General features: G+C 72.0%; 43 protein-coding genes, 1 tRNA gene and 2 pseudogenes (1 of these 46 running past the window's edge). 23 read left to right on the top strand and 23 right to left on the bottom strand.

From position 1 onward, the window contains the following. The 9 genes from dnaA to HGB44_RS05325 form a co-directional block, all read left to right on the top strand. Positions 1-1,978: the 3' portion of a chromosomal replication initiator protein DnaA gene (gene dnaA / locus HGB44_RS05365; RefSeq protein ID WP_394354062.1), read on the top strand. It extends 227 nt beyond the left edge of the window; the window shows 1,978 of its 2,205 coding nt (coding positions 228-2,205); its start codon lies beyond the left edge, outside the window; its stop codon occupies positions 1,976-1,978. Between the two features lie 1,130 nt (positions 1,979-3,108). Then, the gene (dnaN, locus tag HGB44_RS05360) at positions 3,109-4,248 is read left to right on the top strand and encodes a DNA polymerase III subunit beta (protein WP_061082566.1); all 1,140 of its coding nucleotides are present in this window, start codon (positions 3,109-3,111) and stop codon (positions 4,246-4,248) included. 16 nt (positions 4,249-4,264) lie between these two features. Continuing rightward, positions 4,265-5,245, top strand: coding sequence for a phosphogluconate dehydrogenase (NAD(+)-dependent, decarboxylating) (gene gnd, locus HGB44_RS05355; RefSeq protein ID WP_267909056.1), 981 nt, complete (start codon positions 4,265-4,267; stop codon positions 5,243-5,245). A gap of 100 nt (positions 5,246-5,345) precedes the next feature. Beyond that, complete coding sequence (recF, locus tag HGB44_RS05350; protein WP_061082564.1) at positions 5,346-6,479, top strand: DNA replication/repair protein RecF; 1,134 nt, start codon at positions 5,346-5,348, stop codon at positions 6,477-6,479. A 79-nt stretch (positions 6,480-6,558) separates the two neighbouring features. Next, on the top strand, positions 6,559-7,032 hold the full coding sequence (locus HGB44_RS05345; protein ID WP_231972582.1) for a DUF721 domain-containing protein: 474 nt from the start codon (positions 6,559-6,561) through the stop codon (positions 7,030-7,032). A gap of 466 nt (positions 7,033-7,498) precedes the next feature. Continuing rightward, entirely contained in the window at positions 7,499-9,436 is a 1,938-nt protein-coding gene (gene gyrB, locus HGB44_RS05340) for a DNA topoisomerase (ATP-hydrolyzing) subunit B (protein ID WP_082768543.1), read from the top strand. Positions 9,437-9,702: 266 nt separating this feature from the next. Next, positions 9,703-12,312, top strand: a complete 2,610-nt coding sequence (gene gyrA / locus HGB44_RS05335) for a DNA gyrase subunit A (protein WP_061082562.1) — start codon at positions 9,703-9,705, stop codon at positions 12,310-12,312. A gap of 111 nt (positions 12,313-12,423) precedes the next feature. Further along, positions 12,424-13,182, top strand: coding sequence for a DUF3566 domain-containing protein (locus HGB44_RS05330; RefSeq protein ID WP_061082561.1), 759 nt, complete (start codon positions 12,424-12,426; stop codon positions 13,180-13,182). A 182-nt stretch (positions 13,183-13,364) separates the two neighbouring features. Next, positions 13,365-13,438, top strand: a tRNA-Ile gene (locus HGB44_RS05325). A gap of 168 nt (positions 13,439-13,606) precedes the next feature. Here HGB44_RS05325 and HGB44_RS05320 read toward each other — a convergent pair. Genes HGB44_RS05320 through HGB44_RS05310 form a run of 3 tightly spaced genes read right to left on the bottom strand, consistent with a single transcriptional unit; the run spans position 13,607 to position 17,906 of the window. Beyond that, complete coding sequence (locus HGB44_RS05320; protein ID WP_231972579.1) at positions 13,607-14,983, bottom strand: extracellular solute-binding protein; 1,377 nt, start codon at positions 14,981-14,983, stop codon at positions 13,607-13,609. Positions 14,984-15,024: 41 nt separating this feature from the next. After that, positions 15,025-17,586, bottom strand: a complete 2,562-nt coding sequence (locus HGB44_RS05315) for a trypsin-like peptidase domain-containing protein (RefSeq protein WP_061082559.1) — start codon at positions 17,584-17,586, stop codon at positions 15,025-15,027. Further along, complete coding sequence (locus HGB44_RS05310) at positions 17,586-17,906, bottom strand: trypco2 family protein (RefSeq protein ID WP_061082558.1); 321 nt, start codon at positions 17,904-17,906, stop codon at positions 17,586-17,588. The genes HGB44_RS05315 and HGB44_RS05310 overlap by 1 nt, the downstream gene beginning before the upstream one ends. 524 nt (positions 17,907-18,430) lie before the next feature. Here HGB44_RS05310 and HGB44_RS05305 point away from each other — a divergent pair. Continuing rightward, positions 18,431-19,801, top strand: coding sequence for an MFS transporter (locus HGB44_RS05305; protein WP_061082557.1), 1,371 nt, complete (start codon positions 18,431-18,433; stop codon positions 19,799-19,801). Positions 19,802-19,966: 165 nt separating this feature from the next. On the opposite strand, the pseudogene HGB44_RS05300 reads toward HGB44_RS05305, so the two are convergent. Together HGB44_RS05300 and HGB44_RS05295 are read right to left on the bottom strand one after the other, a co-directional pair. Next, positions 19,967-20,424 (bottom strand): annotated as a pseudogene (locus HGB44_RS05300) (glycoside hydrolase family 15 protein); the annotation flags it as partial. Between the two features lie 81 nt (positions 20,425-20,505). Beyond that, positions 20,506-22,305: a thiamine pyrophosphate-requiring protein gene (locus HGB44_RS05295; RefSeq protein WP_061082556.1), complete on the bottom strand. Its 1,800-nt coding sequence runs from the start codon at positions 22,303-22,305 to the stop codon at positions 20,506-20,508. Positions 22,306-22,765: 460 nt separating this feature from the next. Between HGB44_RS05295 and HGB44_RS05290 the strand changes: the two genes are divergently transcribed. Beyond that, positions 22,766-23,230, top strand: a complete 465-nt coding sequence (locus HGB44_RS05290; RefSeq protein WP_168443960.1) for a DUF4383 domain-containing protein — start codon at positions 22,766-22,768, stop codon at positions 23,228-23,230. A 276-nt stretch (positions 23,231-23,506) separates the two neighbouring features. On the opposite strand, the gene HGB44_RS05285 is transcribed toward HGB44_RS05290, so the two are convergent. Both HGB44_RS05285 and HGB44_RS05280 read right to left on the bottom strand, forming a co-directional pair. After that, positions 23,507-23,974 carry a hypothetical protein gene (locus HGB44_RS05285; RefSeq protein ID WP_061082569.1) on the bottom strand — a complete coding sequence of 156 codons (468 nt, stop codon included), beginning with the start codon at positions 23,972-23,974 and terminating at the stop codon, positions 23,507-23,509. A gap of 10 nt (positions 23,975-23,984) precedes the next feature. Then, entirely contained in the window at positions 23,985-25,643 is a 1,659-nt protein-coding gene (locus HGB44_RS05280) for a catalase (protein WP_061082554.1), read from the bottom strand. Positions 25,644-26,004: 361 nt separating this feature from the next. Between HGB44_RS05280 and fdh the strand changes: the two genes are divergently transcribed. The 3 genes from fdh to nrfD are packed head-to-tail and all read left to right on the top strand — an operon-like array spanning position 26,005 to position 31,246. Further along, positions 26,005-29,259 carry a formate dehydrogenase gene (gene fdh, locus HGB44_RS05275; RefSeq protein ID WP_061082553.1) on the top strand — a complete coding sequence of 1,085 codons (3,255 nt, stop codon included), beginning with the start codon at positions 26,005-26,007 and terminating at the stop codon, positions 29,257-29,259. Next, positions 29,256-30,146 carry a 4Fe-4S dicluster domain-containing protein gene (locus tag HGB44_RS05270; protein ID WP_168443959.1) on the top strand — a complete coding sequence of 297 codons (891 nt, stop codon included), beginning with the start codon at positions 29,256-29,258 and terminating at the stop codon, positions 30,144-30,146. The genes fdh and HGB44_RS05270 overlap by 4 nt, the downstream gene beginning before the upstream one ends. Then, on the top strand, positions 30,146-31,246 hold the full coding sequence (gene nrfD, locus HGB44_RS05265) for an NrfD/PsrC family molybdoenzyme membrane anchor subunit (protein WP_061082552.1): 1,101 nt from the start codon (positions 30,146-30,148) through the stop codon (positions 31,244-31,246). Before HGB44_RS05270 ends, nrfD begins: the two co-directional genes overlap by 1 nt. 84 nt (positions 31,247-31,330) lie before the next feature. On the opposite strand, the gene HGB44_RS05260 is transcribed toward nrfD, so the two are convergent. Next, positions 31,331-31,828 (bottom strand): phosphoribosyltransferase, encoded by a 498-nt coding sequence (locus HGB44_RS05260; protein ID WP_061082551.1) that lies wholly within the window; start codon positions 31,826-31,828, stop codon positions 31,331-31,333. Between the two features lie 281 nt (positions 31,829-32,109). Between HGB44_RS05260 and pdhA the strand changes: the two genes are divergently transcribed. Genes pdhA through HGB44_RS05245 form a run of 3 tightly spaced genes read left to right on the top strand, consistent with a single transcriptional unit; the run spans position 32,110 to position 35,580 of the window. Further along, complete coding sequence (gene pdhA, locus HGB44_RS05255; protein ID WP_061082550.1) at positions 32,110-33,195, top strand: pyruvate dehydrogenase (acetyl-transferring) E1 component subunit alpha; 1,086 nt, start codon at positions 32,110-32,112, stop codon at positions 33,193-33,195. 1 nt (position 33,196) lies between these two features. Further along, on the top strand, positions 33,197-34,189 hold the full coding sequence (locus HGB44_RS05250; RefSeq protein WP_061082549.1) for an alpha-ketoacid dehydrogenase subunit beta: 993 nt from the start codon (positions 33,197-33,199) through the stop codon (positions 34,187-34,189). Continuing rightward, a complete protein-coding gene (locus HGB44_RS05245; RefSeq protein ID WP_061082548.1) occupies positions 34,186-35,580 on the top strand; it encodes a dihydrolipoamide acetyltransferase family protein in 1,395 nt (464 codons plus the stop codon). The genes HGB44_RS05250 and HGB44_RS05245 overlap by 4 nt, the downstream gene beginning before the upstream one ends. 187 nt (positions 35,581-35,767) lie before the next feature. Here HGB44_RS05245 and HGB44_RS05240 read toward each other — a convergent pair whose 3' ends face one another. Together HGB44_RS05240 and HGB44_RS05235 are read right to left on the bottom strand one after the other, a co-directional pair. Beyond that, entirely contained in the window at positions 35,768-36,925 is a 1,158-nt protein-coding gene (locus tag HGB44_RS05240) for a M20 family metallopeptidase (protein ID WP_061082547.1), read from the bottom strand. A gap of 58 nt (positions 36,926-36,983) precedes the next feature. Continuing rightward, on the bottom strand, positions 36,984-38,504 hold the full coding sequence (locus HGB44_RS05235) for an AbgT family transporter (protein ID WP_061082567.1): 1,521 nt from the start codon (positions 38,502-38,504) through the stop codon (positions 36,984-36,986). A gap of 176 nt (positions 38,505-38,680) precedes the next feature. Here HGB44_RS05235 and HGB44_RS05230 point away from each other — a divergent pair, with 176 nt between their 5' ends. Further along, complete coding sequence (locus HGB44_RS05230) at positions 38,681-39,736, top strand: Lrp/AsnC family transcriptional regulator (RefSeq protein ID WP_168443973.1); 1,056 nt, start codon at positions 38,681-38,683, stop codon at positions 39,734-39,736. Positions 39,737-40,122: 386 nt separating this feature from the next. Here the strand turns inward: HGB44_RS05230 and paaZ are convergent, their stop codons facing one another. After that, the gene (paaZ, locus tag HGB44_RS05225) at positions 40,123-42,159 is read right to left on the bottom strand and encodes a phenylacetic acid degradation bifunctional protein PaaZ (RefSeq protein ID WP_061083417.1); all 2,037 of its coding nucleotides are present in this window, start codon (positions 42,157-42,159) and stop codon (positions 40,123-40,125) included. A gap of 269 nt (positions 42,160-42,428) precedes the next feature. On the opposite strand from paaZ, the gene HGB44_RS05220 reads away from it, so the two are divergent. After that, positions 42,429-43,022 (top strand): RNA polymerase sigma factor, encoded by a 594-nt coding sequence (locus HGB44_RS05220; RefSeq protein ID WP_061083418.1) that lies wholly within the window; start codon positions 42,429-42,431, stop codon positions 43,020-43,022. Beyond that, complete coding sequence (locus tag HGB44_RS05215) at positions 43,019-44,116, top strand: CU044_5270 family protein (RefSeq protein WP_061083419.1); 1,098 nt, start codon at positions 43,019-43,021, stop codon at positions 44,114-44,116. The genes HGB44_RS05220 and HGB44_RS05215 overlap by 4 nt, the downstream gene beginning before the upstream one ends. A 198-nt stretch (positions 44,117-44,314) precedes the next feature. Here HGB44_RS05215 and HGB44_RS05210 read toward each other — a convergent pair whose 3' ends face one another. Next, a complete protein-coding gene (locus tag HGB44_RS05210) occupies positions 44,315-44,833 on the bottom strand; it encodes a YbaK/EbsC family protein (RefSeq protein ID WP_061083420.1) in 519 nt (172 codons plus the stop codon). Positions 44,834-44,991: 158 nt separating this feature from the next. Continuing rightward, on the bottom strand, positions 44,992-45,954 hold the full coding sequence (locus tag HGB44_RS05205) for an ADP-ribosylglycohydrolase family protein (RefSeq protein ID WP_061083421.1): 963 nt from the start codon (positions 45,952-45,954) through the stop codon (positions 44,992-44,994). A 112-nt stretch (positions 45,955-46,066) separates the two neighbouring features. Between HGB44_RS05205 and HGB44_RS05200 the strand changes: the two genes are divergently transcribed. Then, on the top strand, positions 46,067-47,923 hold the full coding sequence (locus HGB44_RS05200; protein ID WP_061083422.1) for a PASTA domain-containing protein: 1,857 nt from the start codon (positions 46,067-46,069) through the stop codon (positions 47,921-47,923). A gap of 167 nt (positions 47,924-48,090) precedes the next feature. Here HGB44_RS05200 and HGB44_RS05195 read toward each other — a convergent pair whose 3' ends face one another. From HGB44_RS05195 to sigK, 7 genes and pseudogenes are all read right to left on the bottom strand, one after another. Next, positions 48,091-48,933, bottom strand: a complete 843-nt coding sequence (locus tag HGB44_RS05195) for an SDR family oxidoreductase (RefSeq protein WP_061083423.1) — start codon at positions 48,931-48,933, stop codon at positions 48,091-48,093. Between the two features lie 251 nt (positions 48,934-49,184). After that, entirely contained in the window at positions 49,185-49,418 is a 234-nt protein-coding gene (locus tag HGB44_RS05190) for a hypothetical protein (protein WP_061083424.1), read from the bottom strand. 200 nt (positions 49,419-49,618) lie between these two features. Further along, positions 49,619-50,113: a MarR family winged helix-turn-helix transcriptional regulator gene (locus HGB44_RS05185; protein WP_082768636.1), complete on the bottom strand. Its 495-nt coding sequence runs from the start codon at positions 50,111-50,113 to the stop codon at positions 49,619-49,621. Positions 50,114-50,265: 152 nt separating this feature from the next. Further along, positions 50,266-50,496 (bottom strand): annotated as a pseudogene (locus HGB44_RS05180) (AMP-binding enzyme); the annotation flags it as partial. Next, positions 50,484-51,512, bottom strand: a complete 1,029-nt coding sequence (locus HGB44_RS05175; protein WP_231972657.1) for a hypothetical protein — start codon at positions 51,510-51,512, stop codon at positions 50,484-50,486. The gene HGB44_RS05175 and the pseudogene HGB44_RS05180, both read right to left, overlap by 13 nt. Before the next feature lie 44 nt (positions 51,513-51,556). Continuing rightward, positions 51,557-52,282, bottom strand: a complete 726-nt coding sequence (locus tag HGB44_RS05170) for an anti-sigma factor (protein WP_061083426.1) — start codon at positions 52,280-52,282, stop codon at positions 51,557-51,559. Next, entirely contained in the window at positions 52,279-52,884 is a 606-nt protein-coding gene (gene sigK / locus HGB44_RS05165; RefSeq protein WP_082768637.1) for an ECF RNA polymerase sigma factor SigK, read from the bottom strand. Before sigK ends, HGB44_RS05170 begins: the two co-directional genes overlap by 4 nt. A gap of 134 nt (positions 52,885-53,018) precedes the next feature. Here sigK and HGB44_RS05160 point away from each other — a divergent pair, with 134 nt between their 5' ends. Together HGB44_RS05160 and HGB44_RS05155 are read left to right on the top strand one after the other, a co-directional pair. After that, complete coding sequence (locus HGB44_RS05160) at positions 53,019-54,602, top strand: molybdopterin-dependent oxidoreductase (protein ID WP_061083427.1); 1,584 nt, start codon at positions 53,019-53,021, stop codon at positions 54,600-54,602. A gap of 70 nt (positions 54,603-54,672) precedes the next feature. Continuing rightward, positions 54,673-54,912, top strand: a complete 240-nt coding sequence (locus HGB44_RS05155) for a hypothetical protein (RefSeq protein ID WP_061083428.1) — start codon at positions 54,673-54,675, stop codon at positions 54,910-54,912. Between the two features lie 67 nt (positions 54,913-54,979). Here HGB44_RS05155 and HGB44_RS05150 read toward each other — a convergent pair whose 3' ends face one another. The 3 genes from HGB44_RS05150 to HGB44_RS05140 form a co-directional block, all read right to left on the bottom strand. Then, entirely contained in the window at positions 54,980-55,651 is a 672-nt protein-coding gene (locus HGB44_RS05150) for a hypothetical protein (RefSeq protein WP_061083429.1), read from the bottom strand. Positions 55,652-55,814: 163 nt separating this feature from the next. Beyond that, positions 55,815-56,246, bottom strand: coding sequence for a DUF6114 domain-containing protein (locus tag HGB44_RS05145; protein WP_267909058.1), 432 nt, complete (start codon positions 56,244-56,246; stop codon positions 55,815-55,817). A gap of 14 nt (positions 56,247-56,260) precedes the next feature. Beyond that, the gene (locus tag HGB44_RS05140) at positions 56,261-56,881 is read right to left on the bottom strand and encodes a DUF6230 family protein (protein WP_061083431.1); all 621 of its coding nucleotides are present in this window, start codon (positions 56,879-56,881) and stop codon (positions 56,261-56,263) included. Positions 56,882-57,671: the final 790 nt, after the last annotated feature.

The raw sequence follows: 57,671 nt of genomic DNA, 5'->3' as shown, positions 1-57,671 counted from the left end.
GCAGGTCGTCTTGGCTGACGCGCAGGTCAACCTCGCAGTGGTCTGGTCCAGCGTCCTGGACGGGATCGACAACGACTCCCTTCCCGCGCACCAGCGCGCATGGCTGCCGCAGACCCGTCCGCTGGGCCTGATCGAGGACACCGCGCTCATCGCGGCGCCCAACGAGTTCACCAAGAAGGTGCTGGAGACACGCCTGTACCCGGCGATCAGCAAGGCGCTCTCAGCCCACCTGGGCCGGGAGATCCGGGTCGCGGTGACGGTCGACCCCACCGCGGTGCCGACCCCGCCGCCCACCCCCGCGCCTCCGGCCTCCCCGGGGCCGCAGGGCCCGCGCAGCGTGGAGGGGCACACCGCCCCCGCCTTCTCCCCCGTCGTACCGGGCACCGCCCCGGGGCTGACGGGACCGGGGCCGACCGAACCGCGTGCTCTCCCCGCGGCGCCCGCGGAGGCCCAGCGGGCCGCGCCCGGCTCCCGGGGACAGCACGCGCGCCCGGACGCCGAGCCGTCCGCGCCGTGGCCCTCGGCCCCGCCGTCGGCGCCGGACCAGGCCGACCTGCTGGGCCCCACGCCCCCGGCGGCCCCCTCGCCCACCGACGAGGAGCCGCACACGGTCCGCGACGCGCCCGCGCCCTGGGTCCAGCAGACCTTCGCCTCCCCCCAGGAGACGCCCACCTCGCCCCCGCTGTGGGAACAGCCCTCGGCCCTGGAGCGGCCGCAGGAGCCCGCGCGGTGGCAGCAGCAGGCCTGGACGGACCCGGAGTGGGACCGGCCCAACCGCTGGGAGACCCCGCGGGAGGAGGCCCCGTCGGCCGCCCCGGCGCCTGAGGCGGCCGAGGAGACCCCGCCCGCCCCGGAGGCCGCGGAGGCCCCCGTGGAGGACGAGGCCCCGCAGAGGCCCCTCCCCTCCCCCCCGGGGCGCTCGCAGGAGGTCCCGCCGGGCGAGCACGCGCGCCTGAACCCGAAGTACACCTTCGACACCTTCGTCATCGGCTCCAGCAACCGCTTCGCGCACGCGGCGTCGGTCGCGGCCGCCGAGGCTCCGGCCAAGGCCTACAACCCGCTGTTCATCCACGGCGGCTCGGGGCTGGGCAAGACCCACCTGCTGCACGCCATCGGGCACTACACGCACCGCCTCTACGAGGGTTCGCGGGTGCGGTACGTCAGCTCGGAGGAGTTCACCAACGAGTTCATCAACTCGATCCGGGACGGCAAGGCGGACGGGTTCCGCCGCCGGTACCGCGACATCGACGTGCTCCTGGTGGACGACATCCAGTTCCTGGAGAACAAGGAGCAGACGCAGGAGGAGTTCTTCCACACCTTCAACACGCTGCACAACTCCGACAAGCAGATCGTCATCTCCAGCGACCGGCCGCCCAAGCAGCTGACCACGCTGGAGGACCGGATGCGCAGCCGGTTCGAGTGGGGCCTGCTCACCGACGTCCAGCCCCCCGAGCTGGAGACCCGGATCGCCATCCTGCGCAAGAAGGCCGCGCAGGAGGGGCTGGCGGCCCCGCCCGAGGTGCTGGAGTTCATCGCGAGCAAGATCTCCACCAACATCCGGGAGCTGGAGGGCGCGCTGATCCGCGTGACCGCCTTCGCCAGCCTGAACCGGCAGTCGGTGGACCTGGACCTGACCAGCCAGGTGCTGCGGGACCTGGTGCCCAGCACCGAGGTCCCCGAGGTCACGGCGGGGGCGATCATGTCCCAGACGGCCGCCTACTTCGGCCTGACGGTCGAGGACCTGTGCGGGACCTCGCGCTCCCGGGTGCTGGTGACCGCCCGGCAGATCGCCATGTACCTGTGCCGGGAGCTGACCGAGCTGTCCCTGCCCAAGATCGGGCAGCAGTTCGGCCGCGACCACACCACGGTCATGCACGCCGAGCGCAAGGTCCGCGGGCTGATGGCCGAGCGCCGGTCCATCTACAACCAGGTGCACGAGCTCACCAGCCGGATCAAGGACCAGCCCTCGCTGACCTGATCCACGGACTGTGCACGAGCCGCGGGGCGGCCTCCGGGACGGAGGCCGCCCCGCGGCGTGCGGCCCGTGCTCCGCGGCGGTGTGTCGGCCTGTGGACACGGCCACCTGTCGACACATCCACAAGACGACACATCCACAAGACGGCGCGGTCACAAGGCGACACACGTTATCCACAGGGCTCCGCCGCACCTCCGGCCGAGTTATCCACAGGCTTGTGCGTACGAACGCCCGCCTCTGGAGGGGTTCGCCGCCTCTGCCGACGTCCGGGCCGGTTCGTGCCAGGCACGCCCTGTCCTCCCTGTTTCCCGGGCGTTCGGCAACCGCTGTTGCCCTTCCCACACCTGGTCGGACGTGCTCGTGCCGGTGTTCGGCGCGCAGAACGGGGAGCACCCCTGTGGACAAACCTGTGCACAGACCCTTTGTCGGGGTTCGGGTGATCTGTGGAGGGGCTCAGAAAAAAATTTTGGCGTTCTCTCGCCCAAGTTATCCACAGGAGGGGGGTCAAATCTGTGGACAACCCTGTGGACAACCTGTGGAAAAGTGCGCCGAGCCTGTGGGTAACCACCCCTGCCCCTGTGGACACTGCGGTGGGTCATCCGATGACTGAACCACCGATCCTTGTGGAGAACCTGGGGAAAACCTGTGGACGAAGCTGTGGACAGAGTGTGGAAAACCTGGGGACGGCTTCGTTCGTCCACAGGGGGGCCAAGTTACCCACAGGGTTACCCACAGGGCCTGTGGACAAAAATTCGCGGGTTGACCTGCGAAAACAAGGGTTATCCACACTATCCACAGGCCCTACTACTACTGCGCACCTTCATTAACCAAGATGTGGCTTCACAACCGCTCCGCGGAAAATCTGTGGACAACTCTCCGAGACCGGCGCGACGACAGCCCAGCGCTGAGCTGTCAGCGGCAGCGGGTGAATCCGGGTAACGTGTGGTCTCGCCCCTGTCCTCCGCCGCCCGGATCCGAGCGGTGACCCATACGGGATCCGAGGCAGCTCCCGGCGCCACCGGCGCGGCCTCCACAGCCCTGTGGACGGAGCCCTCGGCAGACCCACAGATCCACGAGCTGCAACGTTGAGGCTTCGACCGGCACCCCCGGTCGTGCGGAAAGTGAGTCGGAAAGTGAAGTTCCGGGTCGAACGCGACGTACTGGCCGAGGCAGTCGCCTGGACCGCGCGCACACTCCCGACGCGCCCCTCGGTCCCGGTGCTCGTCGGCATCCTGCTCGAGGCCGGCGAGTTCGACGGCCGTCAGCAGCTGCGCCTGTCCGGCTTCGACTACGAGGTCTCCACCCAGGCCGCGGTCGACGTCGACGTCGAGGAGCCGGGCACGGTGCTGGTCACCGGCAAGCTCCTGGCCGAGATCACCCGCAACCTCCCCGCACAGCCTGTGGAGATCTCCACCGACGGCCCCAAGGTCGTCGTCACCGGCGGCAGCGCGAAGTTCACCCTGACCACCATGCCGGTGGAGGACTACCCCACGCTCCCGGAGATGCCCGGTGTGAGCGGGACCGTCGGCAGCGACGCCTTCGCCGCCGCGGTCAGCCAGGTGGCCGTGGCCGCCGGGCGCGACGACACCCTGCCGATGCTCACCGGCGTGCGCGTCGAGATCGAGGGCGAGAAGATCACGCTCGCCTCCACCGACCGCTACCGCCTGGCCGTGCGCGAGCTCACCTGGAAGCCGGAGAACCCCGACCTGTCCGCGGTCGCGCTGGTCCCGGCCAAGACCCTCCACGACACCGCCAAGTCGCTCACCTCGGGCGCCGAGGTCTCGATCGCCCTCTCGGACGGCGGCTCCGGTGAGGGCATGATCGGCTTCGAGGGGGGCGGCCGCCTCACCACGACCCGCCTGCTCGACGGCGAGTTCCCCAAGTACCGGGCGCTGCTGCCGGACACCTTCAACTCGGTGGCCGAGGTCAGCCGTTCCGAGTTCGTCGAGGCGGTCAAGCGCGTCTCGCTGGTCGCCGAGCGCAACACCCCGCTGCGGCTGTCCTTCAGCCAGGGCCAGCTGGTCCTGGAGGCGGGGACCGGCGAGGAGGCGCAGGCGGTCGAGGCCCTGGAGGCCGACCTGGACGGCGACGACATCCAGATCGCCTTCAACTCCGGGTTCCTCCTCGACGGGCTCGGCGCCATCGGCACCGACGTCGCCCGCCTGAACTTCACCACCTCGACCAAGCCGTCGATCCTGACCGGCAAGCCCGCGGAGGAGGGATCCTCCCCCGAGTACCGCTACCTGATCATGCCGGTGCGTCAGCCGGGCTGATCCGCGGCCGGTTCGATTGACTGGCACCTGCCGGAACCGGTCCGCGACCCGGGCCGGCCGGCGTCCATCCACAGGCGGCGAAGGGGAGCAGAGCACCATGCAGCTCGGAATGATCGGTCTCGGCAAGATGGGCGGCAACATGGCCGCCCGGCTGCGGGAGAAGGGCCACGAGGTCGTCGGGTACGACGTCACCTCGCCTGAGCGCGACGTCGACACCCTGGCCGGACTGGTCGAACGCCTGGCCGCCCCCCGGGTGGTCTGGGTGATGGTCCCCGCGGGCGAGCCCACGGCCGCGACCATCGCCGAACTGGGCGAGCTCATGGACGAGGGCGACCTCGTCATCGAGGGGGGCAACTCCCACTACGCGGACGACCGCGTCCGCGCCAAGGCACTGGCGGAGAAGGGTGTCGGCTACCTCGACGCCGGTGTGAGCGGCGGTGTCTGGGGCCGCCAGAACGGCTACGGCATCATGGTCGGCGGCCCGGCCGAGGACGTCGAGAAGGCCCGACCGATCTTCGACTCCCTCGTGCCCGACGAGGGCGTGGGCTTCGTCCACGCCGGAGCGGTCGGCGCCGGACACTTCGTCAAGATGGTCCACAACGGCATCGAGTACGGCATGATGCAGGCCTTCGGCGAGGGCTACGAGCTCATGGTCGCCTCCGGCCTCGTGGACGACGTCCCCGGCACGTTCGAGAGCTGGCGCGAGGGCACCGTGGTGCGCTCCTGGCTGCTGGACCTGCTCTCGCGGGCCCTGGAGGAGGACCCCGAGCTGTCGCGTCTGCGCGGCTACGCCGAGGACTCCGGCGAGGGCCGCTGGACCGTCCAGGCCGCCGTGGACCTCGCGGTCCCGGCCCCGGCGATCACCTCCTCCCTCTACGCGCGGTTCGCCTCCCGCCAGGACGACAGCCCGGCCATGAAGGTCGTGGCGGCCCTGCGCAACCAGTTCGGCGGGCACGCCGTGCACCGGGCCGAGACCTCGGACGACATCGACGTCTGAGCCGTTCTCCAGCCCCACCCCCCGACCCGGGGACGCAGCCCGCGGGCCGTCCCCGGGAGCACCCTTCCCCCGACCGCCGCCGCCCCAGGAGGAAGGCCGGATGTACGTATCCCACCTGCAACTGGCCGACTTCCGGTCCTACCGTGAGGCCCTCGTCGAGATGGGCCCCGGTGTGAGCGTGTTCGTCGGCGCCAACGGCCAGGGCAAGACCAACCTGGTCGAGGCGATCGGCTACGTGGCCACCCTCGGAAGCCACCGGGTCTCCTCCGACACCCCGCTGGTCCGCCAGGGCGCACCCCGCGCGATCGTCCGGGCCAAGGTGGTGCGCGACGAGCGGTCCATGGTGGTGGACCTGGAGCTCAACCCCGGCAGGGCCAACCGAGCCCGGATCAACCAGGCGCCCGCGGGCCGTCCGCGCGAGGTCCTGGGGATCCTGCGCACCGTGCTCTTCGCCCCGGAGGACCTGGCCCTGGTCAAGGGCGACCCCGGCGAGCGGCGTCGGTTCCTGGACGACCTGCTGGTGGCGCGCGCGCCCCGGATGGCGGGTGTGCGCTCGGACTACGACCGGGTGCTCAAGCAGCGCAACGCCCTGCTCAAGTCGGCCTCCGGCCGGATGTTCCGCCAGCGCTCGGCGCCCGACCTGAGCACGCTGGAGGTGTGGGACTCCCATCTGGCGGAGACGGGCGCGGAGCTGCTGGCGGCGAGGCTGGAGCTGGTGGAGGAGCTGCGCCCGAGGATCGCCGAGGCCTACGCGGGCCTGACCGACTCCGGGGGGCCGGCCGTCCCCGACTACCGCAGCGGCGCGGTCCCCGAGGGGGCCGAGCCGCCGACCGGCCGTCCACAGCTTGTGGAAACCCTGCGCGCGGCCATGGAGGAGGCCCGCGACCGCGAGCTCCAGCGCGGGGTCAGCCTGGTGGGCCCGCACCGCGACGACCTGGTCCTGCGGCTGGGCGGGATGCCCGCCAAGGGCTACGCCAGCCAGGGCGAGTCCTGGTCGTACGCGCTCTCGCTCAAGCTGGCCGCCTTCGACCTGCTGCGCTCCGACGGCGACGACCCGGTGCTGATCCTGGACGACGTGTTCGCCGAGCTGGACAGCGAGCGCCGCCGCAGGCTGGCCGAGCGCGTCGGCGACGCCGAACAGGTCCTGGTGACCGCGGCCGTGCCCGAGGACATCCCCAAGGAGCTGGACGGGGTCCGGTTCGGCGTGCGCGAGGGGGGCGTCGCGGGTGAGTGAGCGTTATCCACACCCTGTGGACCGGGGTCCGGTCCCCGGGGCGGCCGACCACGGCGGCGGAGGGCTCCGTCCACAGTCTGTGGACGACGCGCGGCGCCCGCCCGAGCCGGGACCCTCGGCTCCCCCGGCGCCTTCGGGGGCCGACCTGGCACGCCAGGCGCTCGCGCGCGCCCGGGCCGAGGCCAAGGACCGCGGCGCGGTGCCCCGAGGACTCCAGCGCTCACGCCGGCGTGGCCGGTTGCGGTCACGCAACGAGCCCCAGATGTTCGGCGAGGCCGTGCGCACGTGGCTGATCGAGCACGGCTGGCAGGAGCAGGTGGCCATCGGCGGCGTGTTCGGCCGCTGGGCGGACATCGTGGGCGATTTCAACGCCGAACACCTCCGTCCGGAGAGTTATTCGGACGGCGAGCTCGTCGTGGTGGCCGATTCACCCACCATGGCGGCCCATGCGCGAGCGATGGTGCGCGATCTCATGCGCCGTCTCAACGAGGAGCTGGGCGACGGCACGGTCGTCGCCATCAAGGTCCGCGGGCCCGGTTTCCGGCGCCGCTGAGGCGGGTCCTTCCGGGCCGCGGTACCGGGGCGCCAGGCCTCTCCCTTCCACAGCCTGTGGATAACCCCAGGTGAACGCGGTTCCCACAGGTGTTCGGCACCTCCGGGGCGGGGGGCGGGACGGTACCGGGGCCGCCGGGTGCCGCAAGCGCCACTCAACCGCACCGGGACTTGCGCGCAGCCCCTCCCGCGTGTAGGGAGTCGTCTCCCTCCCTGAACGTTCGTTGTGAGGCGGCACAGGGCCGCCAATGCCACTTTGTCGCACCGTGCGGGGTATCATGGAGACGGTTCTTCAGACGCCTGTAGCCGGTCCCACGCCCCCAGAAGAGGGTGGGCGGACGGCCCCTGTGGCGAACGGTGATCCCCCAGGTGTCGCGGCACGTCGGCCCTCCCGGTCACCGCGTCCCGGGTGGCCGTCGCCGCTCGGCCACGGTCGGCAGGCGTCCCCAGCAGGAGGGTGTTCCCACTTGGCCTACGACGCAGGTTCAATCACGGTTCTGGAGGGGCTTGAGGCGGTACGCAAGCGCCCCGGAATGTACATCGGTTCCACCGGGGAGCGGGGCCTGCACCACCTGGTCTACGAGGTGGTCGACAACTCCGTCGACGAGGCCCTGGCGGGTCACGCCGACGCCATCGAGGTGACCCTGCTGGCCGACGGCGGCGTGTGCGTGGCCGACAACGGCCGCGGCATCCCCACCGGCATCCACCCAGTGGAGAAGCGCCCCGCCGTCGAGGTCGTCCTCACCACGCTGCACGCGGGCGGCAAGTTCGACGGCAAGTCCTACGCGGTCTCCGGCGGTCTGCACGGCGTCGGCGTCTCCGTCGTCAACGCGCTGTCCACCGCGCTGGACGTGGAGATCCGCAACGAAGGGCACGTGTGGCGCCAGCGCTACGAGATGACCGCGCCCACGGGTGAGCTCGTCAAGGGCGAGAGCACCGACGAGACCGGCACCCAGATCACCTTCTGGCCGGACGGCGGCATCTTCGAGACGACCACGTTCTCGTTCGAGACGCTCGCCCGCCGCATGCAGGAGATGGCCTTCCTCAACAAGGGGCTGTCCATCACCATCCGCGACGAGCGGCCCGAGCACACCGACGGCGGTCCGACGGTCAACACCTTCCACTACGAGGAGGGGCTGTCGGACTACGTCCGCCACATCAACGCCAAGAAGGAGCCGGCGCACGCGTCGATCATCTCCTTCGAGGAGGACGGCGAGGGCATCTCGGTCGAGGTCGCCATGCAGTGGAACCAGTCCTACACCTCGTCCGTGCACACCTTCGCCAACACCATCAACACGGCTGAGGGCGGCACGCACGAGGAGGGGTTCCGCTCCGCGCTGACCACCCTGGTCAACCGGTACGCCCGCGACCAGAAGCTGCTGCGCGAGAAGGACGACAACCTCACCGGCGACGACATCCGCGAGGGCCTGACCGCCATCATCTCGGTCAAGCTGGCCGACCCGCAGTTCGAGGGCCAGACCAAGACCAAGCTGGGCAACACCGAGGCCAAGTCCTTCGTCCAGAAGGTCACCAACGAGCACCTGCGCGACTGGTTCGAGCGCAACCCCGGCGAGGCCAAGGACATCGTGTCCAAGGCCAGCCAGGCCGCCCGCGCGCGCGTGGCCGCCCGCCAGGCCCGCGACCTGACCCGCCGCAAGACGCTGCTGGAGACCACCTCCCTCCCGGGCAAGCTGTCGGACTGCCAGTCCACCAACCCGGAGGAGTGCGAGGTCTACATCGTCGAGGGCGACTCGGCCGGCGGCTCCGCCAAGGGTGGTCGCAACCCGCACAACCAGGCCATCCTGCCCATCCGGGGCAAGATCCTGAACGTGGAGAAGTCCCGGATCGACCGCATCCTCAAGAACACGGAGGTCCAGGCGATCATCACCGCCCTGGGCACCGGCATCCACGAGGACTTCGACGCCGAGAAGCTGCGGTACCACAAGGTCATCCTGATGGCCGACGCCGACGTCGACGGCCAGCACATCCGCACGCTGCTGCTCACCCTGCTGTTCCGCTTCATGAAGCCGCTGGTCGAGGCCGGGAACGTGTACCTGGCCGCGCCGCCGCTGTACAAGATCAAGTGGGACCAGAAGGGCAGCGACGCGAGCTACGCCTTCTCCGACGCCGAGCGGGACCGGGTCATCGAGGCCGGGATCGCCCAGGGCAAGAGGGACCCGCGCCCGCGCGACATGGTGCAGCGCTTCAAGGGCCTGGGCGAGATGAACGCCAACGAGCTGTGGGACACCACGATGGACCCGGACCGCCGCGTCCTGCACCAGGTCAACCTGGAGGACGCGGCCCAGGCCGACGAACTGTTCAGCGTGCTCATGGGTGAGGACGTCGAGTCGCGGCGCGCCTTCATCCAGCGCAACGCCAAGGACGTCCGCTTCCTGGACATCTAGGCGGTGTTCTCTGGACCTCCGCTTCGCTTCGGTCCGTGTTCGGACGCCCGGGGAACGGGAGCCGGGTTGTGGCAGGCGCGGTGGCGCCTGCGTCGGGACGGCTCGTTCCTCGCGGTCCCGCCTCCGGCACCTCCAGGACCCCGTGGGCGCCCGGACCGGCCACCGCAGGCTGAGGCCGGTCCGAGAAACCGTGCCCGGGTCCTCGAGGACCCGGGTCCCCGTTCCCACCCGTGCTCAAGCAAGCTTCGTAGAAGGGACCGACATCCGTGACGGATGCGAACAACCCCGACGCCCCTGAGGGCGGGGACTCCAGTGTGGAGGCCCTGTCGCGGGTGACCGACCGGATCGAGCCCGTCGACATCCAGGTCGAGATGCAGCGCAGCTACCTCGACTACGCGATGTCGGTCATCGTCGGCCGCGCCCTGCCCGACGTGCGCGACGGCCTCAAACCGGTCCACCAGCGCGTGCTCTACGCGATGTACGACGGCGGCTACCGGCCCGACCGCGGCTACTTCAAGTGCGCCCGCGTCGTCGGCGACGTCATGGGCAACTACCACCCGCACGGTGACAGCGCCATCTACGACACCCTGGTGCGCCTGGCCCAGTGGTGGTCCATGCGGATGCCGCTGGTCGACCCCAACGGCAACTTCGGCTCGGCGGGCAACGACCCGGCCGCCGCCATGCGCTACACCGAGTGCAAGCTCGCGCCGCTGGCCATGGAGATGCTCCGGGACATCGACAAGGAAACCGTCGACTTCCGGCCCAACTACGACGGCCGCTCCTCCGAGCCCGTCGTGCTGCCCGCCCGCTTCCCGAACCTGCTGGTCAACGGCTCCTCGGGCATCGCGGTCGGTATGGCCACCAACATCCCGCCGCACAACCTGCGCGAGGTCGCCGACGGCGTCAACTGGTACCTCGACAACCCCGAGGCGCAGGACGATGAGCTGCTCGACCAGCTCATCGCGCGTGTCAAGGGCCCCGACTTCCCGACCCGCGGTCTCATCGTCGGCAAGCGCGGCATCGAGGAGGCCTACCGGACCGGGCGCGGCTCCATCACCATGCGCGCCGTGGTCGAGGTGGAGGAGGACAAGCGGGGCCGCCAGACCCTGGTCGTCACCGAGCTGCCCTACCAGGTCAACCCGGACAACCTCGCGCTCAAGATCGCCGACCTGGTCAAGGACGGCAAGATCACCGGCATCGCCGACGTGCGCGACGAGAGCAGCGGCCGCACCGGACAGCGCCTGGTCATCGTGCTCAAGCGCGACGCCGTCGCCAAGGTCGTGCTGAACAACCTCTACAAGCACACCCAGCTCCAGGAGACCTTCGGCGCGAACATGCTCGCGCTGGTCGACGGGGTGCCGCGCACGCTGCGCCTGGACCAGATGATCCGGCACTGGGTCAAGCACCAGGTCGAGGTCATCGTCCGCCGGACCCGGTACCTGCTGCGCAAGGCCGAGGAGCGGGCGCACATCCTGCGCGCCCTGCTGCGGGCCATGGACCGCATCGACGAGGTCATCAACCTCATCCGGGCCAGCGCCTCCGCGGACCAGGCCCGCACCGGCCTGATGGACCTGCTGGAGATCGACGACATCCAGGCCCGCGCCATCCTCGACATGCAGCTGCGCAAGCTGGCCGCCCTGGAGCGCAACGCGCTGACGGCCGAGTACGACGAGCTCATGGCGCAGATCGCCGACTACAACGACATCCTCGAATCGGACACGCGCCAGCGGAGCATCATCCGCGAGGAGCTCGGCGAGATCGTGGAGAAGTACGGCGACGAGCGGCGCACGCACATCATCCCCTTCGAGGGCGACATGCGCATGGAGGACTTCATCGCCGAGGAGGACGTGGTCGTCACGATCTCCCGCGGTGGATACGCCAAGCGCACGCGTATCGACAACTACCGCGCCCAGAAGCGCGGCGGCAAGGGTGTGCGCGGGGCCCAGCTCAAGCAGGACGACATCGTCCAGCACTTCTTCGTCACCACCACCCACAACTGGATCCTGTGCTTCACCAACCAGGGCCGGGTGTACCGCACGAAGGCCTACGAGCTGCCCGAGGCCGCCCGCGACGCGCGCGGCCAGCACGTGGCGAACCTGCTCCCGTTCCAGCCGGGCGAGGAGATCGCGCAGATCATGGCGCTGCGCGACTACGAGGCCGCCCCGTACCTGGTGCTCGCCACCCGTGAGGGCCTGGTCAAGAAGTCCCGCCTGGAGGACTTCGACTCGGCGCGCGCGGCGGGCATCATCGCGATCAACCTGCGCGAGGACGACGAGCTGATCGCCGCCCGGCTGGTCTTCCCCGACGACGACCTGCTGCTGATCTCCAGCGACGCCCAGGCGATCCGGTTCCCCGCCTCCGACGAGTCGCTGCGCCCCATGGGCCGCGCCACCAGCGGCGTGATCGGCATGCGGTTCCTGGAGGACGACTACCTGCTGAGCATGGACGTCATCCGGCCCGGCGACGGCTCCACGGACGTCCTGGTCACCACCGAGAACGGCTACGCCAAGCGCACCCCGTCCGAGCAGTACCCGGTGCAGAACCGCGGCGGCAAGGGCGTGCTGACGGCCAAGGTGGTGGAGGCCCGCGGCAAGCTGGTCGGCGCCCTGATGGTCGACCCCGAGGTGGACGAGGTCTTCGCGATCACCTCCGTGGGCGGTGTCATCCGCACCGGTGCCGACGAGGTCAAGCAGTCCGGCCGCACGACCATGGGCGTCCGGCTGATGAACCTGGACAAGGGCAACAAGATCGTGGCCGTGGCGCGCAACGCCGAGGCCGCCGAGGAGGAGGCCGTCGAGACGGCCGAGTCCGTGCAGGAGGCCGTCGACACGGCCGAGGACGCGAACGCGAACGACGAAGGCAACCCGGAGGCCTAGACTTCGCGTTAGGCCCCATATGGACCGCGGGGTTCGTTTTGTGCGAACCCCGCGGACACCCTGGTCGCGCCAATCACCCGTTCTCAAGGAAAGTCCAGCGGTAACGTTTCTATGTCTGACAACCAGCGGAACACCACCACGAACGAAACCGACCCGGACACGGCGGAGACCGCCGGGGGCGGGGACGTGGAGACGACCGAGAAGGACACGGCAGGGGCGGGGGCCGCCGTGACCACCGAGGTCGACGACAAGGCCGAGCCGGCACAGGACACCGGGGAGGCCGACACGGCCGAGGAGTCCGGCGACGAGCCGGGGAGCAAGTCCGGCGACGAGGACGGGGGGTCCGCCGACAAGGCGGACACCGCGTCCGAGGCCGCCGCCGGAACGGCCGAGCCCGTGGCGGAGGACCGCGTCGAAGCGGGGGGAACGCCAGTGTCCGAATCGAAGACCTCGGTGCCTGAGGGCCCGAGCGCCGTGAAGGCGAGCCTGTCCAGCCGCAAGGCACACCTGTCGGTCTCCCGCGTGGAGCCGTGGTCGGTGATGAAGTTCAGCTTCGTCGTCTCCCTGGTGTGCTTCATCATCCTGTTCGTGGCGGTCGCGGTGATCTACGCGACGCTGTCGATGCTGGGTGTCTTCGACGAGCTGACCAACATGCTCACGGCGCTCCTGGAGGGCGACGGGACCGAGGACGAGCTCGGCCTCGACCCGGCCTCCTGGTTCTCGCCGGGCCGCGTCCTGGGGTACACCGGCGTGGTCGGCGCGCTGAACATCGTGCTGATCACCGCCCTGTCCACGGTGGGCGCCATGCTGTACAACCTCGTCGCCGACCTGGTCGGCGGCGTCGACGTGACGCTGTCCGAGGCCGAGTAGCACCGTCGTGAGGGCCCGGTCCCCGCTGGGGCCGGGCCCTCACGCGTTGGTCCCGAGCACTTCCGCACCCGGGTAAAATGGGAGGTGGAAAGGGACGCGTGGGCCGCGTCCCGTCTCGCGTCCGCCCCGGATCACCGGTTCGCCCCGGTCCCGCCGATGCGGTAGAGTTCCACACGCAGCAAGGGCGTATAGCTCAGTCGGTTAGAGCGCATCCCTGATAAGGATGAGGCCCCAGGTTCAAGTCCTGGTACGCCCACACACGAAAAGGCTCCCCGCGGGGGGCCTTTTCTCGTGTCCGTGCGCCACACGTGCGTCAGCGCCCGGCGCGCGGCCCGGTCCCGCCGGACGCGGTGTCGACAACGGGACGTGTCGACGTGTCGACTCGTGCACCTGTCGACTCATGGGCCTGTCGACCCCGGGACCGTCAGCCGCACGTGCTGATCCTCCCGGCGAGCGCGGCGTTGAGCTCGCACACCATGTCCTCGGGGTGCGGGTCGGTCGAGCCCGGGCGGATCTGCGTGTCCACGTGGTCCCGCAGCACCTCGCTCACGTACGGGTAGTAGGGGGTGCGCGGCCGCAGCAGCCCCTCGCCGACGGCGTCGCGCAGCTCCTCCCAGTACCGCACGTCCCTGTCCTCGGCGCCGCTCAACCGGTAGCCGTTGCCGCGCGCGGGGAGCAGACCCGCCTCCCGGAACTCCGCCTGGACGTCCTGTCCGGTCATGGCCGCGACCAGGCTCCAGGCCTCGTCCCGGTGCGGTGACTCCCCGGTGACCGCCAGGCTGTTGCCGCCGAGCACGGCCGCGGGCAGCCGGAGCACCCCGAAGGCGGGGTCGCCGCCCTGGGCCTCCCCCGCCCAGCCGACCCAGCGCAGCCCCTCCCGGAGCGTCTCGGCGCTCTCGGAGTCGGCCTGGAGCTGGGGAACGACGCGGGGCCAGTGGCGCATGAACACCACCTCACCGCCGCGGAACCGGTTCAGGCTCTCGGTCTCGGTCTCCTCCAGGGCCGTGCGCGGGATGACGCCCCCGGCCTCGGGGTCCAGTCCCGTCTCCAGCACCTCCAGGCCCTGGAACTCCCCGCTCGCACCGGCGGACGTGACACAGCCGCCCTGCGCCTCACCGCTCTCCGCCCCGTCCGTTCCGTGGAAGGTCCCCCGGCTGTCCGCCTCCAGACCGGGGTGCCCGCCGAGCACGAACTCCAGGGCGTTGACGGTCAGGCCCTCGTAGTCGGCGAACTGTCCCGTGTACCCGTGGTCCAGGCCGTGCTCGTCGCGCACCTCGCCCGCGAGGCCGAGCAGCCCGCGCCAGCCGTCCTCCTCGATCCGGGCGGTGACCTCCTCGGGGCCGACCAGGTCGGCGCGGTAGTAGAGCAGGCCCACGTCCATGTGGAACGGCACCGCCCGCGCCCGGCCCCCGTAGCACACCGCGTCCCGGGCGCGGCCCAGGAAACCGTTCCACGCCAGCGGGCCGTCGCCCCGGGTGTCCACCTCCGCCAGCCAGCCCCGTTCGTGGAACTCCGGTACCCACTGGTTGTCGAGGAGGAGGACGTCGTAGGCGGCCGGGTCGGCCTGCAGCGCCACGACCATCTGCGAGCGCTGCTCGTCCGCCCTGGGGGAGAGCCACCGGACGTCGACCTCCCACCCCTCGTTCTCCGCCTCCCAGCGCTCGATGAACCGCGTGTACACCCCGCCCTCGCCCGCGTCCCCCGTGGCGGTGACGTCCACGGGAAGGGCGACACGCAGAACCCGCTCGTCCCGTTCGTCCCGCGCGTCACAGGCGGCGGAACCCAGCAGCAGGAGCGACAAGGCCGCGCACAAGACCGGCCGCGGCGACCGCCGGCGGGCCCTCACGGGGTCGCCGCCCTGGTCCCGGCCACGATGCCGTAGACGACCTGTTCGAGTTCGTCGGCGCGCGGATGGTGGCACTCGGCCCCCGCGCCCGCCAGCCGACTGAGCAGCGCGTCTCCGCCGCACCCCTCGTTGCCCACGGACACCACGTGCACCCGCACGCGCTCGTCGAGGCCATCCAGCACGGCGGCCACGTCGTCCGCCCGCGCGCCGCCGCGAGGCTCGGGGAGGGCGACGCCGTCGGTGAGGACGACCAGCGCGCAGGCGCCGGGCTCCCCCGGCCGGTCGGCGCAGGACCCCAGCTCCTCGGCGCCGTCGCGGATCGCGTCGGCCAGCGGGGTGGCCGGGAACTCGGCGACCAACGCGTCGATCTCCTCGCGCGCCAGCTCCTCCCTGGGCGCGTCCATGCCCGGTTCCGGGGGCAGGACGCGTTCCTGGCCGGTGACGTCGTTGCCCGGCCCGCCCTCGGGAAAGGTCCAGACCCCCACGGTGTCCTGCTCCCCCAGGAGGCCGACGGCGGTCCGCGCCAGCTCCTGCGCGGTCGCCAGCCGGGTGCCGCCCGTACCGGGGCCGCTCATGGAGTCGGAGCGGTCGACGACGAGCAGGACCTCGATCGGGGCGCGGGAGCGCTCCTGCTGCCGCAGACCGGACTCCAGCCGTTCCCGCCACTCCTCGGCATCCCGGTCCGAGTCGAGGTGCCTGACCTCCATGAGGGATCGCTTCGCCTCCCCGCCGATCATGTCGCCGTCCACCGTCCGGTAGCCGTGGAAGGCTCCCGTGGCCCGGGGCCGCCGCATCCAGTCCTCGAAGGCCGCCACCTCCCGTTCGACCCCGTCGTCGCCGCCCCAGCCCAGCCGTACGAACGGGTGGTCCAGGCCCGGCGTCTCGGCGAAGTAGACCGGTACCAGGGGTTCCTCCGGTTCCTCGCCCGTCGGCCCGCACCCGGGGCCGAGCTGCCCACCGCTGTTGTAGGCGTCGACCGCGTACTCGGTGCTGAACACCCCGACGGTGGCGGGGTCCGCGTCCCCGCCGCGCAGCGCGCACAGCAGGCCGAGGTTGCCCTCGGCGTCGAGCCCGGCCGAGGTCGCGCGGGCCTCCGCGATCTGGATCTCCTCGGCGCCCCCGTCCCCGTAGGCGGAGTACAGGGCTTCGGTCTGGATCAGCGCCGAGACCGACGCCTCCGGTGAGGGGCGGGCGAGGAGGAGCCCGGCCTCCGCCGCCGCGGCCGTGCAGACGACGAGGTTCGAACGCGCTCCGCCCGGGTCGGTCCCGGAACAGGCGGGGATCTCGCTCGCGGATTCGGGCAGACCCAGGACCACGGGCGTGAGTCTGGTGGCGGGTTCCTCCCCGAGCTCCAGTTCGGGTGCGTCACCCGGGTCACCGACCAGCAGGGTGATGTCCGCGCTGGAGTCCGGCAGCCAGACGTGCGGACGCGGTCCCGCGCGCAGGTCGCTCCACCCGTCGCGCAGCAGCTCACGGGTCCGTGCGGATCCGCCCGCCGTGGTGACGCTGACGCGTACGGGCACGCAGCCGCTCCTTTCGTCCCGGCCGCCGAGGTAGGCGGAGAAGTCGTCGGCGGCCCGCTGGAGGGCGGCGTGCTGGTCCGGGGTGGTGAGCACGGTGAGCTCGGTGGGCGGGGCGCACTGGAGGCCCGGCCCCAGGTGGCCGTTGGTCCGCAACCAGTACATCCCGGTCGGCGCGAGGGTGAGCAGTGCGACGGCGGCGACGGCGAGGGGCCAGACCGGCTGCCCGGTGCCGCGGCGCTCCCAGCCCGTCATCGCGGTGACACGGCTTCGCCGGCCGGGAACGGTCGCCCCCCGCCTCCGCGTGCCGTACCCGCACCGTTTCCGGACGGCCCCCGCGAGTGTGTGCGGAAGCCTGCGCAGGGAGGAGAGCCGAGCGCGGACGAAACGCTTGGCGGTGTTGCGCACCGCGCGCAGAAGGTCCACCGGGACGAGCCACGGTTCCGCCCCCGCGTCCTCCTTGACCAGGCGCCTGAAGTCCCTGTCGCGGGCGAACCGCGTGGCACGGCGGGCGATCAGGTCCCCGTTGTGCTGGTCGTGGTCGACGATGACGCCCACCAACCGTTCCCTGACGAACACGGCGGTGCCGGAGGACCCCTTCCACGACACGTCGTTGCCGTACTTCTGCTTGACGTCGAGCCGGAGGTCCTTCCTGACCATGCCGTCCCACGGGCTGAGGGTTCCCCGCAGGTCCTTCAGGTCCCGGCCCCCGTCGTTCGCCGCGAGATCGGGGTAGCCGAGCGAGCGGTACGGCTGCGGTTCGTCCGCCGAGAGCTTTCCCCAGCGCACGGAGGGGTGGGGCTGCGGCTCCTTCAGACGCAGCAGGGCGACGTCCGTCCTCCGGTCCGACCAGATGACGGAGCACCGCAGGAAACCGCTCGGCGGGTCGGCGCCCAGGCGCACGTCGACACGCTTGTGGCCGTCCAGCACATGGGCCGCGGTGAGGACGAGAGAGGGCCCGACGAGGTAGCCGGTCCCTCCCCTGGAGGCTCCCCCGCCCCTGACGACGCGGACGTCCGCGACATACCTCGGGTCCATCAGTCCAGGTCCCTGCGGTCCTCCCAGACCGCTCCGCTCTCGGAGGCGATCGCGACGTTCTTTCCGTTCGCCCCGGTCAGGGCGAGCTTCAGCGTGATCCTGTGCGTGTTCTTGCGGCCGACCTTCCCGTCAGCCCCCAGGGAGACCACGCCGAAGCTCACCCCGGCCTTCCCCGCTCCCTCCCCGCGTACCTCCAGGAGGAGTTCGACCTCGGCCTCGACGATCTCGATGCCGATCCCGTTCTCCTTCTTCTCCTTCTGCGCCGCGGTGAGCTCATCGCGTAGTTCCTTGATGGCCTGTGCCAGTCCGATGGTGGACACCTGATGACTCCCTGGGGGTGTTTCGTCGTGGGGGCGGCGGGAACAGGGCCGTGTTCTACGTCACAGGACGGGTGTGACGGCCAGTTTTCCATGCCGGTCCGTCGCCAACAGGGTGTTTTCCGCTGTACCTCACTGTTCTCGGACGGAGCGAGCGGCTTCTCCCTGTTCACGGCCCCCGCCCGGCCGGAAGCCGACTCGGCGCCATGTCGACTCGTCGACCCGCCGACATGTCGTCCGCCCGCCGTCGGATCGTGGCTGGTCACGGGACGCGAGCCACCGCGGTGCCATCAATCTGACCGACCGTTCGGTCAGGACATGGCTTTCGAGCTGCGAAAAGTAGGACCCGGTGTAGAAAGTGCTTTGTGTCACATGGCATGGTGTCCTGGGGCTCAGTCCGGTGTCGGACATGTCCTTCCTGTCGCTTGTGCGCCTGGAGGGACAGGTGATTGTCACCGTGACAGCCGGGACCAGGAGCCCCCGAGCGGAATCCGGCCTTCGGTCGGTAGAGAACATACGGAGCACCAATGGCAACTTCCGACTCGACCGCCCCAGGGCCGGGCGGCGCGATCGAGACCAGGGAGCGGCGGCGCGTCCTCGCCGGGACCATGGTCGGTACCACCATCGAGTGGTACGACTTCTTCATCTACGCGCAGGCCGCCGGCCTCGTGCTCGCCCCCCTGTTCCTGTCGCCGCTGACCGAGGCCAGTCCGGGGCTGGCCCAGGTCCTGTCCTTCGCGACCATCGGCATCTCCTTCCTCTTCCGGCCGCTCGGCGCGATCGTCGCGGGTGCCCTCGGCGACAGGTTCGGCCGCAAGCGCGTGCTCGTGGCGACCCTGGTCATGATGGGACTCGCCACCTGTCTGATCGGCCTGCTGCCCACCTACGCCCAGATCGGCGTGGCCGCGCCCGTCCTGCTGATCCTCCTGCGCATCCTCCAGGGCTTCTCCGCGGGCGGAGAGTGGGGCGGTGCGGCGCTGATGTCGGTGGAGCACGCGCCGGTCAACAGGCGCGGCTTCTTCGGCGCCTACCCGCAGATCGGGGTCCCCTGCGGCATGATCCTGGCGACCTTCGTCGTCTGGGTGATCACCGCCGCCATCGGTCCGGAGGCGTTCCTGGAGTGGGGCTGGCGCATCCCCTTCCTCCTGTCCTTCCTGCTGATCATCGTCGGCCACCTCATCCGCAAGTCCGTGGAGGAGTCCCCGGTCTTCAAGCTCATGCAGGCGCGCAAGGCCGAGACCTCCGCCCCGCTGGGCCGCCTGTTCCGCAACCACACCCGGGAGGTCGTCCTCTCCGCGCTGATCTTCGTCGCCAACAACGCCGCCGGGTACCTCGTCATCGCCTACCTGGCGACCTACGCCTCCCGGCCGGTCGAGGAGTTCGGCCTCGGCATGGACCGCGGGCCCGTGCTCCTGGCGACCACCCTCGCCTCGTTCGGCTGGCTCATCTCCACCCTCTACGGCGGCATCCTGAGCGACAGGCTCGGCCGGGTGCGGACCTTCCAGCTCGGCTACCTGCTGCTGGCCGCCTGGTCCGTGCCGATGTGGTTCATGGTCGACACCGGCAACATCTACATGTACTTCGCGGGCGTCTTCGTCTTCACGCTCACCCTGGGTCTGAGCTACGGCCCCCAGTCGGCGCTGTACGCGGAGATGTTCCCGGCCGAGGTCCGCTACTCCGGCGTGTCCATCGGCTACGCGCTCGGCGCGATCCTCGGCGGTGCCTTCGCGCCCACGATCGCGGAGCTGCTGCTCACCGAGACCGGCGCCTCGTGGTCGATCGGTGTCTACATCGTCGTGGCCTGCGCTGTCTCCTTCCTCGGGGTCTCCCTGGTGAAGGAGCCCAAGGGCGTCGACCTGTACGCGGGCGGCACCGAGCCGACCACGGCGGCGAAGTAGGAGGCGACGGGGCGGAGGACCGGTTCGCCGACCCGCCGCCCCGTCCCCTGTCTCCTTGTCGTCCAGCCGACTTGTCGATCCGTCGCTTCGTTGACCTGGAGACCTGTCTCCCCGGTCACCGGCCCCGCGACTCCGCGCGCTGGCGCGCCGGGCTCCGGCGGTTCACGCCATGATCTTGGAGTGCGTGAGGTGACGCCGGGGTCCGCGCACCTCCCAGATCCCGTTGTCGGGGTCCTGCCAGTGCGGCTCCAGGAGGTCCATCAGGTGCCGCTGGAGCTGCCAGGCCGGTTCCCGCGGCGGGATCCCGTGCTCCCTGGCCTGGTGGAAGACGTCCGTCACCTCGCCGTAGACGTCGAGCTGCCACTGCCGGGCCGCCTCGTTGCCGATCCTGACGGGACGGGCCCCTCGGAGCCGGACAGCCAGTCCAGCCCCGGTTCGGGCAGCCTGCGCTCCCCCCGATCCCGTACATGATCCGCGTCTGCGCGGGTTCGCCGGCCACCGCGCGCAGCAGCCACTCGCGCCAGTCGGCCGCCTCCCGTCCGTACTCCGACTCCAGCAGCGAGAGCAGCGTCAGCGTCGCGTGTCCAGCAGTAGCGGTGGTCCCAGTTGCGCACGCCGCCCAGAAACGCGTAGTCCTCGATGGGCAGGGCCACGCCCGCCTCCCCTCCGTTCACGACCGGATGCCCGCGTCCCCCGCTCCTGCGTCAGCGGCCCCCTCCCCCGCCTCCCGGCAGGAACTCCTGTGCCTTGGACCTGACACCCTGCCTGACCACGGACCACGCGTCGGGATCGCCCTTGGCCAGAGCCTTGGCCACGCTCTCCATCTGGTCCAGCGTCGCGTGCGGCGGGATCGGCGGGACGGCGGGATCGGTGACGAACTCGACCACGCAGGGCCGGTCCGCCGCCAGCGCCCGCTGCCAGGCGTCGCGCACGTCGGAGGGGTCCTCCACCTTGATCCCCATCAGCCCGACGCTCTCGGCGAACCCGGCGTAGGGGAAGTCGGGGATCCGCTGCGAGGGGAGGAACTGCGGTGCGCCGCCCATCGCGCGCAGCTCCCAGGTCACCTGGTTGAGGTCGCGGTTGTTGAGGACGGCGACGACGACCCGCGGGTCCTCCCACTCCCGCCAGTAGTGGCCGATGGTGATCAGCTCGTTGATGCCGCTCATCTGCATGGCGCCGTCCCCCACGAGCGCGACCACCGGCCTGTCGGGGTGGGCGAACTTCGCCCCCGTGGCGTAGGGGACGCCGGGGCACATCGTGGCCAGCGTGCCCGACAGCGTCCCGCGCATGCCCTCGCGGAACACCAGGTGCCGCGCGTACCAGTTGGCGGCCGAACCGGAGTCCGAGGTCACCATCACGTCGTCGGGCAGGAGCGGGGACAGTTCGTGGAAGACGCGCTCGGGGTTGACCGGATCGGCGTCCACGTGGGCGCGCCGTTCGAGGACCCGCCTCCACCGCGCGACGTCGTCCTCGATCTTCTCCCGCCAGGAGCGGTCGGTCCTGCGCTCCACGAGCGACAGCAGCATCCGCAGCGTCTCCGCGGAGTCGCCGACCAGGTTGCACTCGAAGGGGTAGCGCATGCCGACCATGGTCGGGTCGATGTCGATCTGGACGGCGCGCGCCCGGTCGAACTCGGGCAGGAACTGGCTGTACGGGAAGCTGGAGCCCACCACGAGCAGGGTGTCGCAGTCCCGCATCAGCTCGTAGGAGGGCCGGGTGCCGAGCAGCCCGATCGACCCGGTCACGAAGGGCAGGTCGTCCGGGAGGACGTCCTTGCCCAGCAGCGCCTTGGCCACTCCGGCGCCCAGCGCGTCGGCCATCTCGACGACCTCGTCCGCCGCTCCCCTGGCTCCCTGCCCGACCAGCATGGCGACGCGCTCGCCGGAGTTGAGGATCTCGGCGGCCTCGGCCAGCCCCTCCGGGGACGGTGTGGACCTCGGGGAGGGGAGCCCCAGGCTGGAGGGCACCATCTTGAACTCGTGCTCGGGCGGTGAGTACTCCAGGTCCTGCACGTCGGCGGGGATGATGACCGCCGTGACCGTGCGCCTGCTCGCGGCGGTCCGCATCGCCCGGTCCAGTACGTTGGGCAGCTGCTCGGGGACGGTCACCATCTGGAGGTAGTCGCTGGCCACGTCCTTGTACAGCGACATCAGGTCGACCTCCTGCTGGTAGGAGCCGCCCATCGCGCTGCGCGCGGTCTGGCCCAGGATCGCCACCACCGGGACGTGGTCGAGCTTGGCGTCGTAGAGGCCGTTCAGCAGGTGGATGGCCCCGGGGCCCGAGGTGGCCGCGCACACCCCCACCCGGCCGGAGAACTTGGCGTAGCCGGTGGCCTCGAAGGCCGCCAGCTCCTCGTGCCGTGACTGGATGAAGCGGGGCCGGTCGCCCGCCCGCTCCCATGCGGCGAGCAGGCCGTTGATGCCGTCGCCCGCGTAGGAGAAGACGCGGTCGACCCCCCACTCGCGCAGACGCTTCAGTACGTGGTCGGACACCAGTTCCGCCATGACCGCTTCCCTCCCGGGTTCGACGCCGTCGGTCGGCACCGCCCCGCGGCGCCGCGGGGCGGTGCGCGCGAAGGAGCTGTCCCGGCGGCTCGCGGCCCCGGGGCCGCCACGGGGGTGCCTCGCTGGCGCGACTACCCCGACTCCCGCGTCCGCACTCACAGCACGGTCCGCGGTCCGCGCGCCTGGCCGCCACGGTCGCGGGATGGTCGCCTTCACCACGGTCGCGGGTCGTCCACCGCTGCCACGGTCGCGGCCCGGCCACCGCTGCGCCGCACCGCGGTCCGGACGTTCGCCCGTCCGCGGGGTCGGTCAGTGGTGTGTGGCGGTCGCGGGCGGTGGAGTCCACCACCCGAGACCGCCCATGAGGAAGAGTGACCTGCATCACGCCGGGTAATTATTCACCAACAGCCCCTTGCGTCACGGGGACACACGAAACGGACGCGACACGGTGGAGGTAACCATGTCCAACCGGACATCGGCCCAAGGCGTGACCAGGGTTCCCGGAAAGCCGATCCGTATCGCCGCGCTCGTCTACGGCATCGTCTTCCTGCTGGTGGGTGTGATGGGCTTCATCCCCGGCCTGACCACGAACTACGACCAGATGCAGTTCGCCGGGCACCACTCCGAGGCCTTCCTGCTGGGCGTCTTCCAGGTGTCGATCCTGCACAACCTGCTCCACCTGGTCCTCGGCGTGGCCGGGGTGGCGATGGCGCGTACCGCCGGTCTGGCGCGGACCTACCTCATCGTCGGAGGCCTGGCCTACCTGGTGCTGTGGGTCTACGGGCTGCTGGTCGAGTCCGGCGACCCGACGAACATCGTGCCGCTCAACCACGCCGACAACTGGCTGCACCTGGTGCTGTGGCTGAGCATGATCGCGCTCGCGATCGTCCTCGCGCCCTCCCGCCGACGCCGCGCCAGGCACTGACGCGGTGACCGAGGCGGTTCACCGGAACGGCACTGACCAGCGTGATCTTGTACTTGTAGCGAGGTTGGGCGTTCGAGGTGCGCTACAAGTACAAGATCATCACGGAGGAAACCTCCTGGTTCACACCAGCAATGTTTGTGACCAGACCATTGGTGCACCCCGAACGGGCCCGCACGCACCGGGGCCGCCCGAACGGGTCCGTTCGAACGGGTCCGCACGCGACCGGCCCCGGCCCCCGAACGAGGACCGGGGCCGGGTGAGCGCGGGCCAGCGCGGTCAGCGCCGGTCGAGCCACTCGTAGGCGGCGCTGGTGGCGCAGGCGTAGACCGTGTGGTGCAGCAGGTCCACCGCCACCTCCTCGGCGCCCCACTTCCAGGCCGGGGGCGCCGTGCCCGTGGCCGGGAGGGCGACCTGCTCACCGCCCCACACCAGTGCCAGGTGCGCGGCCGCAGCCGCGGTGCCGTGCAGCCCGGCGGCGCCCAGCAGCCCCCGGACCGCCCCCCACGAGGTCCCGTAGCCCCAGTGCACCGCGGTGTTGAACCGCTGCTCACCCGAGGGCCCCTCCGGCCGCACCCCGAGCACCCTCCCGGCGGCGTCGGCGGGCGAGGTGCTGCCTCCCCTGCCGCGCAGCTTGGCCTCGGCCGTGCTGGAGACCGTCATGGCCGCCGTGCCGACCACCCCCGCCAGCAGTCCCCTGCCGACGGCGGACGAGGTGTGCGCGAGGGCCCGTGCCAGCCGTTCCACCACGCCCGCCTCAGCGCTCCACCACGTGCCGCTTGTTGGGCACGCAGTGGGTCATCGTCAGCCCCGACACGTCGCGGGGGCCGTTCCTGCCCAGGTTGGCCATGCGCCGGCGCTCCCCCTCGTCCAGGGTCTGGCTCCGCAGCGGCTCCAGGTGCGCCACGTCGCCCGGGCCGATGCCCAGCCCCTCGCCGACGCGCAGCCCCAGGTCGTCGTCGACCATGAGGAAATGCCAGACCATCCGCTCCTGGATCGGCCGGTCGCACTGGGAGAGCTGCCCGGTGAAGTTGCGCACCAGGTCGTCGCGCTCCCACTCCTCCATCAGCGTGTACCGCTGCCCCGCCTGCTGGTAGTCGTTGGTGCGGGAGATGCGCTTGCGGGTGACCCGCCCCCGGATCTCCGGCCCCTGCTCGTCGTGCGTGGGGTACTGCCCCTCACGCAGGCCGCCGTTGATGGACGGCTCGTAGTTGACGTGCGGGTTCTCGCCCCCGGAGTCCTGGTGGTAGGCCATCAGCCCGTCGCGTTGGTTGGTGCGCACGTTCGCGTTCCTGGCCTGGTTCACCGGCAGCTGGAGGTAGTTGGGCCCCACCCGGTAGCGCTGTGTGTCGCTGTAGGAGAAGGTGCGCCCGACGAGCATCTTGTCGTCGGAGAAGTCCAGGCCGTCCACGAGCACGCCGGTGCCGAAGGAGATCTGCTCGTTCTCCGCGAAGTTGTCCGACACGTTCCGGTCGAGCACGATCCGCCCCACCGCCCTGGGCGGGAAGTCCTGCTCCGGCCAGGTCTTGGTGTCGTCCAGCGGGTCGAAGTCGAGCTCGGGGTGCTCCTCGTCGCTCATCATCTGCACGAGCAGCTCCCACTCGGGGTACTCGCCGCGGTCGATGGCCTCGTGCAGGTCCTTGGTCGCGTGCCCGGTCTCCTCCGCCTGGAGGTTGGCGGCGTCGGCCTCGGTCATGCTGCGCACGCCCTGCCTGGGCATCCAGGTGTACTTGACCAGGACGGTCTCGCCCACGTCGTTGACCCACTTGTAGGTGTTGACGCCGAAGCCCTGCTGGTGCCGGTAGTCCGCCGGGATGCCGCGCGGGCTGAACAGGTTGACCAGCATGTGCATGCACTCGGGTGTCTGCGACATGAAGTCGAAGATGCGGTTGGGCTCCTGGCGGAAGGTCACCGGGTCCGGCTTGAGGGCGTGGATCACGTCGGGGAACTTGATGGCGTCGCGGATGAAGAACACCGCCAGGTTGTTGCCCACCAGGTCCCAGTTGCCGTCCTCGGTGTAGAACTTGACCGCGAACCCGCGCGGGTCGCGCGCGCACTCCGAGGAGTCCCTGCCGCCGATGACCGTGGAGAAGCGCAGCGCGACGTCGGTCCGCTTCCCCTGGCCCTGGAACAGCTTGGCCCGCGTGTAGCGGCTGATCGGCTCGTCGCCCCACGAGCCGTAGGACTCGAAGTAGCCGAACGCGGTCGCCCCGCGCGCGTGCACCACCCGCTCCGGGATGCGCTCCCGGTCGAAGTGGCTGATCTTCTCCAGGAACTGGTAGTTCTCCAGCGTCGCGGGCCCCCGCTCACCGACCGTGCGCTGGTTCTGGTTGTCGTAGACCGGGTGTCCCTGCCGGTTCGTGAGCACCTCGCGGTCGTCTCCCGGCGCGGATCCCTGGCTGGATACGTCGGTCATGGAACTGGTCCCCCACCACGTCGTCATGATCCCTGTCCAGGTGCCCCCTGCCCACTGCCGCGGCCCCGGACGCGCGGCGGGGGAAGTTCTTACCAACTGGAGGGAGTACCGGAACCCTCCCCCTGTCGGGGAAGTCCGGAAAGGGGGTTTTCTCCCTTCCCCGGCGCCGGTGTTTCACGTGAAACCCCGCGTCCGGGCCGCGTCACAAAAGCCCCATGGAACCGCCACGGGCGGCGTGTCCCCGCTCGCCCGGGGTCCCGCCCGGCACACGGTGGGGATCCGGACCCATGCCCTCCGCGTCCGTGGGTAGCGGGAGACCTGGAGACCATCGACGGGCCCCGGGCCCGGGGCGGAGGCGAGCATGGGCGTACGCACGTGGATCGAGTCGTGGCCGGTGTACCGGCAGTTCACCGGGGACGACCCGACGGGGCGCGGGGCCGCCGCGAAGTCCCGCCGGTCGGAGAACCTCAGGGCCCGCACCGAGGAGGCCGACCGGGTCGTGAAGTCGGTCTGCCCCTACTGCGCGGTGGGCTGCGGACAGAACGTCTACGTCAAGGACGAGAAGGTCGTCCAGATCGAGGGCGACCCGGACTCGCCGATCAGCCGCGGGCGGCTGTGCCCCAAGGGGTCGGCCAGCCTCCAGCTCACCACCGGTTCCGGCCGCGAGGAGAAGGTCCTGTACCGGCGCCCGTACGGCACCGACTGGGAGGAACTCGACCTCGACACCGCCATGCGGATGGTCGCACACCGCGTCGTGCGCACGCGCGAGCAGACCTGGGAGCGGGAGCACGAGGGGCGCCGGGTGAACCGGACGCTGGGGATCGCCAGCCTCGGCGGCGCCACGCTGGACAACGAGGAGAACTACCTCATCAAGAAACTGCTGACCTCGCTCGGTGTCGTCCAGGTGGAGAACCAGGCCCGCGTGTGCCACAGCTCCACGGTCGCCGGGCTCGGGACGTCCTTCGGCCGCGGCGGGGCGACCATGTTCCTCCAGGACCTGCAGAACTCCGACTGCATCGTCATCGAGGGCTCCAACTTCGCGGAGGCCCACCCGGTCGGATTCCAGTGGGTCATGGAGGCCAAGGCCCGCGGCGCGGTGGTCATCCACGTCGACCCCCGGTTCAGCCGCACCAGCGCGCTCGCCGACATGCACGTGCCCATCCGCGCGGGCACCGACATCGCCTTCCTCGGCGCGATCATCAACCACGTCCTCACCGAGGAGAAGTACTTCCTCGACTACGTCCGCACCTTCACCAACGCCGCCACGATCGTCGGCGAGGAGTTCCAGGACACCGAGGATCTGGACGGCCTGTTCTCCGGCTTCTCGGAGGAGGACAAGAGCTACGACGTCACCACCTGGAGCTACGAGGGAGGCGAGGTCTCCGCGGCGGCGGGCGACCGCGACCAGCTGAGCGAGGCGGAGCGGGCCAGGGGCGAGGGCACCAGCCGCTCCGGACGCCCCGAACAGCAGGGGTCGGGCGGCGCGGTGATCAGGAACCCCTCCTCCGAGGACCCGACGCTCACCCATCCCCGCTGCGTGTTCCAGATCCTCAAACGCCACTACGCGCGCTACACGCCCGAGACGGTCGAGGAGGTGTGCGGCATCCCCAAGGAGACCTTCCAGCGAGTGTGCGACCACCTCACCAGCAACTCGGGCCCCGACCGCACCAGCGCCTTCTGCTACGCCGTGGGCTGGACACAGCACACCGTCGGCTCCCAGTACATCCGGGCCGCCTCCATCCTCCAGTTGCTGCTGGGCAACATCGGCCGTCCGGGGGGAGGCATCCAGGCCCTGCGCGGGCACGCCAGCATCCAGGGCTCCAGCGACGTGCCGACCCTGTTCGACCTGCTGCCGGGCTACCTGCCGATGCCGCACGCCCACGAGGAGCAGTCCCTGGAGACCTACGTCCGGGCGGTCGGCCAGCCGCACAGGGGCTTCTGGGCGAACATGGAGTCCTACATGGTCAGCCTGCTCAAGGCCTGGTGGGGCGAGCACGCGACGGCCGACAACGACTACTGCTTCGACCACCTCCCGCGGCTCACCGGGTCCCACAGCCACTACGACACCGTGATGGCCCAGATCGCCGGGGACTGCAAGGGCTACTTCCTCATGGGGGAGAACCCCGCCGTGGGGTCGGCCAACAGCCGGGCCCAGCGCATGGGCATGGCCGAGCTGGACTGGCTGGTCGTGCGCGACTTCTCGCTGATCGAGAGCGCCACCTGGTGGAAGGACGGGCCGGAGATCGAGTCCGGTGAGATGCGGACCGAGGACATCGGCACCGAGGTGTTCTTCTTCCCGGCCGCGGCGCACACCGAGAAGTCGGGCACCTTCACCAACACCAACCGGCTGCTCCAGTGGCACGACCGGGCCGTGAGCCCGAGCGGGGACCAGCGCAGCGACCTGTGGTTCATGTACCACCTGGGCCGGACCATCCGCGGGATCCTCGCCGACTCCGACGACCCCAAGGACCGCCCCGTCCTCGACCTCACCTGGGACTACCCCCTGGAGGAGGACGGCGAGCCCGACGCCGCCGCGGTCCTGCGCGAGATCAACGGCCACGACGCCGAGGGCCGTCCGCTCACCGTCTACACCGAGCTGCGCGACGACGGGTCGACCTCCTGCGGCTGCTGGATCTACTGCGGCGTCTTCAAGGACGGGGTGAACCAGGCGGCGCGCAGGAAGCCCCACACCGAGCAGGACTGGATCGCCGGCGAGTGGGCCTGGGCCTGGCCGGACAACCGGCGCGTCCTGTACAACCGCGCGTCCGCCGACGCGGAGGGCCAGCCCTGGAGCCCCCGCAAGAGCCTCGTGTGGTGGGACGCGGACAGGGGCAGCTGGGTCGGGCACGACACACCCGACTTCGAGAACCGCAAGGCGCCCGACTACCGCCCGCCCGAGGGCGCCCGGGGGGTCGAGGCCCTGTCGGGGACGGACGCCTTCATCATGCAGGCCGACGGCAAGGCGTGGCTGTACGCGCCCGCGGGACTCAACGACGGTCCGATGCCCACGCACTACGAGCCGCAGGACACCCCGTTCGAGAACCCGCTGTACGGGCACCAGCGCAACCCGACGCGCCTGCTGTACCCGCACGAGTACAACCGGTACCACCCAGCCCCCGGCACGCCCGGGGCCGACGTCTTCCCGTACGTGGTGACGACCTACCGGCTCACCGAGCACTTCACCGCGGGCGGGATGAGCAGGTGGACGCCCTACCTGGCCGAACTCCAGCCCGAGTTCTTCTGCGAGGTCGGCCCCGAGCTGGCCGGGGAGCGCGGTCTGGAGCACGGCGGCTGGGCCACCGTCGTCACGGCGCGCAACGCCATCGAGGCCCGTGTCATGGTCACCGACCGGATGGCGCCGCTGCGGGTGCAGGGACGGGTGGTCCACCAGATCGGGATGCCCTACCACTGGGGGCCCAACGGGTACTCGACCGGGGACGCGGTCAACGAGCTGATGCCCATCGCGCTCGACCCCAACGTGCACATCCAGGAGGTCAAGGCGATCACGGCCGACATCCGGCCGGGGCGCAGGCCCCGGGGCGCCGAACGCCTCGACCTGGTGCGCGAGTACCGGGAGCGGGCCGGAATCACGGAAGAGACGGGACTGGAGGTGTGAGCGTGTCCGCGGAGAGCAACGGGGACGGCAGGCACGAGAGGGTCGGATTCTTCACCGACACGAGCGTGTGTATCGGATGCAAGGCCTGCGAGGTCGCCTGCAAGGAGTGGAACATGGTCCCCGAGGACGGCCTGGACTTCACGTCCATGTCGTTCGACAACAGCGGGGGTCTGAGCGCGGACACGTGGCGGCACGTGGCCTTCGTCGAGCAGCGGGAGCCCCTCGGCCACCAGGACCCGGGCGTGGGGCGGCCCGGGGCCGTCGACCTGGGCATGCCCTCCTTCGAGCTGCCCGGTGCCGCCACGGGCGCCGACGAGCGCGGCGAGTTCCGCTGGCTGATGTCCTCGGACGTGTGCAAGCACTGCACCAGCGCCGCCTGCCTGGACGTGTGCCCGACCGGCTCCCTGTTCCGTACCGAGTTCGGCACGGTGGTGGTGCAGGAGGACATCTGCAACGGCTGCGGGTACTGCGTTCCGGCCTGCCCCTACGGGGTCATCGACAAGCGGGAGGAGGACGGCCGGGTCTGGAAGTGCACCCTGTGCTACGACCGGCTCGGCGACGGCCTGGAACCCGCCTGCGCCAAGGCCTGCCCCACCGACTCGATCCAGTTCGGCAACCTGGACGAACTGCGTGCGCGCGCGGAGGCGCGGGTGGCCGACCTGCACCAGGCCGGGGTGTCCTCCGCCCGTCTGTACGGCGATGACCCCGAGAACGGGGTGGACGGCGCGGGCGCGTTCTTCCTGCTGCTGGACGAACCCGAGGTCTACGGGCTGCCGCCGGACCCGGTGGTGACCACCCGGGACCTGCCGTCGATGTGGCGGCACGCCGGTGTCGCGGCGGCGGCGCTGGTGGTCGGAGCGGCCGCGACGTTCGCGGGGAGGCGCTGATGAGCTCGTCGGACGTGACCAAGGAGGGCATGCGCGGGCAGCGCCCCGGACGGGAGGCCGTCACGGGGGCCGCCGACGTCGTCGGGGAGGACCAGCGCCGCGAACACGGTGAGGGGCGCCGCAGGAGGAAGGGGCGCGGCGAGCCCACGCGGGTGCCCGACGCCGAGTTCCGCTCCTACTACGGCAGACCGGTCCTCAACCAGATCGTGTGGAAGGCCTCCGACATCGGCGGCTACCTGTTCCTGGGCGGGCTCGCCGGGGCCTCGTCGGTGCTCGCCGCCGGCGCCGAGCTGACCGGCCGACCGGCGCTGGCCCGCCCCCTCAAGTACGCCGCCCTGGGCGCGATCTCCGGTTCGACGGCCGCGCTCATCCACGACCTGGGGCGCCCCGAGCGCTTCCTCAACATGCTGCGGGTGGTCAAACCGACCTCGCCGATGAGCGTCGGATCCTGGATCCTCATGGCCTACGGCCCGCTCGCCGGGGTCGCCGCGGTGACCTCCGCCACCGGGTGGTTCCCGGGGATCGGCCGGGCGGCCACCCTGGGCGCCGGTGCGGTGGGGCCGCTGGTGGCCACCTACACGGCGCCGCTGGTGTGCGACACCGCGGTGCCGTCCTGGCACGACGGCTACCGGTACATGCCGTTCGTGTTCGCCTCCTCCGCGGCCTCGGCCGCGGGCGGGATGGGCCTGGTCACCGCGCCCCTGGCGCAGAGCGGTCCCGCGCGCCGCGCCGCCGTGGGCGGGGCCCTGGCCGAGACGGTGCTCTTCGAGGCGATGGAGCGCCGGATGGGGCTGTCCGGCGAGCCCTACCGCCGGGGCACGGCGGGCGGCTTCGTCCGCGCCGCCAGGGCGCTCACCCTGGCCGGTGCGGCCGGTGCGGTGCTGGGCCGCCGCAGCCGGTTGGCGTCCGCGGTGAGCGGCGCCGCCCTGCTGGCCGGTTCCGCGTGTACCCGGCTCGGCGTCTTCCACGCGGGCAGGCAGTCCGTGGCCGACCCCAAGTACACGGTGGTGCCGCAGCGCCGCAGGCTGGCCGAGCGGGAGGCGGAACTCAAGGGCGCCGACGCGGCCGCCGTCCCCCGGGCCCGGACGGCGGAGGAGTGAGCGGAGGTCGTCCTCCTCCGTGTCCTGGACGGGGGAGGACGGCCGCGCGGGGTGGTTATGCGGTGGTCGGGGTGGTCGGTGCGGTCAGGCGTCGCGGACCTGGTCCGGGCGGCTGACCACCGGGGGCTCCACCGACCAGGGGAAGTTGATCCACCGGTCGGTGTGCCGCCACACGTACTCGCACTTGACCAGGGACCGCGGCTTCTCGTAGATGACCGCGCTGCGGACCTCGGCGACGTGCTCGGAGCAGAAGTCGTGGACGAGTTTGAGGGTCCTGCCGCTGTCCGCGACGTCGTCGGCGACCAGGACCCTCTTGCTGCTGAGGTCGACCACGTTGGGCACCGGGGGGAGCATGACGGGCATGTCGAGCGTGGTGCCGACCCCGGTGTAGAACTCCACGTTCATGACGTGCAGGTTCTTCACGTCCAGCGCGTATCCCAGCCCGCCCGCCACGAAGAGGCCACCGCGCGCGATGGAGAGGATCATGTCGGGCTCGAACCCGTCGTCGGCGATCGCGTGGGCCAGGTCGCGGATCGCGGTGCCGAAGAGCCCGTAGTCCAGGTTCTCGCGCTCGTCGCTCACGAGGCCCCCTCTTTCCCGGTGGTGTGGTGTGCGCAGCGGATCGGTACCGCCCCAGGCTAACCACCGCCGCGCCGCCTCGTGTCCGCACGGAGACGCGGCGCTGTGGTGTGGGCCACTTGTCCACGTTGGACGGTGTTCTGGGTCACACGATTGGACGTACGGCCTATTTTTTGCGTGGAATCCTCGACGTTTTCTTGAGTTTTACGTGGTTGTGGCGAACAGATGGCAATAAACAGCACCATGTGTCTGAACACATCTTTCTGACACAGGAGGTTGGCGCCATGGCTGATGACCGGGACCTTCTCCCCTCCGAGCAGCCGGTCCGGCTGCTCGACGAGACCGGAAGCCCGGTGGACGGGGCCGCCCTGCCGTTCCCGGACCGGGAGCGGCTGCTCGCCGCGTACACCTCCCTGGTGATCGGCCGCCGCGTCAACGACCAGGCCAGCGCCCTCGTGAGGCAGGGCCGCCTGGCCGTGTACCCCTCCTCGCACGGGCAGGAGGCCTGCCAGACGGGCGCGGCCCTGGCCCTGGCGGAGGGCGACTGGCTGTTCCCGACCTACCGCGACACCGCGGCCGTGGTCGCGCGCGGGGTGGACCCGGTGGAGGTGCTCAGCCTGCTCAAGGGTGACTGGCACTCGGGCTACGACCCCTACGCGCACCGCGTGGCCCCGCAGGCCACACCGCTGGCCACCCAGCTCCTGCACGCGGTGGGCGTCGCGCACGCCGCCCGCCTGCGCGGTGAGGACACCGTGGTCATGGCGATGTGCGGCGACGGGGCCACCAGCGAGGGCGACTTCCACGAGGCGCTGAACTTCGCGGCGGTGTTCCGGGCCCCGGTGGTGTTCTTCGTGCAGAACAACGAGTACGCCATCTCCGTCCCCCTGGCCCGGCAGACCGCCGCGCCCTCGCTGGCGCACAAGGGCGTCGGCTACGGGGTGAACGCGGAGCGGGTCGACGGCAACGACGCCCCCGCTGTGCTCGCCGTGCTGGACCGGGCCGTGGCCGCCGCGCGGGCGGGCGAGGGCCCCCAGCTGGTGGAGGCGCACACCTACCGCATGCAGGCGCACACCAACGCCGACGACGCCACCCGGTACCGCAGCCAGGAGGAGGTCGACCCCTGGAAGGCCCGCGACCCCCTGCTGCGCATGGAGACCCACCTCACCAGGAAACGCGTCCTCACCAAGGCCCGCAAGGCGCGGATCGCCGAGGAGGCGGAGGCCGTGGCCGCCGCCATGCGCGAGGGCGTCGTCAGGGACACCGACCCCGAACCCGCCGAGCTGTTCGCGCACGTGTTCGCCACCCCCACGCCGCAGCTGGACGAGCAGGCCGCCTTCCTGGCCGACGAACTGAGCAGAGAGGGCAGCTGACATGGCGACCGACCCCACCAAGCTCTCCATGGCCCAGGCCCTCAACCGGGCCCTGCGCGACGCCATGGCCGAGGACCCGGCGGTGTACGTCTTCGGCGAGGACGTCGGCCCCCTCGGCGGCGTCTTCCGCATCACCGACGGCCTCACCGCGGAGTTCGGCGAGGACCGCTGCTTCGACACCCCGCTCGCCGAGTCCGGGATCGTGGGCATGGCCGTCGGCATGGCGATGAACGGCATGCGCCCCGTGGTGGAGATGCAGTTCGACGCGTTCGCCTACCCGGCCTTCGAGCAGATCGTCAGCCACGTGGCCAAGACGCGCAACCGCACCCGCGGGCGGGTCGGGCTGCCCATGGTCATCCGCGTCCCCTACGCCGGAGGGATCGGCGGCGTCGAGCACCACTGCGACTCCTCCGAGGCCTACTACGCCCACACGCCCGGCCTGACCGTGGTCACCCCGTCCACGCCCGCCGACGCCTACTTCCTGCTGCGGGAGGCGATCGCCTCCGACGACCCGGTCGTGTTCATGGAGCCCAAGAAGCTCTACTGGGGCAAGGACGAGGTCGACCTGTCCGCGCCCGAGCCGCCCATCGGCCGCGCCGTGGTGCGCCGCCCCGGCACCGACGCCACCCTCATCGCCTACGGCCCCTCGGCGCCCACCGCGCTGGAGGCGGCCGAGGCCGCCGCCCGGGAGGGCCGCAGCCTCCAGGTGGTGGACGTGCGCTCCCTCGTCCCCTTCGACGACGCCACCGTGTGCGAGGCGGTCCGCTCCACCGGGCGCGCCGTCGTGGTCGCCGAGGCCAGCGGGTACGCCAGCGTCGCCTCGGAGATCGTCGCGCGGGTGACCGAGCGCTGCTTCCACTCCCTGGCCGCGCCGGTGCGCCGCGTCACCGGCTTCGACATCCCCTTCCCTCCGCCGAAGCTGGAGCGCTTCCAGCTCCCCGGCGTGGACCGGATCCTGGACGCCGTCGACGACCTTCAGTGGGAGGACCAGTGAAGACGCAGACCTTCGACCTCCCCGACCTGGGCGAGGGACTCACCGAGGCCGAGGTGGTGCGCTGGCTCGTGGCCGTCGGCGACACCGTGGCCGTGGACCAGCCGATCGTGGAGGTGGAGACCGCCAAGTCGATCGTGGAGGTCCCCTCCCCCTTCGCGGGCACCGTCAGCGAACTGCACGGCGAGGAGGGCCGGGTCATGGAGGTCGGGCGCCCCCTGATCAGCGTGACCGACGGTTCCGGGGCCGAGGCAGGAACCGCGACCGCGTCCGGGCCCGCAGCCGCTCCGGTGTCGGCGGAGGGGGAGCGCTACCGCGAGGAGGAGCGCGCCGGAACGGGTTCGGGCAACGTGCTGATCGGCTACGGAACGCCGGAGGCCGCGGCCTCCGGGCGCCGTCGCCGCCCGCGTCAGCGCCCGCCCGCGGGTCCGGCCCAGCCCGCCGCGCCGGTTCCCGCCGCCGCGCGTCCGCCGCTGGTCACCTCGCCCCTGGTGAGGCAGATGGCCCGCGAGGCGGGGCTGCGGATCTCCGAGGTTCCCGGAAGCGGACCGGGCGGGCTCATCACCCGGCGCGACGTGCGCGAGGCCGTCGAGGCCGCGCGGGCCCCCGCCGCTGACCCCGCCGCCCCCGCCGGACCTGCCGCCGGCTCCGCCGCTCCCGCCGCCGGGCCGGAGCCCGTCGCGACCGGTGGCGTGGACGCCCGCACGGGACTGGCCGAGTCCCGGCGCGTGGCCATGAGCGGGTTCCGCCGCAGCGTGGCGGCGTCGCTGTCCCGCAGCCGCAGCGAGATCCCCGAGGCGACCGTCTGGGTGGACGTGGACGCGACCGAGCTGGTGCGCCTGCGCCGGTCCGACCCCTCCGGGCCCGGTCTGATGTCCTACGTGGCGCGGTTCGTGGTCGCGGGCCTGCGCGCCCACCCCGAGCTCAACGGCAGGGTGGACGCCGAACGCGGTGAGCTGGTCCAGTACGACGGGATCAACCTGGGTCTGGCGGTGCAGACCGACCGGGGCCTGGTCGCCCCGGCCGTGCTGGGCGCGCACCGGCTCACCACGATCGAACTGGACGGCGAGATCCGGCGGCTCACCGCCGCCGCCCGGGAGGGCCGGGCCTCCCGCGCCGAGATGACCGGCGGCACCTTCACCCTCAACAACTACGGGTCGCTGCGTGTGGACGGCAGCGCCGCCATCATCAACCACCCGCAGGTGGCGATCCTGGGCCTGGGCCGGATCATGGACCGCCCGTGGGTGGTGGACGGCGAGCTGACCGTCCGCAGGATCACGCAGCTGTCGTTCGCCTTCGACCACCGCGTGTGCGACGGCGGGGCCGCCGCGGGCTTCATGCGCGTGGTGGCCGACGCCATGGAGAACCCGGCCGCGGCCATCGCCCGCCTGTAGGCCTGGACGGAGCGGGCGCCCCGGGACCCGGTGTCCCGGGGCGCCCTTTTGCGTGCCGGTCCGGCCGCCGCCGGAGCGGTCGTTCCCGCGCTTGCCGGACCGCCCCGTGTCGACTCGTCGCCATGGAGACTCATTCCCATGGCGACTCGTCCACACGTCGTCCCTAGCGGGAGCGGGCGTCGCCGCCTTACCTCCCCGCGATCCGCTCCATCAGGCCCGCCACCAGGGCGACCTGGCGCGGCGTCCCGCCGACCAGGACGTGCTCGTCGCGCGAGTGCGGCCCGGCGCCCACCGCGCCCAGCCCGTCGAGCACCGGGCGGCCCAGCGCGGACACGAAGTTGGCGTCGCTGGCACCGCCCACCGAGACCTCCTCCAGGGAGGCACCCAGTTCCCCGGCCACCTCGCGCAGCAGGCCGAACGCCTCCTCCGAGGGCGGGTTGGGGTTCATCGGCGGACGGTTCCACCCGCCCGTGACCTCGACCGCCACGCGCGGGTCGGCGGCGGCGAGCGCGGCCAGCCCGGCGTCCACGCGGGCCATCTCGGCGGGGTCCTGCACCCGCACGTCCACCCCGCAGCGGGCGTGTCCGGCGACGACGTTGTACCCGGTCCCCCCGGAGACCCGGCCCACGTTCACCGTGGTGCCCAGCTCCGGCGCGGACAGGGCGGCGAGCGCGGGCAGGACCTGGGCCAGGGCGTGCACGGCGCTCGCCCCGGCGGCGGGGTCCAGGCCCGCGTGGGACTCCACGCCGCGCACGTCCACGTCGAAGATCCCCATGCCCTTGCGCCGGGTCTTGGGCATGCCCTCCCTGCTGGGTTCGAGGACCAGGGTCAGGTCCACGCCCTCGCTGGCCCGCTCGATGTGCGGGCGCGACGCGGGACTGCCGATCTCCTCGTCCCCGGTGAGCAGCATCCGCACGGCGGGCCGGGGCAGGTCCAGCTCGCGCAGGAGCCGCAGCGCCCAGGCGCTCTGCACGATCCCGGCCTTCATGTCGAAGCAGCCGGGGCCGCTGAACCGGTCGCCGTCGACCGTGACCGGCCACCCGGCCAGGGTTCCGGCGGGCCAGACGGTGTCGTAGTGGCTGACGAAGAGCACGGTCCCCGACCCGGTTCCGGGATAGGACACCTCCAGCACGTCGCCGAAGGAACCGCCGTCGTAGCGGACCCGGCTCTCGGGAGCTCCCAGCCGCCGGACCAGCCACTCCTCGATGCCGTCCAGCCCGGCGGACAGCAGGTCCCGGTCGCCGCTGGGGGTCTCCAGTTCCACGAGGGCGCGCAGGTCGTCGATCATGCCGGGCAGGGCGCGCTCGGCCGCGTCCGCCAGCCTCGCGGTCACCGTCTGGCTCATGTGTCACTCTCTTCGTTGCGGTGGGCAGGAGATCCCGCTCGCGGCGGGAGGGGCGCGGTCAGCGCACCGGCACACCCGGTCCCAGCGGGACGCCGAGCGCCCACCAGCCCAGGAACAGCAGGGTCCATCCGATCAGGACGGTGAGGCACAGCGGCAGCGTGAGGGAGATCAGCGTGCCGATGCCCGCGTCCCGGCGGTAGCGCTGGAGGAAGCCCAGCGCCATGACGAAGTACGGGCTCATCGGGCTGATGACGTTGGTGCTGGAGTCGGCGATGCGGTAGACGGCCTGGGTCGTCTCGGGCGGCACGTCCAGGAGCATGAACATGGGCACGAAGACCGGCGCGATCAGGGTCCACTGCGCGGAACCGCTGGTGATGAGCAGGTTCAGCGCGGCGGCGAACACGATCATGCCGAGGAAGAGCAGTACGGGGTGGACCCCGGCCGAGTCCAGCAGCGCGGCGCCGCGGATCGCCACGATCTCGCCGATCCCGGTCCAGCGGAAGTAGGCGAGGAACTGCGAGGCGGCGAAGAACAGCACGACCACCGGCGCCAGGTCGCGCACCCCCGCGGTCATCGCCTCGGGGACGTCCCGCGCGGAGGCCACGGTGCCCGTGGCGCGTCCGTACACGATTCCGGCGAGCAGGAACAGGACGCCCAGCACGTAGGCGACACCGGTGATGATCGGCGAGGCGAGGACCGTCCCGTCCTCCCCGCGCAGGGGCGAGGCCGGGGGCACGAGCGCCGCCGCGAGGACCGCCACGGCCGCCAGCACGGTCAGCCCGGCGTTGCGCAGCCCCCGGCGCTCGGCGTCGGAGAGGGCCATGGAGCCCAGCTCCCGCGCCTCCCGGTCCCCCTCTCCGTCGCCGTCCTCGGTCAGGCCCTCGGAGCGCCTGCTCAGCACGAACTCGGTGACGAGGGTGATCAGGGCGGCGAGCACGACGGCGGAGACGACGCTGAAGAAGTAGTTGTCCAGCGCCGTGACCGTGTAGCCGGGGTCGATGATCGCGGCGGCCTCGGTGCTCAGGGCGGACAGGAGCGCGTCGGTGGGCGTGATGAGCAGGGACGCGTTGTACCCGGCGGAGACGGAGGCGAAGGCCACGACCAGGCCGAGGACGGGACTGCGGCCCGCGGCCTTGAAGAGCAGGGCGCCCAGCGGGATGAGCACGACGTAGGCGGCGTCGGAGGCGACGCTGCCGGTGACGCCGGTCAGCGCGACGGCGAAGGTCAGCCACCGGGCCGGGACCCTGGTGACGCTGCCGCGCAGCATCGCGTTGAGCAGGCCGCTGCGCTCGGCGACCGACACCCCGAGCATGACGACGATGATGATGGCCAGCGGCGGGAAGGTCGCGAAGTTGTCGATCGCGTCGCCGACGATGGTCTGCACGCCCTCGGGGGAGAGCAGGCTGCGGACCGCGATGCGCTCGCCGTCCACCGGCGAGACGGCGGAGACGTCCAGCGCGTTGAGCAGGGCGCTGAGCGCGATGACGATCCCGGCCATGATCGTGAACAGCCAGAACGGGTGGGGCAGCTTGTTGCCCACCCGTTCGACCACCTGGAGGGAGCCCAGGAGCAGCCGCATGGGCAGCCTGGGGCGTGTGGAATCGGTCGTGGTCACCCGTGCTCCCCTGACGTCCGGGCGGGCTGGCGCCCCCCGTGCTGCGTTGACCAGTACATTGCATGTGCGGTGGATGGATATGTCAACCACCAGCGATAAAGTGGTGGAATCATTCAGCAGAGACGGCGTGTGTGGTGACTATGGTCTTGTCGGAAGCGGACGCGGCGCTGGACGAACTCGACATGGACCTGGTCGCCGCCCTCCAGCTGGCGCCCCGGGCGCCGGTCAGCGCCCTGGCCGAGGCCGTGGGGAGTTCGGCGAGCACCGTGGGGCGGCGCCTCCAGCGCCTCCAGACCGATCGCTCCGTGCGCGTGGTCGGCCAGGTGGACTGGCCGCTGCTCTCCGACGCCCATCCGCACCACGTGTGGATCACCACCGCCCCCGGCTGCTCCCGGCGGGTGGCCCGCCGCCTGGCGGAACGGCCCGAGACGCAGTTCACGGCCGTGACCAGCGGCGGGTCCGACGTCTACTGCGTCGTGCACCCCTTCCGCCGCGACCGTGCGGCGGACCTGCTCGCCGACGGGATCCCCTCGGTGGAGGGCGTGGCGGCCACGCGGTCCGACCTGGTCCTGCGGGCGGTGAGCCGGGCCGACTCCTGGCGGCTGGACCGGCTCGGCCCCGAGCGGACCCGGGCGCTGGACCCCTACACCGACACCTGGGAGAACGGGGCGGCGGAGGGACCCCGCAGCCCGCTGAGCGCGCAGGAGGCGCTCGTGGTGCGGATGCTGCACCGCGACGCGCGCGCCGGTTCGGGGGAGGTCGCCCGCGCGCTCGGGGTCAGCCAGTCCACGGCCTACCGCCTCGTCCAGTCCGTGCTGGAGCGCCGCATGGTGCGCCCCCGGGTGGAGGTGGAGCCCGCGCTGCTGGGCATGGGCGTGGAGGCGGTGCTGGCCCTGGAGGTCAGCCCCCGCGAGATCGGCGGCGTCGCCGACGCGCTGGGGGCGCACCCCTCCGCGCGTTACGTCTCGGTGGTGGCCGGGACCTCGTCCGTGATCCACCACGCGGTGTTCCGCGACGAGGCCGAACTCGCCGACTTCCTCTCCGCGGACCTGGGGCGCCTCTCGGGCATCACGGGCCTGCGGGTCTCGGTGGTGCTGGACGTGCTGCGCCGCTACTGGACGGCGCGGGAGGGCGTGCGGCTCGGGCCGCCCGGTCCGTCGGCGCTGCTGGACGGGGAGCCGCCCGCCGGGGAGTGAGAGCGGCCGTGCGGGGCAGCGCCCTCCCCGACCAGCCCGTGGGACGTCCCCGGGGAGTGGGCGGCCCTCCCGGGGAGCCGCGCGGGTCGCAGGTGCGCCGCCCCGCTTCCCGTGCCACTGGGCATCTCCCCCCGCCGCGCGACCGCGACCCCGCGTGCGATGGCGCCGGGCCGCCCGGGGGCCGAGGCCGAAGGCGTCCCCCGCACGCGACGGCGCCCCCGGTCACGCCACCGCCGGGGGCACCGCCTGTCGGCGGGTCGACATGTCCGCTCGCCGCCGTGCCTGCTTGACGACATGGCTGCTTGACGACGTGTCTACTTACCGACATGCCTGTTCGGCGAGGTTCCTGCCCACGGGCGCGTCCGTTCGCCCGTGCGGCGACGTACCTACCCCTCCCCGCCCTTGGCGACCAGCGTGAGCACGTCGTAGGTGGCCACGGCCTCGCCGTCCTGGTCGGTGACCAGGGCGTCCCAGCGCACCTCGCCGTAGTCGGCGTTCGTGCGCGGGGTGATCTGCTTGGCGGTCAGCGTCACCCGGATCGTGGCGTCCTCCTTCACCGGGGTGAGGAAGCGCAGGTTGTCCACGCCGAAGTTGGCGAGCACCGGGCCCGGCGCCGGGTCCACGAACAGGCCCGCCGCCAGCGACACCACCAGGTACCCGTGCGCCACGATCCCGCCGAACAGCGGATTGGCGGCGGCGGCCTCCTCGTCGGTGTGCGCGTAGAACGTGTCACCGGTGAACTCGGCGAAGTGGTCGATGTCGGCCCGGGTGACGGTGCGCTCCGCCGACCGGATCGTGTCACCGATCCGCAGCTGCGAGAGGTCCTTGCGGAACGGGTGCACGTCGCCCACGGTCCGCTCGGAGCCGGTGGTCCAGTGACCGGTGATCGCGGTGACCATGTCCGGCGGAGCCTGCACGGCGGTGCGCTGCATGTGGTGCTTGACCCCGCGCACACCGCCCATCTCCTCGCCGCCGCCCGCGCGGCCGGGCCCGCCGTGCACCAGCACGGGCAGCGGGGAGCCGTGGCCGGTGGACTCCTTGGCGTCGTCGCGGTTGAGCACCAGGATGCGCCCGTGCCAGGGCGCCAGGCCCAGGACGACCTCGCGCGCCACGTCCGGGTCGCGGGTGACGAGCGAGCCCACCAGGCTGCCGCTCCCCCGGGCGGCGAGCTCGACGGCCTCGGCGACGCCGTCGTAGGCGATCACGGTGCTGACGGGGCCGAAGGCCTCCACCTCGTGCGGCTCCCGGGCGCCGGGCTCGGCTCGCAGCAGGACCGGGGACATGAACGCGCCCGACTCGTCGTCGGCCCCGTTGACCTCCACGCTCTCCGGGTCGCCGTAGACGACCTCGCTGGTGGCGCGCAGGGCCTTGACCGCCTTGCGGACCTCCTCGCGCTGGTCGAGCGAGACCAGGGCGCCCATCCTCGTGTCCGGGTCGTCGGCCGCGCCGACCACCACCTTGGCCAGGCGGTCGGTCAGGGCCCTGGTGACGGCCTCCGCCATCGCCCCGGGCACGATGACGCGGCGGATGGCGGTGCACTTCTGCCCGGCCTTGACCGTCATCTCGGTGACGACCTGCTTGACGTACAGGTCGAACTCGGGGTCCTCCTCGGTCACGTCCGGGCCGAGGATGGAGCAGTTGAGGGAGTCGGCCTCCACGTTGAGCTGCACGCCGCCGCTGACCACGTTGGGGTGGTTGCGCAGGATGGCGCCGGTGGCGGCGGACCCCGTGAAGCCCACGATGTCCTGCGGGCCCAGGGCGTCGAGCAGGCCCCGGTGGCTGCCGACGAGGAGCTGGAGGGAGCCCTCGGGCAGCAGGCCCGACTCGACCATGCGCCGCACGACCGCGACGGTGAGGTAGGCGGTCTGCCCGGCGGGCTTGACGATGCTGGGCATCCCCGCGAGGAAGGCGGGGGCGAGCTTCTCCAGCATGCCCCACACCGGGAAGTTGAAGGCGTTGATCTGCACGGCCACGCCCGGGCGGGACGTGTACACGTGCTGGCCCACGAACGTGCCCTGCCTGCCGAGCGGCTCCAGGGGACCGTCCAGGATGACGGTGGAGTTGGGCAGCTCGCGGCGGCCCTTGCTGGAGAAGCTGAAGAGCGTGCCGAAACCGCCGTCCACGTCCACGGCGGTGTCCCGCCTGGTCGCTCCGGTCCGGTGGGAGAGGGCGTAGAACTCCTCCTTGTACTCCGTCAGGTACTTGGCGACCTCCTTGAGGATGTTCGCGCGCTGGTGGAAGGTGAGCGCGCGCAGCGCGGGGCCGCCGACGGTCCGCGCGTGGTCGACCATCCCCGCGACGTCGGGGCCGTTGGACGAGATCCGGGCGACGGTCTCCCCGGTGTTCGCGTCGGCCAGGGGCGCGCCCTCGTCCGCGGGGGTGAACCATGATCCCCGCGCGTAGCTCTGGAGTGTTTCGGGCACCGGACGGTCCTCTCCTCGGGCTGTGCTCTCTGGCGAACAGTATTACAGACCGATCGGTCAGTAAATAGCCCCGGGAAAGCAACGTCGCTTCCCACCTGCTCTTTTCCTACTTGTCCACAGACCCGGTCCACAGGTTCGGGCGGGTCCGGCGTGTCCCCTGGCGCGTCCACGCGAGAACCGCGGCGCCCGCGCGCGGAAACCGGGGCCGACGCTGTAACACGGAGGCCCCACCGGACAGAAGAGGGGTGAGACCGCACGGAAGGAAGCCGATGAGCAGTGAGGACCCGGACACGGAGGAACCCGCGAAGAGCGAGTTCACCCGGTTCTTCGAGCGGTACCACGGCGACGTGTACCGCTACGCCGTGCGCCGCCTGGACGCGGACCGCGCGGACGACGTCGCGGCCGAGACCTTCGGCGTCGCCTGGCGCAGGTACGACCGCCTGCCCAAGGACCAGCCCCTGCCCTGGCTCTACGGGGTGGCGCGCAACGTCATCCGGGCCCGGCGGCGCGGCGAACGGCGCCGCGGCGAGGTGCTCAGCGCCGAGGCCGACGCCGGTGTCCCCGCCGCTTCCGACACCGTCCGCCAGGTGGAGGAGCGCGACACCGCGCTGCGCGCCCTGGAGCGGCTCAGCGCCACCGACCGCGAACTGGTGATGCTCCTGGCCTGGGAGGGCCTGGAGCTGACCGAGGCGGCCCGGGTCCTGGGCTGCACCACGGCCACCGCGCGCGTGCGCCTGCACCGGGCCCGCCGCCGGATCGAGCGCTTCCTGGACTCCTCTCCCCCGGCGGACCGGAGCGCGTCCCCAGCACGTCCGGCGACGCCGGGCGCCCCGCACGTCCGAGTTCCCGTGGAGGAGAAGTGAACCGTAACCCCGCCAGCCGTGGCTCGCGCGGCGACACCGACGCCGTGCGGAGGATGCTCGCCGCACACGACCCCGCGGCCTCCGCCCGCCCCGACCCCGTGGCCCGCGACCTCACCCGGATCGAGGCGATCGCCTCGGGCGAACGCAGCCGGGCCCGCGGCCTGACCCCTCGGCGCCTCGCCCCGCGCCTGGCGCTGGGCACCGCCGCCGCGCTCACCGCCGTGGCCGTGCTCGGGTCCCTGGGCTGGAACGCCGTCCAGCCCGCGTACGCCGGTCCGCCCCCCTCCCCGCTGGAGGTCCCCCTGGCCACCGACCTGCCCGCGGGCCGTGAGCACCTCCTCGCCCTGGCCGAGGCCGCGGAGGAGCAGCCCCCGCCGCCCGCCGGCGGTGACGTCGCCTACGTGCGCACCGCGGAGTGGACGTTCACCTACTCCCAGGACGCCGACACCGGCGAGGCGGGCTGGGGGATCGTCCCGACGAACGAACAGGTCTGGCGCACCCCGCACGAGTCCGGGCGCAGCGTCTCCACCCCGAGCCTCCCCGAGCACCAGGGCGGCGACCCGGGCCCGGTCCGGTGGCTCTTCGAGCGCGGGCCCGAGGAGTTCGAGTGGGGCGGCGGCGAGGGCGGGAACGGCATGTTCTTCACCTGGGAGCCCGACAGCCTGTCCGCCGACCCGGACCGGCTCGCGGAGCAGCTTCTGGAGGTCGGCGGCCAGGACTCCGGAGCCACGCCGGACCCCTCCCCCGGGGTGGGGCTCGTCTACGCCCTCCAGCTGCTGTACGAGGAGGCCCCCGTCGGCCCCGACGTGCAGGCCGCCGCGCTGCGCGCGCTCGCAGGGCAGGAGGACGTGCTGTACGCGGGCACGGCCCGGGACAGGGAGGGGCGCGAGGGCGAGCTGTTCCTGGTCGAGGAGGACGCGGGAGACGGTTACGTCCTGGAGCGCAGGATCATGTTCGACGCCGACACGGGAACGCCGCTCTACCACGAGACGGTCGCCGTGGAGTCGCCCGGGGAGGAGGGTCTGCCGAGGGTGAACAACTACACCGTGCTGGTGGAGTCCGCCTGGGTGGCTGAGGTCGGGGACACCCCCTGACCTCCGGAGCGCCCTGACACCGGGGCCGGTACCGGACACACACCGCCCGGTGGCGGCCCGGAACCAGCCGCGAACCGGGGCGGAGCGCGCCGAAACCACACGTCGATTTGTCGACATTCGCGCTGGCATGGAGACGAATCCGCAGGTGGACGTGTCGACACGCGGCCGGGCACCCGCCCGGCCGCGTGGCCGCTCCCCCTACCTGGTCAGCGCCAGAACCTCGGCGCCGGGCATGTCCGCGAGCAGCTTGCCGGGTACCAGCAGCTTGGAGCGGCGCACCCCGCTGCCCACCACGACCTCGGCCTCGGCGGCGACCGCCTCGTCCACCAGGACCGGCCACCCCTGCGGCAGGCCGAGCGGCGTGATGCCGCCGTACTCCATCCCGGTCAGCCCGGTGGCCTCGTCCATCGGCGCGAACGAGATCTTGCGTGCGCCGAGGCGGCGGCGGACGACCCCGTTGACGTCGGCGCGCTGGGTGGCCAGCACCATGCACGCCGCGTAGGACACCTCGCCGCCGCGCCTGGCCGCGACCACCACGCAGTTCGCACTGGTCGCCAGGGGCATCCCGTACCGTTCGCAGAACTGAGCCGTGTCCGCGAGCTCCGGGTCGATCGGCGCCACCCGCGCGTCCTCACGGCCGCGAACCGCGGCCAGGACCGGGTCGGCCAGCAGCTCCGGGTGCTCGTCCGCACGTACCCAGTTCAGTCCACCGGACATGGCACACCTCGATGTCGTCGTGAAGGTCGTTCGGAGGAGGCCCTCCGGCAGGAGGAGGTCCTCCGACAAGGGGACACCGCCAGGCTAGGGCGTGTTCGGCGCATGGTGCCCGTCGCGCGGCAGGGTGCGTGCCCGACGAGCCTGTCCCCACGGTCGTCTCAGTGGCGCCCGGCGATCCGCAGCGCCAGTTCGGCCAGGTCCCCGGCCCGGTAGCCGGGCCACCCGTGCACCGCCTCCAGGTACTCCCCCGGAATCGCGCTCGCGCCCCACCGGGCGCCGAGCAGCGCCCCGGCGATCGCGGCCACGGTGTCGGTGTCGTTGCCCGCGCGCACGGCGGCCATCAGCGCGGGGGCGAACCCGCCCGGCTCGCGCACCACGGCCGACCACGCCGCCTGGAGGGCGGTGACCACGAACCCGTTGTTGCCGAAGGCGTGCGGCGGACGCTCCTCGGCCTCGTCCAGCCGCGCCGCCCACGCTCCGCGCCGCTCGGGCGGCAGCAGCTCCAGACCCGCGCGCACGCCCGCCAGGTCGCCGTGCGCGACCGCGTGCCGAATCCCCTCGCACCACAGCACGCAGGCCTCGGAGGCCAGCGGGTCGCCGTGGGTGAGGCGGCTGTAGCGGTCGGCGGCCGCGGCCAGGCCCCTCGGGTCGTCGGGATAGGCCAGGGCCAGTGGCCCCGTGCGCATGAGCGACCCGTTGCCCGCGCTCGACACCCCCTCGGCGAAGCGGTCCGCCGCCGCCCGCTCCATCACCTCGGCCACCTCCGGCCGCCGGTACGCGTGCCCGGCGCGGCCCATCACCCACGCCGTCTGGTTGCCGATGTCGGTGGCGCCCTCGTTCCTCCAGCGCAGGAAGGCGTCCGCGGTGTGCCGCAGCGCCTCCGCCGACAGGGGGTCGCCGTGCTCGCGCAGGACCTCGGCGATGCACACGGCCATCTGGGTGTCGTCGGAGTACTCGCCCGGGGCGTAGGGGCCCAGCCCGCCGCCGACCATCTCGGGGATCCGGTCCCGTGCGAGCGGCGGCCCGAACTCGTAGGGCACGCCCAGGGCGTCGCCGCACGCGGCGCCGAGCAGGACGCCCGCCACGCGGTCCTCGCGGGTTCCGGGGGAGGGGAGGTTCACAAGGGGCCTCACAACGTTTCGGTACCAGGGGGGATGCGAGTCGACTCTACTGTCCGGCGTGTGTCCGCATCCGGAACGGGAGCGTGGGGTGCGGGGACATAGAATCCGTCCCATGGAGACCCCCACTCCCGACCCCCTCTTCGGTATCACGCTGCACGAGCGCTACATCCTCGGGAAGCGACTGCGCAGCGGTGCCTCGGGAACCGTCCACGTCGCGCACGACCTCGGCGGCGACCAGACCGTCACGGTCACCGTCCTGCACCCCTGGCTGGTGGGCGACCACGGCGCGGTGCACGCGTTCGTGGACCGAGCCCAGACCCTGGAGGGCCTGTCCCACCCGGGGATCGCCCGGGTCCTCGGGCACGGCCGCGACGGCGAGCACGTGTACGCGGTCGGCGAGTACCTGCCGGGGCAGACCCTCGCGGAGGCACTGGGCGAGGGCGGTGGCGGGCTGCGCTACCCGGTGCAGGCGGCACTGGCCATCGTGGCCGGAACGCTCACCGCGCTCGACGCCGCCCACGGCGCGGGCGTCGTGCACGGCGCACTCGATCCCCACACGGTCGTGGTGGACGGTGAGGGAGGGGTGCGGGTCACCGGCTTCCCCCTGCTCTTCGACGCCGAGGAGGACGCCGGTCCCGAGACCCGTACCGACGTGCACGCCGTCGGGCGGCTCCTGTACACGCTGATGACCGGCGTGCCCGCGGACCCGGAGGCCCACCCGCTGCGGCCCTCGGCCGTCATCCCCGGCCTGCCGCCCGACCTGGACATGCTGGTCGCCAACGCCACCGACCCCAACCCGCGCTACCGCCCCCGCGACGCGGGCCAGTACCTCACCGTGGTCGAACAGGTGCTGCGGTCGCTCCCCGGGGCGCCGGGGGACCCCGCCGACGTCGACACCCGGCCCATCCCCGTGATCACCGACGCCCCGCCGGAGCGCCGGGAGGAGCGCGCCGCGCCGGTCCCGCTGTGGCGGCGCGCCCCCGTCCTGGCCACCGCGGGCGTGCTGGTCCTGGTCCTGTTCGCGGCAGGGTGGGCGCTGGTCCCGGACGGCCGGGTCGCGCTGCCCGACCTCGTGGGCGCCTCCAGCGAGCAGGCCGAGGAGCGGCTGGCCGGGCTCGGCATGGACCTGGCCGTGCGCTTCGAGGAGGCCTACAGCGACACCGTCGACGCCGGGGCGGTCGCCGACAGCACGCCCGCGCCCGGCAGCGACGTGGCGCGGGGCGCCGAGGTCCTGCTGCACGTCTCCACCGGGCCGCGGTACGCCGAGGTCCCCGACGTGGTCGGCGGTACCGAGAACGAGGCGCGCGAGACCCTGCGCCAGACCGGGTTCACCGGCATCGAGATCGTCCAGGAGCACTCCCCCGACCAGCCCCCCGGCACCGTTCTGTCCACTGAGCCCGCGGCGGGCGAGGAGGGCGACCGTGAGGAGCCGGTCGTGCTCAGCGTGAGCGAGGGCGTCATCGTCCCCACGCTGATCGGTATGGGCCAGGAGGAGGCCGCGACCGCCCTGGCCGGACTCGGCCTGGTCGTGCAGGTCACCGAGGAGCACCACGACACCGCGCCCGCCGGCGAGGTCAGCGGGCAGGACCCCGAACCCGGCACGATCCTGCCGGAGGAGGGCGCCGTCGCCCTCACCGTCTCGCTCGGCCCGGAGCCGGAGGAGGAAGAGGAGGAATCCGAGGAGGAGGCCTCCCCCTCCGAGGAGGACGACGACGCCCGTGGTGACCAGGGTGACGGGAACGGCCGCGGCGACCAGGACGGCTGGGGCGGTCGGGACGAGGACGACGACGGCGGACGCGGGGACGGAGGCGGCTCCTGCGACGCCCCGCGGTGGGACGAGGGCACCGTGTACGACACCGGTGACCGGGTCCAGCACCAGGGCCGTGAGTACGAGGCGCGCTGGTGGATCCAGGGCTACCCGCCGAGCAGTGACCAGTGGGGCGTGTGGGAGGACAAGGGCTCCTGTTGAGGCGTACTGAGGCGTACCGTCGCGCGGTGTCGGGGTGTTCCCGGGTGGTGCGGGGGGCGGGACGTTCCCGGGTTCCCGGTTCCGGCGGTCGCCACCGGGGCCGGGTGGCGTGAGGGCGCGGCGCCGGGGCGTCCGGCTCGACGTGTGCCGGGCACGGTGCCCAGGGGTCAGGCCGACGCGCCCGCGGTGAAGTCCCCCGCGCGCTCGCGCGCCCACGCGCGGAAGGTCAGCGCGGGTCGGCCGGTGACCGCCTCGACGTCCCCTGAGACCGGCTCGGGAGCGTCGACGAGGGAGGCCCAGTAGGCGAGCCCGGCGACGGCGAAGTCGGCGCCCATGGTCTCGGTGAGCTCGGCGCGTGCCTCCTCCTCGGGCTGTTCCTCCCAGCGCACCGGCAGCCCCGTCTCCTCCCCGATGATCCGCACCTGCTCTGCCTGGGTCAGTGACTCGGGCCCGGTCACCGTGTAGGCCCTGCCCGCGTGCCCCCCGTCCAGCAGGGCCCGCACGGCGACCGCCGCGATGTCGCGTTCGTGGACCAGCGAGCGCGACGCCCGGCCGTGGGGAGCGCGGACCGTGCCGGTGCGGACCTGTTCGGCCCAGCCGAGGGTGTTCGTGGCCATGCCCGTGACGCGCAGGAAGGTCCACTCCCGCCCGGAGGCGCGCACGGCGCCCTCCACCCGCCCCCACACGCTGTCGGCGTCCTCCCCGGCCGCGACCGCCGAGAAGTGGACGACCCGGCGCACGTGTCCGGTCAGGGCCGCCACCGTCTCCCCGATCCCCTCCGTGCCGTACCCCGGCCAGAGCAGGTACGCCCCCGTGGCGCCCTCGGCGGCGGCGGACACGGCTCTGGGGTCGGTGATGTCGCCCCCGACGACCTCGACCCCCTCGGGCATCCGTGCCCTCCCCGGGTCCCGCACGAGCGCCCGCACGGAGGCCCCCTCCGCGAGCAGTCCCGCCACCACGTGGCGGCCGGTGTTGCCCGTGGCCCCGGTGACCAGGATCGTCTCGGCCATGGTTCTTCTCCCGTTCGCGACGACGGCCCGGACCCCGGTCCGGGCGGGCGCCGGTGCGGCGCCCGGAGACCACTCTTCTTCCTCAACAAATATTGAGGTCAAGGGGGAGGGGGGAGGGATGTGGCGCGCGGGCGCCTGGGCGGCGCGTGCGGGCTTCCGGTGCACCGCTTCGGGGCCGAACGCATGCGTCCCCCACGTGTGGAACGGGTCACTGGGAGCACACGCCCGGAGGCTGCCGGGGAGAACGGCGGCTAGGCTCCGCTCCCACCGCGCGCCAGGCGCCCGAAGTGGCTCACCGCGGCGCCCAGCGCGAAGTGCGCGGCCTGGTGCTCGGTCATCGGGACCACCCCGGCCGGGACGGTCACCCGGAAGGGGAACTCCTCGTCCGGCCGGATGCGGAAGTCGTCAATCACTCCCTGGGACAGGAGCATGGTCAGGGCCTCGCGGACCTGCCCACTGCGGTTGTCTGACGCCCAGATCGACATGTCCCCAACCCTAGCCCGGCGGGGGGCGCCTCTCGGGTGGAACGGCGAACGCGCTCCGGGCCGACAACGGATACGGGCGGGCCGCGACCGCGACCCGCCCGTGCTCCGGGGGACGGACACGACCCCCGTGGTGCCCGTCCCCGCCGTCCTCCGCTGCCGTCCGTCGTCCCCCGACGGCGGACGCGGCGGACGGAGTCCGTTCAGCCGCCCTCGGGCAGCCGGGCCTCCCCCGCGAGAACGTTCGCGGTCAGGCGGCGCAACGCCAGCCTGGTGGCCTCGAACTCCTCCTCAGGGAGGTCGATGACCCTCCCGATCGCCTCCGGAATGCCCTCGGCGCGCGCCCTGAGCCGCCCGCCCTCCTCGGTGAGGACGACGAGGACGGAGCGCTCGTCCCGCGGATCGCGTCCCCGGACCAGCAGTCCCCGGGCCTCCAGCCGCTTGAGCAGCGGTGTGAGGGTCCCGTAGTCCAGTTGGAGCACGGAACCGAAGTCCTTCACCCAGCACTCGCCGCGCTCCCAGAGCAGCATCATCACCAGGTACTGGGGATAGGTCAGCCCCAACGGCTCCAGCAGGGGCCGGTACAGGTTGGTGACCGCACGCGACGCCGCGTAGAGGGCGAAGCACATCTGCTCGTCGACTGCGGGAAGAGGGAAGCCGCCCGCGGGGGCGGGGGATCGGTCGGCCATCGTCACCATCGTAGTTTCCCCGCGCCCGATTTCCAAAGTCCGCAATTACCTTGCGCACAAAGAAAAGTGGTACGGGGTCCCCAGCGTGTGACGTGTGGGGTCTTCGCAGGTCGGAGGAGGCGTCGTTTCCGCGTACCGGAACTCCCCGTCACCCCGCCGACCTACCGGTGCGGCTCCTGGCCGGGCAGCAGGCGCTTGACCACCTTGCCCGTGGCGTTGCGCGGCAGTTCGTCCACGACCACCACGTCGCGCGGCACCGAGAACCGCCCGAGTACCTGCCGCACGTGCGTCCGCACCCGGTTCGGGTCCACGCCCCGGCCCTCGTGCGGCACCACGTACGCCGCGAACCGCTGCCCGAACTCCTCGTCGGACACGCCCGTCACCACGACCTCTGCCGAAACTTCTTACGCCGGCCGTGTTTTTCCCGGGTCCTCTCGTGGGCGAAGTCCAAGTCCTCGATAGCGATGGCCCGCACACCTTGTGCGGTGGCCCAGCGCAGCAGCCGGGACAGGGCATGGCGGACCTGCGCGTCCCGGTGGGAGGCGTTGCCGGACAGGACGAACTCAAAGCGGTGTGGGTTCCCGATCGGGTTGCCGTGGGTGTCGAGCCGCCAGGCGGCCAGGTGGTCGGCGTTGGCGTCCACCCCGACCACCCCGCGGGCCAGCGCCGCTTGCATAGGCAGGGTAGGCACCGCCTGTGGGGTCCAGGACGCGCTCACGTACCACCGGCCCTGACCAGGACCCCGTTCCGCGTCCAGGTGGAGGCGGTAGGCCACCGCCCCGTAGGCCTCGACCCGGTCGGCCCACTCGGTGCCCCGGTGGGCGAAGGCCACCCGGACCGAGAGCACATACCTGCCACGGGCAGCGTTGGCCAGATCCGCCAACGCAGCGGGCAACCGGATACTGACCTGCCCGCCAGGGGTGATGCGGATCGTCTCGTTGCCGTAGCGCTTGCCGGACTCACCATCAGCCTGGAGGGAGAAGCGTGCGGCCTCCCACCGGGCCCGCCACGCGGTTTCGGTCAGCTGCGCCCGGTCCAGGTGGTGGCGGGTGTTCAGCAACCGTTTGCCGCCACGCACCACATGGACCCGCCCCGCCTCCCAGTCAGCCGCCGCCACCGCATGGCGATGCTCCAGGGCGGCCAGGCGTCGGGACTTGGCGTGCCACTCCCTCCGACAGGCGTACCCACCCGGAGTGCCCTTGGTGCCCTTGGTTCCCAGGGGCTGGGAGAGCCGGTGGCGCAGGGTGTCGATTCCGGTCTGGAGGCGGTGCAGGTGGGCGGCCTGGCTGCGGCGGGCCAGCGCCCACTGCTCGTTGGAGGACCTGGTCAGCGCCCCCGCCCACCGTGACGAGGACTCAGGGGTCAGTCCCCGTTTACGGGCCGCCCAGGACACCCGTCCGGTGCGCACGGGACCGGACCGGGGAGAAGGGCACGAGACCCGACCCGCCCGGTTCACATGTCGATGACCATCTGCTCACCGGTCGGCTCCGCACTCCCCGTCTCCTCCTCCAACGACACGCGCAGCTCGTCCGGGTGTCCCATGTCGTCGGCCATTCCCGCGTGCCTGCCCTCCTCCGACGGCTCCAGCGTCCCCGCGGGGCGCACACCGCCCTCGTCCGCCCACCACATCCGGTAGGTCATCCCGGGCGGCGCCGACGCCAGCCCCTCCACCACCAGCACCGCCGCGTCCCTCTCGTAGGAGGCGAAGACCGTGGCCCGCGCCTCCCCGAGCGGAGCCTCCAGCATGTTCGTGTCGGAGGCCGCGAGCAGCGCCTCCAACTCCGCCGCGTGCCGGGTCTGGGAGTCCAACCGCTGGCTCACGGACACCAGGGACCCCGCCAGCACCACCGCGACCAGAGCGCACGCCGTCACCAGGGCCCACGGAAGCCATCGGGACCGACCACGAAGCGACACGACCCGGGCGCCTGCCGATCGCTCCGCCGCGGGCGGCAGCTGCCGGGTCCGCAGGGCGTCCGCGCGGATCGCCTCCCACACCCCCGGACGCGGCTCCTGGGCCTCGGCACCGGCCAGGCGCACCGCGGTCTCCCGGAAGTCCGCCAGGTCGCGGCGGCAGTCCTCGCACTCCGCCAGGTGCCGCTCGGCGGCCTCGGCCTCCTCGCGCTCCAGGGCGTCGACCGCGTACCCGGCCGTCAGCCCGTGCACGTCCGCCTCGTTCACACGCCCACCCCCAGGCAGTCACGCAGCCGGATCAGGCCGTCGCGCAGCCTTCCCTTCACCGTGGTCAACGGAACCTCCAACAGGTCGGCGGCCTGCCGCTGCGTGTATCCCGTGTAGTACGTGAGTCGGACCGCCTCGCGCTGGGCCCCGGTGAGGCCGCGTAGGCACCTGCGCACCCTCTCCCGCTCCAGCCGGTGCTCGACCTGTTCGGGCACCGCGTCCGGGGACGTCGCCCCGGCCTCCAGGCGACCGGCCGCGGCGAGCCGGGACGACGCCGCCTGCTCCGAGCGCACCCGGTCCACGGCCCGCCGGTGCGCGATGGTCAGGACCCACGCGGCCACGCTCCCCCGCGACCGGTCGTAGCGGGAGCAGGTCCGCCAGACCTCCAGGAACACTTCCTGGCAGATCTCCTCCGCCTGGGCATCGTCCAGCACCACCCGCCGGGCGATGCCGAACACGCGTCCCGACAGCTCCCGGTAGACCCCCTCGAAGGCCGTGAGATCACCTGTCGCGGTCTGCTGGACGAGCCGCGCCAGCGGATCGCCCTCCGCACCGCCGGGGAGGTCGGACTCCCCCCGGTCCCACTCGGCCGTGCGCTCCATCGGCCACCACCTCTTCTCCGCCCTCCACCCGTATTCGGCACCGGAGGAGGTCCGGTGACTCCAGCCTGACGGACGTTATGCACCTGTTACGCGCCTTCCCGTCGCCTCCCCCGGACCGGCACCGAACCGGGGGCATGCCCGACACCACCCGCAGCACCCGCCGGGGCCCGGCGGCCCTCGCCGGACTCGTGGCCGCAGCGTCCGCGCTGGCCGTGGCCGAGGTCGTCGCGGCGGCCCTGTCCCTCCCTGCCAGCACGCCCCTGCTGGCCGTCGGGGACGCGGTCGTCGACTTGGCCCCGCCGCCCGTGAAGCAGTTCGCCGTGGACACGTTCGGAACCGCGGACAAACCCGCCCTCCTCCTGGGGACCGCCGTGCTCCTGGCCGCGGCGGCCGCCCTCCTCGGAGCGGCTTGCGGACGGCGCAGGGCCGTAGGTCCGGTCGGCGTCGCCGCCTTCACGGCCGTGGGCCTGGCCGCCGTGCTCACCCGCCCCGCGAACGGCCCACTCGACGCGTTGCCCACCCTGGCGGGCGGCGCCGTCTGCGTCGTCGTCCTGCTCTGGCTGGTCGACGCCGCCACCCCGAAGGGAAACGCCGCGAACCCGGCCGCCGGGTCAGCGGAGGGCACCGGATTCGACCGGCGCCGGTTCGCCCTGCTCGCCGGAGCCGCGGCGGCCGCCTCCGCGGGAGCGGGGGTCGGCGCCCGCCTCCTGACCGCGTCCTCCCCCGCCGCCCGGCTCACCCCAGCTGACGTGGTGCTCCCGCGCCCCGCTGACCGGGCCGCCCCGATTCCCGACGGCACCGACCTGGAGTTGGACGGACTCTCGCCCTTCTTCACGCCCAACGCCGACTTCTACCGGATCGACACGGCGCTGTCGGTACCGCGCCTCGACGCCGCCGCGTGGTCCCTGCGCGTTCACGGCCTCGGGGTCGAACGGGAACGGGTATTCACCTACACCGACCTGCTCGACCACCCCGGGCTCAGGGAACGCGACATCACCCTCGCCTGTGTGTCCAACCCGGTCGGCGGACCCTACGTCGGCAACGCGCGTTGGATCGGCGTGCCGCTGGCCGCCCTCCTCGCCGAGCTCGGCGTCCGCTCCCCCGCGGACGGCGGCCCGGCCGACCAACTGGTGGCGCGCTCACAGGACGGAATGACCATCGGCACGCCCGTCGCCGACGTCATGGACGGCAGGGAGGCCCTGCTCGCCGTCGGCATGAACGGGCGCCCGCTCCCCTACGAGCACGGGTTCCCCGTCCGCATGGTCGTCCCCGGCCTGTACGGATACGTGTCCGCCTGCAAGTGGATCACCGACATCGAGCTGACCACCTTCGACGCCTTCGACGCCTACTGGGTGCCGCGCGGCTGGTCCGAGCGCGGTCCGGTCAAGACCCAGTCCCGCGTCGACACGCCCCGGGACGGAGCCGGTCTGAGGCCCGGTCGCGTCGTGGTCGCCGGGGTGGCGTGGGCCCAGCACACCGGCATCGACAGGGTCGAGGTGCGTGTCGGCGACGGCCCGTGGACCCCCGCCCGGCTCGCGGAGGAGGACAGCGCCGACACGTGGCGGCAGTGGGTCCTGGCCTGGGACGCCGAACCCGGCGAGCACCGGATCTCGGTCCGCGCCACCGACCGCGACGGCGCCACCCAGACCCACGTCGGGGCGCCGGTCGCTCCCGACGGGGCGACCGGCCACCACACCGTCACCGTGACCGTGGCCTGAACCCGGCCGCCACAGCAGACCCCCGGGCCGGTACCGGCCCGGTCCACCCATCACGAAGGAGAAGGACGGCATGCGCACGATCACCAGGGGACGGCTCAACCGGCTTCTCGCGTCCGGGGCGCTGAGCCTCGTCGCGGCGTTCGGCCTCGCGGCCTGCAACGACGGTGCCGCCGAGGAGGGCGACACCGTGGAGAGTCAGGAGATGTCCGAGGAGCCGATGGAGGAGGGGATGTCCGAGGAGCCGATGGAGGAGGGGATGTCCGAGGAGTCCATGGACGAGGACATGGAGATGGAGGACGACGGGATGTAGGGCGCCTCGGCGGGGCCGCCGCGCACACCGCGCGGCGGCCCCGGGCAGCTGCCACGTTCGGTGGGAGCTAACCGGTCACGGTGACGGGTGAGGACGGGTCGTCGGTGTTGGTCACCTCGTAGACCGCGTTGAAGGGAGCCTCCGTCGCGCTGGTCGGGCAGCCGAACCCGCCCGTCACCTCGACCGGGGCCGCGGTGTCGAAGGCCAGGGTCGAGGCGGGGGAACCGTTGGTCCACGTGCCGCCGATGGCGGCGGGCGCGTCAGGGCTGACCGTCGCGGTGCACGAGGACAGACCGCTCGTGGTCACCACGATGCCCCCGGCGGGGATCACCATGGTGCCGACGGTCGGCGACCCGTGCTGCATGGTCATCTCCCACACGGGATCGGCCACGGTGACCGTCGCGTACACGAAGGGGACGTTGGTCGAGCAGTCCGTGAAGCTCGGCGCGTTGATGGTCGAGGAGACCGCGCCGCCGGGGTTGTGGTTGCCCGGAGCCGCGGGAACCAGGTTGTTCCCGTTGCCGGGAGAGGTGGACGACGCGTCGCAGGTCACCACGACGCTGCCGGCGGTGAAGGTGGCGCTGCCGCTCAGGCTGGCCTCGAAGGCCGCCCCGGCGGGCGTCACCGTGGTCGGACCCTGCTGGGCGGAGGCGCTGCCGCCCCAGGCCAGGGCCAGGACACCCGCCGCGGCCGTCGCCAGGAGGGCGCGGGCGGGGGATATCGGTCGCGGAACCGACATGGGTACTCCTTGTGTGTGACGGCCGTGCGGCACACGGATGCGCCGCACGGCGGGATCGGGGGGTGTACGCGCCGAATCGGTAGACGTGGTTTTCCTGTGGCCTCCGGGGACACACGGGCTCGTGATGCCCTCCCGTGTGTCCCCGGTGGTACGGGTGGCTGGTTCAGCCCTCGGCCCGGGGGTCCGAAGGGGCCTCGACGCCCCCTCCCCCCTCCGCCCGGTGCCTCCGCCGGCGTCCCCTCCTCCGGGGCGGCCGGGCGACCGGCCGCCAGGAGAAGGCCAGCCCGCCACCGGCCAGCGCCAGCAGGGTGCCGACCACCAGGCCGCCCAGGTTGGACAGGATGAGCGCGCCCAGACCGAGGAACCCGGCCAGCGAACCGGTGATGACGTGCTGGTTCGGGGTGAACCAGGTGACCAGGCCCAGGACGGCGAGCATGCCGCCGAACATCAGCGAGGAGACCCCGCCGACACCGGTCTGGATCATCAGCTCCACCGGCATCGCGACGAGCGACGCCATGACGGCACCGGAGAGGATCATCAGGAGCCCTCCCGCGAAGGGGCGGCGCTTGCGCCATCCACGCCAGCGCGCGCCCAGGCTCCGCGACGGCCTCAGAAGCACTCGTCGTCCCCCATGCTGATGCCCATGCTCAGGCCGGAGAGGCGGAAGGTCCCGGCGCTGGCGGCCCTGGCCGTCTGCTCCAGGTCCTCGATCACGATCGTGTCGGACTGCATGCCGAACAGGTCGTTGAACCCCCGCGCCCCCTCCGGACCCTGGTCGAGGGTGCCCGCGTCGCGGCCGATCTCGATGTTCTCGAAGGAGGCGTTGCCGTCCATCTGCGACATGTCGATCACCAGGTTCTCCGCGATGACCGGAGTGCCCTGGTCACCGGCGGTCAGCCGGAGCGAGATCTGCCCGACGATGGGGAACTCGGTGAGGACCGACTGGCACAGCCCCTGGATCTCGGCCTCCCGGATCCCGGCGACGGCCACCGGCACGGCCTCCTCGCGGACCGTCTGGTCCAGCCAGCCGTACTGGACGAAGCCCTCGCCGTTCAGCTCCTGCGCGGCGATCTTGAACTCCTGGCCGGAGACGGTGAACGAGGCGGCGAGAGCGCCCTGGGCCATGGCGATCAGGATGCCGCCCACGGCCGCGCCCGCGGGAAGCGAGAAGAGCGCGAAGCGCTTCCAGCTGGTGTGGCTCTCGGGGGTGTCGGGGGATGTGGTGTCCATGCATGTCCTTCCGTGGGTGCATGGCCGCGCTGCGCCTGCCGTCCCCCCGAACCTTCGGCACGCGGCCTGGTCGCGGTCGTCCCCGCCTGTCGGGGCGCCGGACCAGAGTCCGTTCCGGTAACGCTGCACATCATGTATTGCATCCGAAGGGATTTCAAGGGTGTTCTCCGAACTTTCCCACCTTTTCCGAGTTTCGCACCAAACATGAGTGCAGCACCACCGATGGGGGTGCTGAGCTGCCCAAACGTGCGAATGTGCTTGTCGGAGGGGTGCCTGTGAATTTGGCGGAGAAGGCTCTTTGTCATTCCGGTGAGCGCTCTCCCGCACCGCTCTTCTCAGCCAGGTGAGTCGTCGGCGCCCACCCGCTGCCCGTACGCGGGCACGCGCCCGAGGCGGCGTGTGAGCGGCGACACGTGCGCTGCGGTTTGCTCGGTGTTCACGAGGGGGGTAGTGTTCTCCGAGTCGCCACGGGACGGCGAGCGGCCCTCGGGTCGGCTCGGCACCGGACCGGGTCCGGCGACATCCTTCCTCCTCCCAATCGGGTCGGTTCGAGCACTGCTCCGAATCAGCTAGGCTTCGGGAGGCGCTTCCAAGGAAACACGGAAGCGAAACGGGAAACGGGCTTTACCCCGATCAGAAACACCACGAACCGCCGATTTGGCGGGGTGCGGAACACCTGATAAAGTAAAGACACAACAAAGCGGAAACGCAGACGCCTTCGGCGGAAAAGCAACACCCTCACCGGGTGGGCTCGTAAGCGAAGAGCGGTTGTTTCTTGAGAACTCAACAG

Origin of the sequence: Nocardiopsis alborubida, from assembly GCF_012396365.1 — a bacterium.
GTDB lineage: Bacteria > Actinomycetota > Actinomycetes > Streptosporangiales > Streptosporangiaceae > Nocardiopsis > Nocardiopsis alborubida.
The sequence above is the reverse complement of the archived record's forward strand: the minus strand, read 5'-3'. Positions and strand labels throughout refer to the sequence as shown.

Coding starts and splice junctions, on each gene's coding strand:
- HGB44_RS05280 (WP_061082554.1), bottom strand. CDS start 25,643: ATGACCGACGTATCCAGCCAGGGATCCGCGCCGGGAGACGACCGCGAG.
- HGB44_RS05315 (WP_061082559.1), bottom strand. CDS start 17,586: ATGGACCCGAGGTATGTCGCGGACGTCCGCGTCGTCAGGGGCGGGGGA.
- nrfD (WP_061082552.1), top strand. CDS start 30,146: ATGAGCTCGTCGGACGTGACCAAGGAGGGCATGCGCGGGCAGCGCCCC.
- HGB44_RS05195 (WP_061083423.1), bottom strand. CDS start 48,933: ATGGCCGAGACGATCCTGGTCACCGGGGCCACGGGCAACACCGGCCGC.
- fdh (WP_061082553.1), top strand. CDS start 26,005: ATGGGCGTACGCACGTGGATCGAGTCGTGGCCGGTGTACCGGCAGTTC.
- HGB44_RS05230 (WP_168443973.1), top strand. CDS start 38,681: ATGGTCTTGTCGGAAGCGGACGCGGCGCTGGACGAACTCGACATGGAC.
- HGB44_RS05155 (WP_061083428.1), top strand. CDS start 54,673: ATGCGCACGATCACCAGGGGACGGCTCAACCGGCTTCTCGCGTCCGGG.
- HGB44_RS05250 (WP_061082549.1), top strand. CDS start 33,197: ATGGCGACCGACCCCACCAAGCTCTCCATGGCCCAGGCCCTCAACCGG.
- HGB44_RS05290 (WP_168443960.1), top strand. CDS start 22,766: ATGTCCAACCGGACATCGGCCCAAGGCGTGACCAGGGTTCCCGGAAAG.
- HGB44_RS05295 (WP_061082556.1), bottom strand. CDS start 22,305: ATGGCGGAACTGGTGTCCGACCACGTACTGAAGCGTCTGCGCGAGTGG.
- pdhA (WP_061082550.1), top strand. CDS start 32,110: ATGGCTGATGACCGGGACCTTCTCCCCTCCGAGCAGCCGGTCCGGCTG.
- HGB44_RS05210 (WP_061083420.1), bottom strand. CDS start 44,833: ATGTCCGGTGGACTGAACTGGGTACGTGCGGACGAGCACCCGGAGCTG.
- HGB44_RS05330 (WP_061082561.1), top strand. CDS start 12,424: ATGTCTGACAACCAGCGGAACACCACCACGAACGAAACCGACCCGGAC.
- HGB44_RS05160 (WP_061083427.1), top strand. CDS start 53,019: ATGCCCGACACCACCCGCAGCACCCGCCGGGGCCCGGCGGCCCTCGCC.
- HGB44_RS05200 (WP_061083422.1), top strand. CDS start 46,067: ATGGAGACCCCCACTCCCGACCCCCTCTTCGGTATCACGCTGCACGAG.
- sigK (WP_082768637.1), bottom strand. CDS start 52,884: ATGGAGCGCACGGCCGAGTGGGACCGGGGGGAGTCCGACCTCCCCGGC.
- HGB44_RS05150 (WP_061083429.1), bottom strand. CDS start 55,651: ATGTCGGTTCCGCGACCGATATCCCCCGCCCGCGCCCTCCTGGCGACG.
- HGB44_RS05140 (WP_061083431.1), bottom strand. CDS start 56,881: ATGGACACCACATCCCCCGACACCCCCGAGAGCCACACCAGCTGGAAG.
- HGB44_RS05185 (WP_082768636.1), bottom strand. CDS start 50,113: ATGGTGACGATGGCCGACCGATCCCCCGCCCCCGCGGGCGGCTTCCCT.
- HGB44_RS05240 (WP_061082547.1), bottom strand. CDS start 36,925: ATGAGCCAGACGGTGACCGCGAGGCTGGCGGACGCGGCCGAGCGCGCC.
- HGB44_RS05190 (WP_061083424.1), bottom strand. CDS start 49,418: ATGTCGATCTGGGCGTCAGACAACCGCAGTGGGCAGGTCCGCGAGGCC.
- recF (WP_061082564.1), top strand. CDS start 5,346: ATGTACGTATCCCACCTGCAACTGGCCGACTTCCGGTCCTACCGTGAG.
- HGB44_RS05305 (WP_061082557.1), top strand. CDS start 18,431: ATGGCAACTTCCGACTCGACCGCCCCAGGGCCGGGCGGCGCGATCGAG.
- HGB44_RS05220 (WP_061083418.1), top strand. CDS start 42,429: ATGAGCAGTGAGGACCCGGACACGGAGGAACCCGCGAAGAGCGAGTTC.
- HGB44_RS05235 (WP_061082567.1), bottom strand. CDS start 38,504: ATGCGGCTGCTCCTGGGCTCCCTCCAGGTGGTCGAACGGGTGGGCAAC.